Source organism: Clavibacter michiganensis, assembly GCF_002151125.1.
Taxonomy (GTDB): Bacteria; Actinomycetota; Actinomycetes; order Actinomycetales; family Microbacteriaceae; genus Clavibacter; species Clavibacter michiganensis_C.
On sequence record NZ_MDJZ01000009.1, the window covers coordinates 1 to 47,021 of the forward strand.

At 74.3% G+C, this 47,021-nt stretch carries 56 protein-coding genes; 26 read left to right on the top strand and 30 right to left on the bottom strand.

Going from position 1 to position 47,021, the window contains the following annotated elements; genetic code table 11:
* The 6 genes from BFL37_RS05420 to BFL37_RS05445 form a co-directional block, all read left to right on the top strand.
* Positions 1-502 (top strand): M23 family metallopeptidase (locus tag BFL37_RS05420; RefSeq protein ID WP_143331584.1); only part of this gene is annotated, 502 nt, incomplete at its 5' end.
* Between the two features lie 45 nt (positions 503-547).
* Positions 548-1,282, top strand: coding sequence for a hypothetical protein (locus BFL37_RS05425; RefSeq protein ID WP_086514140.1), 735 nt, complete (start codon positions 548-550; stop codon positions 1,280-1,282).
* A gap of 163 nt (positions 1,283-1,445) precedes the next feature.
* Positions 1,446-1,901: an SRPBCC family protein gene (locus BFL37_RS05430; protein ID WP_086514141.1), complete on the top strand. Its 456-nt coding sequence runs from the start codon at positions 1,446-1,448 to the stop codon at positions 1,899-1,901.
* Positions 1,902-1,903: 2 nt separating this feature from the next.
* Positions 1,904-2,140: a hypothetical protein gene (locus BFL37_RS05435; RefSeq protein WP_086514142.1), complete on the top strand. Its 237-nt coding sequence runs from the start codon at positions 1,904-1,906 to the stop codon at positions 2,138-2,140.
* A 140-nt stretch (positions 2,141-2,280) separates the two neighbouring features.
* The gene (locus tag BFL37_RS05440; RefSeq protein WP_086514143.1) at positions 2,281-3,063 is read left to right on the top strand and encodes an RDD family protein; all 783 of its coding nucleotides are present in this window, start codon (positions 2,281-2,283) and stop codon (positions 3,061-3,063) included.
* A gap of 201 nt (positions 3,064-3,264) precedes the next feature.
* Positions 3,265-4,341 carry an alkene reductase gene (locus tag BFL37_RS05445; RefSeq protein WP_086514144.1) on the top strand — a complete coding sequence of 359 codons (1,077 nt, stop codon included), beginning with the start codon at positions 3,265-3,267 and terminating at the stop codon, positions 4,339-4,341.
* Positions 4,342-4,390: 49 nt separating this feature from the next.
* Here BFL37_RS05445 and BFL37_RS05450 read toward each other — a convergent pair whose 3' ends face one another.
* From BFL37_RS05450 to BFL37_RS05465, 4 genes are all read right to left on the bottom strand, one after another.
* A complete protein-coding gene (locus tag BFL37_RS05450) occupies positions 4,391-5,122 on the bottom strand; it encodes a response regulator transcription factor (protein WP_086514188.1) in 732 nt (243 codons plus the stop codon).
* Between the two features lie 2 nt (positions 5,123-5,124).
* Positions 5,125-6,351, bottom strand: coding sequence for a sensor histidine kinase (locus BFL37_RS05455; protein ID WP_086514145.1), 1,227 nt, complete (start codon positions 6,349-6,351; stop codon positions 5,125-5,127).
* Positions 6,352-6,437: 86 nt separating this feature from the next.
* Positions 6,438-6,803, bottom strand: coding sequence for a TIGR02611 family protein (locus tag BFL37_RS05460; RefSeq protein WP_086514146.1), 366 nt, complete (start codon positions 6,801-6,803; stop codon positions 6,438-6,440).
* 98 nt (positions 6,804-6,901) lie between these two features.
* Positions 6,902-7,501 carry a TetR family transcriptional regulator gene (locus BFL37_RS05465; RefSeq protein WP_086514147.1) on the bottom strand — a complete coding sequence of 200 codons (600 nt, stop codon included), beginning with the start codon at positions 7,499-7,501 and terminating at the stop codon, positions 6,902-6,904.
* Between the two features lie 265 nt (positions 7,502-7,766).
* Here BFL37_RS05465 and BFL37_RS05470 point away from each other — a divergent pair, with 265 nt between their 5' ends.
* Entirely contained in the window at positions 7,767-9,146 is a 1,380-nt protein-coding gene (locus BFL37_RS05470; RefSeq protein WP_241533877.1) for an MFS transporter, read from the top strand.
* A 70-nt stretch (positions 9,147-9,216) separates the two neighbouring features.
* On the opposite strand, the gene BFL37_RS05475 is transcribed toward BFL37_RS05470, so the two are convergent.
* From BFL37_RS05475 to BFL37_RS05490, 4 genes are read right to left on the bottom strand one after another with little or no spacing between them, the layout of a single operon-like run.
* Complete coding sequence (locus BFL37_RS05475; RefSeq protein WP_086514148.1) at positions 9,217-10,257, bottom strand: LLM class flavin-dependent oxidoreductase; 1,041 nt, start codon at positions 10,255-10,257, stop codon at positions 9,217-9,219.
* Between the two features lie 40 nt (positions 10,258-10,297).
* Positions 10,298-10,603 carry a transcriptional regulator gene (locus BFL37_RS05480; RefSeq protein ID WP_086514149.1) on the bottom strand — a complete coding sequence of 102 codons (306 nt, stop codon included), beginning with the start codon at positions 10,601-10,603 and terminating at the stop codon, positions 10,298-10,300.
* Positions 10,596-11,054 carry a hypothetical protein gene (locus BFL37_RS05485; protein ID WP_086514150.1) on the bottom strand — a complete coding sequence of 153 codons (459 nt, stop codon included), beginning with the start codon at positions 11,052-11,054 and terminating at the stop codon, positions 10,596-10,598. The genes BFL37_RS05480 and BFL37_RS05485 overlap by 8 nt, the downstream gene beginning before the upstream one ends.
* A 54-nt stretch (positions 11,055-11,108) precedes the next feature.
* Entirely contained in the window at positions 11,109-12,074 is a 966-nt protein-coding gene (locus BFL37_RS05490; RefSeq protein ID WP_086514151.1) for a quinone oxidoreductase family protein, read from the bottom strand.
* A 120-nt stretch (positions 12,075-12,194) separates the two neighbouring features.
* On the opposite strand from BFL37_RS05490, the gene cysK reads away from it, so the two are divergent.
* The 4 genes from cysK (at position 12,195) to BFL37_RS05510 (ending at position 15,102) form a co-directional block, all read left to right on the top strand.
* The gene (gene cysK, locus BFL37_RS05495; RefSeq protein WP_086514152.1) at positions 12,195-13,133 is read left to right on the top strand and encodes a cysteine synthase A; all 939 of its coding nucleotides are present in this window, start codon (positions 12,195-12,197) and stop codon (positions 13,131-13,133) included.
* Positions 13,134-13,135: 2 nt separating this feature from the next.
* Entirely contained in the window at positions 13,136-13,720 is a 585-nt protein-coding gene (epsC, locus tag BFL37_RS05500; protein WP_086514153.1) for a serine O-acetyltransferase EpsC, read from the top strand.
* The gene (locus BFL37_RS05505) at positions 13,720-14,445 is read left to right on the top strand and encodes a TrmH family RNA methyltransferase (protein WP_241533878.1); all 726 of its coding nucleotides are present in this window, start codon (positions 13,720-13,722) and stop codon (positions 14,443-14,445) included. Before epsC ends, BFL37_RS05505 begins: the two co-directional genes overlap by 1 nt.
* Before the next feature lie 90 nt (positions 14,446-14,535).
* Positions 14,536-15,102, top strand: a complete 567-nt coding sequence (locus BFL37_RS05510; protein ID WP_086514154.1) for a hypothetical protein — start codon at positions 14,536-14,538, stop codon at positions 15,100-15,102.
* 9 nt (positions 15,103-15,111) lie between these two features.
* Here BFL37_RS05510 and BFL37_RS05515 read toward each other — a convergent pair whose 3' ends face one another.
* Positions 15,112-15,600 carry a MarR family winged helix-turn-helix transcriptional regulator gene (locus tag BFL37_RS05515; protein WP_086514155.1) on the bottom strand — a complete coding sequence of 163 codons (489 nt, stop codon included), beginning with the start codon at positions 15,598-15,600 and terminating at the stop codon, positions 15,112-15,114.
* Between the two features lie 42 nt (positions 15,601-15,642).
* On the opposite strand from BFL37_RS05515, the gene BFL37_RS05520 reads away from it, so the two are divergent.
* The 3 genes from BFL37_RS05520 to BFL37_RS05530 all read left to right on the top strand — a co-directional run bounded on the left by BFL37_RS05520 (position 15,643) and on the right by BFL37_RS05530 (position 17,611).
* Complete coding sequence (locus BFL37_RS05520; protein WP_086514156.1) at positions 15,643-16,566, top strand: EamA family transporter; 924 nt, start codon at positions 15,643-15,645, stop codon at positions 16,564-16,566.
* Complete coding sequence (locus tag BFL37_RS05525; RefSeq protein WP_086514157.1) at positions 16,563-17,129, top strand: GrpB family protein; 567 nt, start codon at positions 16,563-16,565, stop codon at positions 17,127-17,129. The genes BFL37_RS05520 and BFL37_RS05525 overlap by 4 nt, the downstream gene beginning before the upstream one ends.
* A gap of 77 nt (positions 17,130-17,206) precedes the next feature.
* Positions 17,207-17,611 carry a RidA family protein gene (locus BFL37_RS05530; protein ID WP_086514158.1) on the top strand — a complete coding sequence of 135 codons (405 nt, stop codon included), beginning with the start codon at positions 17,207-17,209 and terminating at the stop codon, positions 17,609-17,611.
* A gap of 88 nt (positions 17,612-17,699) precedes the next feature.
* Here BFL37_RS05530 and BFL37_RS05535 read toward each other — a convergent pair whose 3' ends face one another.
* Together BFL37_RS05535 and BFL37_RS05540 are read right to left on the bottom strand one after the other, a co-directional pair.
* Positions 17,700-17,963 carry a YrhK family protein gene (locus BFL37_RS05535; RefSeq protein ID WP_346962705.1) on the bottom strand — a complete coding sequence of 88 codons (264 nt, stop codon included), beginning with the start codon at positions 17,961-17,963 and terminating at the stop codon, positions 17,700-17,702.
* 32 nt (positions 17,964-17,995) lie between these two features.
* A complete protein-coding gene (locus tag BFL37_RS05540) occupies positions 17,996-18,997 on the bottom strand; it encodes an adenosine deaminase (protein WP_086514160.1) in 1,002 nt (333 codons plus the stop codon).
* Between the two features lie 66 nt (positions 18,998-19,063).
* Here BFL37_RS05540 and BFL37_RS05545 point away from each other — a divergent pair, with 66 nt between their 5' ends.
* Together BFL37_RS05545 and BFL37_RS05550 are read left to right on the top strand one after the other, a co-directional pair.
* On the top strand, positions 19,064-19,327 hold the full coding sequence (locus tag BFL37_RS05545; protein ID WP_086514161.1) for a hypothetical protein: 264 nt from the start codon (positions 19,064-19,066) through the stop codon (positions 19,325-19,327).
* Positions 19,328-19,391: 64 nt separating this feature from the next.
* Positions 19,392-19,832 (top strand): bleomycin resistance protein, encoded by a 441-nt coding sequence (locus tag BFL37_RS05550; RefSeq protein WP_086514162.1) that lies wholly within the window; start codon positions 19,392-19,394, stop codon positions 19,830-19,832.
* 75 nt (positions 19,833-19,907) lie between these two features.
* Here the strand turns inward: BFL37_RS05550 and BFL37_RS05555 are convergent, their stop codons facing one another.
* The 9 genes from BFL37_RS05555 to BFL37_RS05595 all read right to left on the bottom strand — a co-directional run bounded on the left by BFL37_RS05555 (position 19,908) and on the right by BFL37_RS05595 (position 30,832).
* Complete coding sequence (locus tag BFL37_RS05555) at positions 19,908-20,714, bottom strand: thioredoxin domain-containing protein (RefSeq protein ID WP_086514163.1); 807 nt, start codon at positions 20,712-20,714, stop codon at positions 19,908-19,910.
* Positions 20,715-20,811: 97 nt separating this feature from the next.
* Entirely contained in the window at positions 20,812-22,914 is a 2,103-nt protein-coding gene (locus BFL37_RS05560) for a cytochrome c oxidase assembly protein (protein ID WP_086514164.1), read from the bottom strand.
* A gap of 206 nt (positions 22,915-23,120) precedes the next feature.
* Complete coding sequence (locus BFL37_RS05565) at positions 23,121-23,759, bottom strand: hypothetical protein (RefSeq protein ID WP_143331585.1); 639 nt, start codon at positions 23,757-23,759, stop codon at positions 23,121-23,123.
* A 73-nt stretch (positions 23,760-23,832) separates the two neighbouring features.
* Positions 23,833-24,483, bottom strand: a complete 651-nt coding sequence (locus BFL37_RS05570; RefSeq protein WP_086514166.1) for a histidine phosphatase family protein — start codon at positions 24,481-24,483, stop codon at positions 23,833-23,835.
* 36 nt (positions 24,484-24,519) lie between these two features.
* A complete protein-coding gene (locus BFL37_RS05575) occupies positions 24,520-26,214 on the bottom strand; it encodes a glycoside hydrolase family 13 protein (protein WP_086514167.1) in 1,695 nt (564 codons plus the stop codon).
* A gap of 51 nt (positions 26,215-26,265) precedes the next feature.
* Entirely contained in the window at positions 26,266-27,174 is a 909-nt protein-coding gene (locus tag BFL37_RS05580; protein ID WP_086514168.1) for a carbohydrate ABC transporter permease, read from the bottom strand.
* Positions 27,171-28,034, bottom strand: coding sequence for a carbohydrate ABC transporter permease (locus BFL37_RS05585; protein ID WP_086514169.1), 864 nt, complete (start codon positions 28,032-28,034; stop codon positions 27,171-27,173). Before BFL37_RS05585 ends, BFL37_RS05580 begins: the two co-directional genes overlap by 4 nt.
* 43 nt (positions 28,035-28,077) lie before the next feature.
* Positions 28,078-29,427, bottom strand: coding sequence for an ABC transporter substrate-binding protein (locus BFL37_RS05590; RefSeq protein ID WP_086514170.1), 1,350 nt, complete (start codon positions 29,425-29,427; stop codon positions 28,078-28,080).
* Positions 29,428-29,785: 358 nt separating this feature from the next.
* Positions 29,786-30,832, bottom strand: coding sequence for an NAD(P)-dependent alcohol dehydrogenase (locus BFL37_RS05595; RefSeq protein WP_086514171.1), 1,047 nt, complete (start codon positions 30,830-30,832; stop codon positions 29,786-29,788).
* Between the two features lie 153 nt (positions 30,833-30,985).
* Between BFL37_RS05595 and BFL37_RS05600 the strand changes: the two genes are divergently transcribed.
* The 4 genes from BFL37_RS05600 to BFL37_RS05610 all read left to right on the top strand — a co-directional run bounded on the left by BFL37_RS05600 (position 30,986) and on the right by BFL37_RS05610 (position 34,195).
* The gene (locus BFL37_RS05600; RefSeq protein WP_431305853.1) at positions 30,986-32,194 is read left to right on the top strand and encodes a carboxylesterase family protein; all 1,209 of its coding nucleotides are present in this window, start codon (positions 30,986-30,988) and stop codon (positions 32,192-32,194) included.
* Positions 32,185-32,370, top strand: coding sequence for a hypothetical protein (locus tag BFL37_RS14875; RefSeq protein WP_431305854.1), 186 nt, complete (start codon positions 32,185-32,187; stop codon positions 32,368-32,370). The genes BFL37_RS05600 and BFL37_RS14875 overlap by 10 nt, the downstream gene beginning before the upstream one ends.
* A 109-nt stretch (positions 32,371-32,479) precedes the next feature.
* The gene (locus tag BFL37_RS05605; RefSeq protein WP_086514172.1) at positions 32,480-33,628 is read left to right on the top strand and encodes a zinc-dependent alcohol dehydrogenase; all 1,149 of its coding nucleotides are present in this window, start codon (positions 32,480-32,482) and stop codon (positions 33,626-33,628) included.
* Positions 33,629-33,637: 9 nt separating this feature from the next.
* Positions 33,638-34,195: a hypothetical protein gene (locus BFL37_RS05610; protein ID WP_086514173.1), complete on the top strand. Its 558-nt coding sequence runs from the start codon at positions 33,638-33,640 to the stop codon at positions 34,193-34,195.
* 24 nt (positions 34,196-34,219) lie between these two features.
* On the opposite strand, the gene soxR is transcribed toward BFL37_RS05610, so the two are convergent.
* Positions 34,220-34,708, bottom strand: a complete 489-nt coding sequence (soxR, locus tag BFL37_RS05615) for a redox-sensitive transcriptional activator SoxR (protein ID WP_086514174.1) — start codon at positions 34,706-34,708, stop codon at positions 34,220-34,222.
* Between the two features lie 106 nt (positions 34,709-34,814).
* Between soxR and fdxA the strand changes: the two genes are divergently transcribed.
* Together fdxA and BFL37_RS05625 are read left to right on the top strand one after the other, a co-directional pair.
* On the top strand, positions 34,815-35,141 hold the full coding sequence (fdxA, locus tag BFL37_RS05620) for a ferredoxin (RefSeq protein WP_086514175.1): 327 nt from the start codon (positions 34,815-34,817) through the stop codon (positions 35,139-35,141).
* Positions 35,138-35,632 (top strand): flavin reductase family protein, encoded by a 495-nt coding sequence (locus BFL37_RS05625; protein WP_086514176.1) that lies wholly within the window; start codon positions 35,138-35,140, stop codon positions 35,630-35,632. Before fdxA ends, BFL37_RS05625 begins: the two co-directional genes overlap by 4 nt.
* Positions 35,633-35,654: 22 nt before the next feature.
* Here the strand turns inward: BFL37_RS05625 and BFL37_RS05630 are convergent, their stop codons facing one another.
* The 4 genes from BFL37_RS05630 to BFL37_RS05645 all read right to left on the bottom strand — a co-directional run bounded on the left by BFL37_RS05630 (position 35,655) and on the right by BFL37_RS05645 (position 38,939).
* Positions 35,655-37,586 (bottom strand): LamG-like jellyroll fold domain-containing protein, encoded by a 1,932-nt coding sequence (locus BFL37_RS05630; protein ID WP_086514177.1) that lies wholly within the window; start codon positions 37,584-37,586, stop codon positions 35,655-35,657.
* Between the two features lie 104 nt (positions 37,587-37,690).
* A complete protein-coding gene (locus BFL37_RS05635; RefSeq protein WP_143331586.1) occupies positions 37,691-38,005 on the bottom strand; it encodes a hypothetical protein in 315 nt (104 codons plus the stop codon).
* Between the two features lie 20 nt (positions 38,006-38,025).
* Entirely contained in the window at positions 38,026-38,406 is a 381-nt protein-coding gene (locus tag BFL37_RS05640) for a VOC family protein (protein ID WP_086514179.1), read from the bottom strand.
* A gap of 74 nt (positions 38,407-38,480) precedes the next feature.
* On the bottom strand, positions 38,481-38,939 hold the full coding sequence (locus tag BFL37_RS05645; RefSeq protein WP_086514180.1) for an HTH domain-containing protein: 459 nt from the start codon (positions 38,937-38,939) through the stop codon (positions 38,481-38,483).
* Positions 38,940-39,066: 127 nt separating this feature from the next.
* Between BFL37_RS05645 and BFL37_RS05650 the strand changes: the two genes are divergently transcribed.
* Genes BFL37_RS05650 through BFL37_RS05660 form a run of 3 tightly spaced genes read left to right on the top strand, consistent with a single transcriptional unit; the run spans position 39,067 to position 40,249 of the window.
* On the top strand, positions 39,067-39,330 hold the full coding sequence (locus BFL37_RS05650) for a hypothetical protein (RefSeq protein WP_086514181.1): 264 nt from the start codon (positions 39,067-39,069) through the stop codon (positions 39,328-39,330).
* A 14-nt stretch (positions 39,331-39,344) separates the two neighbouring features.
* Positions 39,345-39,965 carry a cyanamide hydratase gene (locus tag BFL37_RS05655; RefSeq protein ID WP_172403749.1) on the top strand — a complete coding sequence of 207 codons (621 nt, stop codon included), beginning with the start codon at positions 39,345-39,347 and terminating at the stop codon, positions 39,963-39,965.
* Positions 39,962-40,249 (top strand): hypothetical protein, encoded by a 288-nt coding sequence (locus tag BFL37_RS05660; RefSeq protein ID WP_086514183.1) that lies wholly within the window; start codon positions 39,962-39,964, stop codon positions 40,247-40,249. Before BFL37_RS05655 ends, BFL37_RS05660 begins: the two co-directional genes overlap by 4 nt.
* Before the next feature lie 28 nt (positions 40,250-40,277).
* Here the strand turns inward: BFL37_RS05660 and BFL37_RS05665 are convergent, their stop codons facing one another.
* From BFL37_RS05665 to BFL37_RS05680, 4 genes are all read right to left on the bottom strand, one after another.
* On the bottom strand, positions 40,278-42,383 hold the full coding sequence (locus BFL37_RS05665; RefSeq protein ID WP_086514184.1) for a YhgE/Pip family protein: 2,106 nt from the start codon (positions 42,381-42,383) through the stop codon (positions 40,278-40,280).
* Positions 42,380-43,063: a hypothetical protein gene (locus BFL37_RS05670; RefSeq protein ID WP_086514185.1), complete on the bottom strand. Its 684-nt coding sequence runs from the start codon at positions 43,061-43,063 to the stop codon at positions 42,380-42,382. The genes BFL37_RS05665 and BFL37_RS05670 overlap by 4 nt, the downstream gene beginning before the upstream one ends.
* Positions 43,060-43,803, bottom strand: a complete 744-nt coding sequence (locus BFL37_RS05675) for a TetR/AcrR family transcriptional regulator (protein ID WP_241533879.1) — start codon at positions 43,801-43,803, stop codon at positions 43,060-43,062. Before BFL37_RS05675 ends, BFL37_RS05670 begins: the two co-directional genes overlap by 4 nt.
* A gap of 81 nt (positions 43,804-43,884) precedes the next feature.
* Complete coding sequence (locus BFL37_RS05680; protein ID WP_086514186.1) at positions 43,885-45,174, bottom strand: AraC family transcriptional regulator; 1,290 nt, start codon at positions 45,172-45,174, stop codon at positions 43,885-43,887.
* Between the two features lie 323 nt (positions 45,175-45,497).
* On the opposite strand from BFL37_RS05680, the gene BFL37_RS05685 reads away from it, so the two are divergent.
* Positions 45,498-45,701 (top strand): hypothetical protein, encoded by a 204-nt coding sequence (locus tag BFL37_RS05685; protein ID WP_086514187.1) that lies wholly within the window; start codon positions 45,498-45,500, stop codon positions 45,699-45,701.
* Positions 45,702-45,729: 28 nt separating this feature from the next.
* Here BFL37_RS05685 and BFL37_RS05690 read toward each other — a convergent pair.
* Positions 45,730-47,021: SbcC/MukB-like Walker B domain-containing protein (locus tag BFL37_RS05690; RefSeq protein WP_277620507.1), on the bottom strand; the 1,292-nt coding region annotated here is incomplete at its 5' end.

Consider the following 47,021-nt stretch of genomic DNA (forward strand, 5'->3'; position numbering starts at 1 on the left):
GAATATCGCCGCCCGCGCCGCCGCCGCCGCGAACGCCGCCGCGCGCCCGCCGGCGAACGCGCCCCGACCGCCGTCGTCCGGCGGCCAGCCCTCCTCCTCCGGCTGGACCATGCCCATCCGCAGCTACGGCTCGTACCAGTCCTACGGGATGCGGCTGCACCCGATCCTCGGCTACTGGCGCCTGCACGCCGGCGACGACTTCGGCGCCGGATGCGGCACCCCGATCTACGCGACGGCCGCCGGCACCGTGCAGTTCGCGGGCGGATCCAGCGGCTTCGGCAACGCGATCACCCTGAACCACGGCGGCGGCGTCACGAGCGTGTACGGCCACATGTACTCGTACGGCGTGATGGTCCGCACGGGCCAGAGCGTCCAGGCGGGCCAGCAGATCGGCGCGGTCGGCAGCGCCGGGCTCAGCACCGGCTGCCACCTCCACTTCGAGATCCGGCAGGGCGGCGTCGCCACCTCGCCCATGCCCTTCCTGCGAAGCCGCGGGGCCTGACCCTCCGGGTACGCTGGACGCGTCGACGACCGGGGGGTGCGACGCATGACGGGACGCATCAGGCGGTTCGCGCAGGCCGTGGGACGGCCCGCGATCTTCGTGCAGTACGTGGCCCTGCGCACCGGCCTCCAGAGCACGGTCTTCCCGCGCGACGCGGCATCCGGGGTCGTCCCCGGCGACTCCCCGCAGCGCGTCCTCGTCATCGGGGAGGCCACGGCCGTCGGGATGGGCGTCCTCTCCCACGAGCTGGGCATGGCCGGCCACTTCTCCCGCCAGCTCGCCCGTCGCACGGGCCGCGGCGTCGAGTGGGCGACGCGCCCCTTCGCCGACCTCACGATCCACACCGCGGCCGGCACCGTCCGCGACCTCCCGCTGCTCGACGGCGTCGACGTGGTGCTGCTCATGGTGGGCGTCGGGGACAGCATCCGCCTCACGCCGCAGCGCACCTGGCGGAGGCTGCTGTGCGCGGCCATCGACGACCTGACGCGGGGGCTGCCCCCGGGCGCGCGCGTGCTCATCCCCGAGGTCCCGCCGCTGAACGAGAGCGTCGGGATCCCCGCGGCCTGGCGCCCGGTCGCCGCCCGGCACGCGCGTCTGCTCAACCGCATCACCGCCGAGATCGTCGCGTCCCGCGACGACGCGCTGGCCGTCCCGTTCCCCGGCGAGAGCGTGATGGACCTGGGCGACCCGGACGCCGCGCAGGCCTCCCGCGTGTACGCGTCGTGGTCCCGCGCCTTCGTCCAGCGCATGCTCGGACCCGCGCCCACCGCCGAGGCGTGACAGGCGGTTGAACGTTCCCTGTGCATTCCTCGGGTGCCGAATGCCCCGTCGGACCCGGGCGTAGCGTCGGAGACGTGCCCGCGCCGGTGTCCGCACCGGAGCCCGGGCTCGCGGATCGCACGACGATCCGACCCCACGCACCGAATCCGAACGAGGAGAAGCAATGCCCCAGGTAATCGAGACCGTCGACGTCAACGTCCCCGTCAGCACCGCCTACAACCAGTGGACCCAGTTCGAGTCGTTCCCGAACTTCCTCAGCTACGTGGAGTCGATCACGCAGGTCACCGACACGCTCACCGAGTGGAAGGTCAAGATCGGCGGCGTCGAGCGCACGTTCGAGGCCAACATCACCGAGCAGCACCCCGACGAGCGCGTCGCCTGGAACTCGACCGGCGGCGACGAGGACCACGCCGGCGTCGTCACGTTCCACAAGCTGAGCGACACCGAGACGCGCGTCACCGTGCAGCTCGACTGGGCCGCCAAGGGCCTCGTGGAGAAGGTCGGCGCCGTCATCGGCGTCGACGACCACGTGATCAAGGGCGACCTCAAGAACTTCAAGGAGTTCATCGAGAAGCGCGGCACCGAAGAGGGCGCCTGGCGCGGGGACGTCAAGGCCTGATCATGCAGACCGACGAGATCCGCTGGAACCAGGAGGCGCGCGACAAGATCCTCACGGACAGCGACCGCGTGCTCCAGGAGGCCGTGCAGCAGGCGGCGAAGGAGCTCGAGGGCCAGGACTGGGAGACCGTGTACCAGCGCCTGTTCGAGCAGCTGAAGGACCGGTTCATCGACTTCGAGCCCGGGCCGGACCTCCGCAAGTACGCCGAGGCCGTCTCCCGCGGGGAGATCCAGGGCTGAGGCGAGCGTCACCAGCACCACCGGGAGGGCCCGGCATCCGCGAGGGTGCCGGGCCCTCCCCGCGTCCGTCGTCGCGGTTTCCCCGCTTGCTGGATAATCTGGGTCGGCGCCGCGGGGGCGCGGCGACCAGGGGAGACGCGATGACCGACACGCACGACGACGGACGGCCGGACGCGGAGCGGGGGCGCACGCCGTCGGCGGGCGACGCGCAGGCCGCGCCGGCGTACGCGCCCGCGGACGGGCCGGGCGCCGCGTACCCGGCCGGCTCCTACCCGGGCGCCTCCTACCCGGGCGGCCCGTACCCCGCGGGCCCCTACCCGGCCACCCACCCCGGCGCGGTCCCGCCGCCCGGGTACGGGATGGTCCTCCTGCCGCCCGCGCATCGGCCGCTCCCGGCGCACATCGACCCCGCCTGGCGGCTCGCGGGCGTGGGTCGACGGGCGGCCGGGCGGATCCTCGACCAGGTCGTCTTCGGGGTCGTCGGCGGGCTGTCGGCGTCGGCGTTCATCATCCCGATCCAGGGCATGGCGCAGCAGCGCATCAACGACCTGCAGCTGTTCGGCGAGGCCGCCGACGACATGATGGACACCTACTTCGGCGGCGCCGTGCTCGCCACGTCCATCAGCCTCCTCGCCTACCTCCTCATCGCCACCTGGTGGCTCGGTTGGAAGGGCACGACGCCCGGCAAGGCCATGGTCGGGATCCGCGTGCAGCGCTTCTCCGCGCCCGGCATGCTCGGCTTCGGCCGCGCCCTGCTCCGGGGCGTCGTGCAGAACGCGTTCGTGCTCGGCTGGATCTTCACGGTCTGGCTGCCCTACGCGTCCGTCGGCTGGGACTCGCGCCACCTCCTCCGCGGCTGGCACGACCTCGCCGCGGACGACGTCGTGCTCGCGCGGCGCACGGAGTCCTTCGGCTCCTACTGACGCGCGGGCGGCGGGATCGCGCGGGCGCGCCCGGAGGGCGGAGAGCCTGACGAGGGCCTGGGAGAAGGATCGCCCGAGGAATGCCGTCCCGGGCGCTCCGGTTGCCCGAGGGCGGTCCGCTCGGGCCGCTGGCCCCGACGCCCTCCCGACGCGATCCGTCGCGGTGCGCGCCGGCCACCCGCGAGACGAAGGATCCACCACGTGAAGCTGTTCTCCCCCGTCGCCCTCGGCGCCCTCGAGCTCCCCAACCGCGTCGCCATGGCGCCCCTGACCCGCATGCGCTCCGACGAGCACGGCGTCCCCGGCGACCTCGTCGTCGAGTACTACCGCCAGCGCGCGTCCACCGGCCTCATCGTCTCCGAGGGCGTGTTCACCAGCGAGCGCAGCAAGGCGTACCCGGGCCAGCCCGGCATCGTGACGGACGAGCAGATCGCCGGCTGGCGCCGCGTCACCGACGCCGTGCACGAGGCCGGCGGCCGCATCGTCATGCAGCTCATGCACGGCGGCCGCGTCTCGCACGAGGACATCACGGGCGGCCTGCCGCTGCTCGCGCCGAGCGCCATCGCGATCCAGGGCGAGGTGCACGTGCCCACCGGCAAGAAGCCCTACCCCGTGCCGAGCGAGCCGGAGACCGACGAGGTCCCGCTCATCGTCGACGAGCTGACGGTCGCGGCCCGCAACGCGGTCGACGCCGGGTTCGACGGCGTGGAGATCCACTCCGCCAACGGCTACCTGCTGCACGAGTTCCTGTCGCCCGTCTCGAACGTGCGCACGGACGCCTACGGCGGATCGCCCGCGAACCGCGCGAAGCTCGGCATCGACGTGGCGCACGCGGTCTCCCGCGAGATCGGCGCCGGCCGGGTGGGCATCCGCATCTCGCCGTCGCACAACATCCAGGACGTCCTCGAGGAGGACGCCGACGAGACGCGCGCCACGTACGAGGCGCTGCTCTCCGGCATCGCCCCGCTCGGCCTCGCCTACGTGAGCATCCTGCACGCGGAGCCCGCCGGCGAGCTCGTCCAGGGCCTCCGCGCGACGTTCGGCGGACCGCTCATGATCAACAGCGGCTTCGGCATCCAGACCGAGTACGACGAGGCCGTCCAGCTCGTCGAGGAGGGCACCGCCGACGTCGTCGCCGTGGGCCGCATGGTCATCGCCAACCCCGACCTCGTCGAGCGCTGGGAGCAGGGCGCCCCGACGAACGAGCCGAACCCGGCCACGTTCTACGGCCCCGGCGCCGAGGGCTACACCGACTACCCGGCGCTCGCCGCGAGCTGATCCGCCGCATCGCCCGACCGGCTCCGACCGGCACCGCCCGAGGCCGGGTTCACTCCGAGGGAGCGAGCCCGGCCTCGTGCACGAGCACGGCGACCTGCACCCGGCCGTCGACGCCGAGCTTGTCGAGCACGTGCCCCACGTGGGTCTTCACGGTCGCGACGCCGAGGAACAGGTCGGCGGCGATGCGCGCGTTCGACCACCCGCGCGCGATGGCGAGCGCGACCTCCTGCTCGCGCTCCGTCAGCGTCATGAACCGCTCCCGCTCGGCCGTGCGGTCGGCGCGGTCGCGCTGCGCCGCCACGCCGATCACGGTGTCGAGCACCGACGGCGACAGGATTGACCGGCCGGCCGCCACCTGGCGCACCGCCTGGACGAGCTCGACCGGCGGGGTGTCCTTGAGCAGGAACCCACGCGCCCCCGCGCGCAGCGCCCCGAGCACGAGCTCGTCGGCGTCGAAGGTCGTGAGGACGATGACCGGGAGGTCGGGGCGGCGGGCGACCTCGCGGGCCGTGGCGGTGATCCCGTCGCAGACCGGCATGCGGATGTCCATGAGCACCACGTCGGGCGCCGTGCGCGCGATCACGGGGCCGGCCGCGAGCCCGTCGGCCGCCTCGCCCACCACCTCGAGGCCGTGCCCGCCGCCCAGCAGCATCGCGAGGCCCGCGCGGACGAGGGCGTCGTCGTCCACGATCACGACGCGGATCGGCGGGCCGGCCGCCGGGACGACGCCCGGGAGCTCCGCGTCGGCGGTGCGGGCGTCGCCCGTGCTCGCGCCGTCCATGGTCACGCCGTCCACGGGAGCACCGCCTCGACGACGTGCTGGCCGTCGCGCCGGGACACGTCGAGCGTGCCGTCCAGGGCGCGGGCCCGCTCGGCGATCCCGGCGAGGCCGTGTCCGCGGGCGGAGGCAGCGGGATCCGCGGGATCCGCGGGTGCCGGAGCGGGGTTCTGCACGACGATGCGCAGGCGTCCGCCGGCCCGGCCGTCGAGCGAGACCTCGACCGGTGCGTCGGGCGCGTGCCGACGCGCGTTCGTCAGGCACTCCTGGATCACCCGGTAGGCGTGCCGCGACGTCGTGGTGGCGAGGCGCGGCAGTTCCTCGCGGGTGTCGGGGTGGACGTGCGCGTGCACCTCGACGCCGAGCGACCTGGCCTCGTCGAGCAGCGCCGGCAGGTCGTCGAGCGTCGGCTGCGGGGGCGCCGCGGCGGGCGCGCCCGACGGATCCCGCAGCACCCCGAGGACGCCGCGCAGCTCGGTGAGCGCCGTGCGGGCGTTGTCGCGCACCACGCCCGCGGTCGCGCGGACCTCGGACGCGTCCAGGTCGTCGCGGTACTCCAGCGCCCCCGCGTGCAGGGCGACCAGGGAGAGCCGGTGGGCGAGCACGTCGTGCATCTCCCGCGCGATCCGCGTGCGCTCGTGGTCCGCTGCCTGCGCGGAGCGGAGGGCCTGCTCCTCCTCCGTGAGCCGCGCGCGCTCCCGGAGCGAGGCCAGCAGCTCCCGGCGGCCTCCGACGTAGAGCCCGACGACGATCAGGAGGCCGAGCACCACGAGGAGCAGCGCCGCGGTGAGCGGCAGCTCCGCCGGGGTCACCGGCAGGTAGGAGAGGCCGGTGAGCTCCCACGTGCCGACGGCCGCGATCCAGACGGCGGCGGCGACGGCGATCTCCCGCGGCCGGCGGCGGACCGCGAGCGACACGAGGGCGATCGCCGAGGCCAGGAGCCCGACGCTCGACACCGCGGCGACGACGCCCAGCGCGACCGCGATCGCGAGGGGTGCGCGTCGGCGCAGCGGGAGGATCGCGATCGCGACGAGCCCGGCGACCGCGTCGAGCAGGAGGAGGAGATCGATCCGCATGCCGGTGGCCCCGGCCTCCTCGACGAGCGTGAGCGTGGCGCCGAAGGCGAGCGTGCCGACCAGGAGCGACAGCGCCATGATCCCCGCCTCGCGGCCGACGGTGCGGGCACGGCGGGCGGGCCCGATGCGGGGGACGTGCGCGGTGGGGGAGGACATGCCCCGACCCTACGGAGCGGTGGCGTCCCGCCGGATCGACCGGAAGGGGGAGATGGCGCCGACCCGGAGGAGGGCGGCTGGTCCGGTCAGCGGGTCGAACGGGTCGTGCGCTCCGCCTTGCGCTCCGCGCGGGAGGTGCGCCAGCGGCGCCAGGCGTCCCAGAAGCGGTGCAGCTGGCGCTTGAGGAACACGTTCACGCGGTGGGCGGCGGGGAACTCGGTGCCGAGCACGGCGATCCCGAGGAAGACGATGAGCCAGCCGGGCCCGGGCAGCGGGATGAGCACGATGCCGACGAGGACGATGGAGACGCCGAGCAGGCCCACGAGGATCCGGTAGAGCCAGCGCGCCTTCGGGTGCAGCTCGATCCAGGCCCGGCAGCGGCGGAGGAACCGCCGGAGCGGATGCGCGTGGCTGGAGCCCGCCTCGAACTCGCGGGTCAGGGTGTCGGACATGCGCTCACGCTACGGGCGGGGCCTGGGAAGCGGCTCCCTCATCTGGGGAATCCGCAGGATGCCGTGACGATCCGGGCCCGGACGCCGTCGCGGTGCCGTCAGCCGGCGGGTGGGGCCGTGATCCGCCGGGCCGCCTCCACGACGGCCGCGCGGTCGGCGGCGCGCGCGCGGGGCGTGTCCGCGTGCATGGTCGGGTACGGCGACTGCACCCACGCCTGCGCGAGCGCGAACAGCATCGTGAGGAGGCGCTGCGGATCCCACGACGGGTCGATGCACCCCTCCTCCTGCCCGCGGCGGATCGCCTGGACCTTGGCCGACGGCGACGTGTCGCTGTGCGGCACGTCGAGCGTCACGCCGTCGAGCCGGGCCCACGCGAGCATGCGGCGGTGCTGCGGGTGCTCGTAGGCGTGGTCGAAGAGCTGGCCGACGAAGCCCGGGAGGTCGGCGGGATCCAGCGTCACAGCGGAGAAGAACTCGACGCCGTTGAGCTTCAGCACCGCGTGGAACAGCGACTCCTTGTCGGTGAAGTGCGCGTACAGCCGCTCCTTGCTGGCGCGGCCGGAGCGGGCGATGCGGTCGACGCGCGCGCCGGCGAGCCCGTGGGCGGCGAACTCCTCGCGCGCGGCCAGGAGGATGCGGTGCCGGACGTCGTCCTGCTTCTCGTCGGTGGATCGGGCGGACCCCGTCGTCTCTGCCATGTGAACAGCGTATGTCAAACGAACCGGTTCGTTTGACTCTTCGCGCGGAGCGGCCCTAGATTGGACCGTCCTCGCCCGCCCGGGCGCCGCACGAATCCTCCAGGAGCACCTGATCTCGCACGCACGCACCCCCGAGAACGCACCGCCCTCCACGTCCCCCGCCGCGCCCGCCGGCCAGACCGCGCCCGCCGGCCCCGCCACCCCGGCCGCGCCGTCCGCCCGCAGCAAGTGGATCCTCCTCGCCGTCGTCGCCCTCGCCCAGCTGATGGTCGTGCTCGACGGCACCATCGTGAACATCGCGCTGCCCGCCGCCCAGCGCGACCTCGGCATGAGGGACGCCGACCGCACGTGGGTCGTCACCGTCTACGCGCTCGCGTTCGGCTCGCTCCTCCTGCTCGGCGGCCGCATCGCCGACTACTGGGGCCGCAAGCGCTCCTTCATCCTCGGCATGATCGGGTTCGCGGCGGCCTCCGCGCTCGGCGGCGTCGCCGTCACGGGCGAGATGCTGCTGCTCGCGCGCGGCCTGCAGGGCGTGTTCGCGGCGCTCCTCGCGCCGGCCGCCCTGGCCCTCCTGTCCGTGACGTTCCCGTCCGGCCCCGACCGCGTCAAGGCGTTCGCGGTCTACGGCACCATCGCCGGATCCGGCGCGGCCGTCGGCCTCCTGCTCGGCGGCGTGCTCACCGAGTACCTCAGCTGGCACTGGTGCCTCCTCGTCAACGTGCCCATCGCGGTCGTGGCGGTCATCGCCGCGATCCCGCTGGTGAGGGAGAGCCGCGCCGACGGCGACCGCAGCTACGACGTGCCCGGCGCCGTGCTCGTCACGGTCGGCCTCGCGTCGATCGTCTACGGCTTCTCGCGCGCGGAGAACGGCTGGGGCGAGCCCGACACCATCGGCTTCCTCGCGCTCGGCGTGGGGATCATGGTCGCGTTCGTCTGGTGGGAGTCGCGGGCGCGCAACCCGCTGCTGCCGCTCCGCGTCGTGGCCGACCGCACCCGCGGCGGCGCGTACCTCACCTCCGTGATGGTGGGCGCGGCGCTCCTCGGCGGGCTCCTCTACCTCACGCTGCACTTCCAGATCGTGCTGGGCATGTCGCCGCTGATCTCCGGGCTCGCGTCGCTGCCGATGGCCGCGACCATCATGCTCACGGCACCGCAGGTCGCCCGGCTCCTGCCGCGCGTCGGCCCGCGCATCCTCATGACCGTCGGCCCGCTCGTGGCGGCCGCCGGGCTCCTCTGGTTCAGCCGGATCACCGTCGACGGCGCGTACGTCGTGCAGGTGCTGCCCGGCCAGATCCTCCTCGGCATCGGGCTCGCGTGCGTGTTCGTGCCCATGCAGAACGTCGCGCTCTCCGGCATCGAGCCGCGGGACGCGGGCGTCGCGGGCGCGGCGCTCACGGGCACGCAGCAGATCGGCGGATCCATCGGCACGGCCGTGTTCACCGCCCTGTTCGCCTCGGCCGTCACCGCGGCCACCGCGGACGGGGTCCAGAACCCGCTGCAGCAGCAGGTCGACGGGTACCACGTGGTGTTCCTGGCCGCGGCGATCGGCGTGGCCTGCGCCTCGATCATCTCCTGGTCGATGGTGCGCGTGCCGCTCGAGCGCTTCCGCGAGGGCGCGTCGTCCGAGGCCGTCAGCATGCACTGATCCTCTTCTCCCCGCACGACGACGCCCCTCCCGCAGCGCGCGGGAGGGGCGTCGTCGTGCGTGGCGAGGATCAGACGGCTGGCGACCAGCCGAGCGCCGGGCCGAGGCGCTCCGCGACGTCGGTGAGGATCTGCGCGGCGTCGTCTCCGGGGAGGCCGTCGGGCAGCACGATCGCGAGCTCGTCGGCGGCCTGCACCGCGGGATCCGCGCGGAGGGCGGCGGCGAGCCGGTCGGCCGGCCCCACGAGGTCGTCGGCGCGGACCATGCTCGCGCCGCCCGGCCGACCCTCCGCGCGGGCCGCCCGCTCGGCGCGCGCCGCCGCGTCGGCCGCGTACCGCGCCCGCTGCTCGGTCGTCGCGCCGTCGGTGGGCACGACGACGAGGGCGAGCGTCACGTGGGCCGCGGCCGAATCCGGGTGGGCGTCCCGGTAGGCGTCGATCAGCGCGCGCTGGTCCTCGCCGAAGCGCGCACCGGATCCCCGCTCGGTCACCCCGGACGCCAGCAGGCGGAAGCCGTGCGCGCCCGCCCAGGCGGCGGTGCGGAGCGTCGCCGCGCCGTAGCCGAGCCGGTCGGCGAGCCCGGGGGACGCCGGCTGCACGGTGGCGGTGAGGGACTCGTCGTCTTCGGGATCCGCGTCGTGCTCGTCGGCGCCCGGCACCCGCCCGCCGCGCAGCAGCTCGCGGAACCGCAGGAGCCGCTCGCGGCCGGGCTCCTCGTGCGCGGCCGTCGTGGGGTGGATCGCCCGGTCGAGGTCCGCGACGCGGCCGGGATTGCCGACCGAGAGGCCGGGGCGCAGGCGCCCGCCGGAGAGGAGGTCGAGGGTCGCGAGGTCCTCGGCGAGGCGGAGCGGGTTCTCGGCGCGGACGGGGATCGACGCCGTGCCGAGGCCGATGCGGCGGGCGCGCTGCGAGGCGGCGGCGAGCATCGCGACGGGGGAGGAGATCGCGTTCCGGAGGTGGTCGGGCCGGAGCCACGCGGTGTCGAGGCCGAGCGCGTCGCCGAGCTCGACGAGCCGCAGCGCCTGCTCGAGGCCGGGGGCGGGATCGGTCGGGTCGAAGGGGCCGGTGGTGAGGAAGCCGAGGCGCGAGAGCGGGGATCCGGGTGCGGGCATGGCACGAGGGTAGGCGGTGCAGGTGCGAGCGCGCCGTCCCTCAGCCGCCCGCGCCGGCGATCTCCGTCAGGGCCGCCACGTGCCCGTCGAACGCGCGGCGGCCGGATGCGGTGAGCGACAGCCAGGTGAGCTGCCGTCGGTCGCTCCGCCCGGCCGACGAGGCCTTGCGCGAGGACACGTAGCCGCTGTCCGCGAGCGCCTTGAGGTGCTTGGAGAGGCTCGCGTCCGCGACGCCGAGGGCGTCGCGGAGCACGGTGAAGTCGATCTGGTCGACGCGGCGGAGGATCCCGCAGATGCGGAGGCGCACGGGCGCGTGGATCAGCTCGTCGAAGGCGGCCTCAGCCACGGCGGGCGATCTCGCGCACCGCCGCACGGAAGGCGAGCGTCGACAGCCGCGTGACGAGGAGGAAGGCCGCGATCGCCGTGATCGCCACGGCCCAGCCGAGACCCTGCGCCACGAGCCCGAGCGAGATCGAGAACAGGACGAGGCAGGCGACGACGGCGGCGGCGACGAGCAGCGCCGCCCGGGCGCCGACCCGGCGGAAGCGGATGCCCGTGCGTCCGCGGATGAGCACCAGGAGGACCACCGCCGCGACGACCGCGACCCACGACGTGGTCGGCGGCTCGTAGTCGGCGCCGGGGGAGAGGGTGGCGGCCTGCGCCACCCACGCGAGCGCGACGGCACCGAAGCCCGCGAGGTGCCAGCGCGGCTCGGGGATGCGGGCGGCGAGGGCCTCGCGGTCGGTGCGGAGGCCGTCGAGGGCCGCGTTCGCGTCTGCTGCTCGATCGTTTTCCATGAGGGAAAGCTACACGTCGTTTTCCGTCGAGGCAAGTGATCGGGGCGGATCCGACTACGGGATGAGCACGAGGGATCCCGTGGTGCGCCGCGCCTCGAGGTCCTCGTGCGCGCGGGCCGCGTCCGCGAGCGGATAGGTCGCGCCGACGCGCACGTCGAGGGATCCGTCGAGCACGCCGGCGAACAGCTCGCCCGCGCGCCAGCGGCGCTCCTCCGCGTCGAGCAGGAAGTGGGCGAGCGTGGGGCGGGTGACGGAGAGGGATCCGCCGGAGTTCAGCCGCTGCAGGTCGAACGGCGGCACCTGCCCGCTCGCGCCCCCGAAGAGCACGAGCGTGCCGCGGATCCGCAAGGACGCGAGCGAACCGTCGAACGTGTCGCGGCCCACGCCGTCGTAGACCACGTCGACGCCGCGGCCGTCGGTCAGCTCGCGGACCCGCACGGGCACGTCGTCGTAGCCGAGCACGTGCGTCGCGCCGGCCGCCCGTGAGAGCGCCGCCTTCTCCTCGGTGGAGACCGTCGTGATCACCTCGACGCCGCGATCCGCGAGCAGCTGGGTGAGGAGGAGCCCCACGCCGCCCGCGCCCGCGTGCACGAGCGCGCGATCGCCGGGGCCGGCCGGGTACGAGCTGGTCGCCAGGTAGTGCGCGGTGAGGCCCTGGAGCGGGAGCGCGGCCGCGACCTCCATGTCGACGCCGTCGGGCACGGGCAGCAGCGTCTCGGCCCGGACGAGCGCGTGCTGCGCGTACGTGCCGGACGCCTCCGCGGTCGCGACACGGTCGCCCACGTGCACGCCCGTGACGCCGTCGCCGAGCGCCTCGATGACGCCTGCGGCCTCGGAGCCCGGCACGAAGGGGAAGGCCATCGGGTAGACGCCGCTGCGCCGGTAGGTGTCGATGAAGTTGACGCCCGCGGCGTGCACGCGGATGCGGACCTCGCCGGGCCCGGGATCCGGCACGGGGCCGTCCGTCAGGGTCATGACCTCGGGGCCGCCCGGCCCCGCCACCTCGATGCGCGCGCTCATGGGTCCAGCCTGCAGGAATGCCGCCGCGACACGCGCGGTTGGGCTCCCATAGGCTCGATGACGAGCAGGTGCGCGCGGCCCGGCCCCGCACCGATCAGGATCACGACGAAGGTGGAACCCATGGCAGGTCGCGTCTACGACGACATCACCCAGCTGGTCGGCGGCACGCCGCTCGTGCGGCTCAACCGGCTCACCGAGGGCCTCGACGCGACCGTGCTGGTGAAGCTCGAGTCGCACAACCCGGCGTCGAGCGTGAAGGACCGCATCGGCGTCGCGATCATCGACGCGGCGGAGGCGGCCGGTGCGCTGAAGCCCGGTGGCACCATCGTCGAGGGCACGAGCGGCAACACCGGCATCGCGCTCGCGATGGTCGGCGCGGCACGGGGGTACAGGGTCGTCCTCACGATGCCCGAGACGATGAGCATCGAGCGCCGTCTGGTGCTGCGCGCGTACGGCGCGGAGATCGTGCTCACCCCCGGCCCCGAGGGCATGCGCGGCGCGGTCGACCGCGCCAAGCAGATCGTGGACGAGACCCCCAACGCCATCTGGGCCAAGCAGTTCGCCAACGCGGCGAACCCGCAGAAGCACCGCGAGACCACGGCGGAGGAGGTCTGGGCGGACACCGACGGCGGCGTCGACGTGTTCATCGCGGGCGTCGGTACGGGTGGCACCATCACGGGCGTCGGCCAGGTGCTCAAGGAGCGGAAGCCCGGCGTGCAGATCGTCGCCGTCGAGCCGCTCGACTCGCCCATCCTCAACGGCGGCAAGCCCGGGCCGCACAAGATCCAGGGCATCGGCGCGAACTTCGTGCCCGAGATCCTCGACACGGAGATCTACGACGAGGTCGTCGACGTCTCCCTCGAGGACTCGATCCGCGTCTCGCGCGCGCTCGCGACCGACGAGGGGATCCTCTGCGGCATCTCGTCGGGATCCATCGTGTGGGCCGCGCTCGAGATCGCGAAGCGCCCGGAGAGCAAGGGCAAGACGATCGTGGCGATCGTGTGCGACTACGGCGAGCGGTACCTCTCGACCGTGCTGTTCGACGACCTGCGCGACTAGGCGTGGGGATCGTCGCCCGCCTCGTCGAGGACCTCCGCTCGGCGCGCGCCCATGACCCGGCCGCGCGCGGGTACCTGGAGATGGTGCTCGGCTACCCGGGGCTGCATGCCGTGTGGCTGCACCGGGTGTCGCACGCGCTCTGGCGACGGCGGATCCGGCTGGCCGCGCGGCTGCTGGCGCAGGTGGGGCGGGCGCTGACCGGGGTGGAGATCCACCCGGGCGCGCGCATCGGGCGGCGGCTGTTCATCGACCACGGCATGGGCGTCGTCATCGGCGCGACGGCCGAGATCGGCGACGACGTGCTGATGTACCACGGCGTCACGCTGGGCGGGAAGAGCCTCGTGCACGGCAAGCGCCACCCGACGGTGGGCGACGGGGTCACCATCGGCGCCGGCGCGAAGCTGCTCGGGCCCATCACGGTCGGCGCGGGCAGCGTCATCGGCGCGAACGCGGTCGTCGTGAAGGACGCGCCCGCGGGATCCGTGCTCACCGGCATCCCCGCGGTCGAGACCGGCAAGCGGGCCGGGCGTGCGCCCGACGCGCACGTGGATCCCGCGTTCTTCGTCGACCCCGCGATCTACATCTGATGGCGGCGGATCCGCGCGCGCCGACCGAGCCGCACGAGCCGGCGCCCGGTGCCGAGGGGGCGCCGCCCGTCGAGCCGGCGCCGACCCACGAGCACAGCACCCACGGCGTGGGTCCCTGGCCCGGCGGCCCCGAGGCGTGGCCGGACGAGCCCCACCTGGATCCCGAGCTGCTGGAGCGCGGCGACACCCGCAACGTGATCGACCGCTACCGCTACTGGCGCATGGACGCGATCGTCGCCGACCTCGACCAGCACCGGCACCCGTTCCACGTGGCCATCGAGAACTGGCAGCACGACATGAACATCGGCTCGATCGTGCGCAGCGCCAACGCGTTCGCGGCCGACACCGTGCACATCGTCGGCCGCCGCCGCTGGAACAAGCGCGGCGCGATGGTCACCGACCGGTATCAGCACGTCGTGCACCACGCCACTATCGCCGACCTCGTCGAGTGGGCGCGCGGTGAGGGCCTGCCGATCATCGCCATCGACAACGTCGACGGATCCGTACTGCTCGAGACCACGCGCCTCCCCGAGCGCTGCGTGCTCGTCTTCGGCCAGGAGGGACCGGGCCTCAGTGACGAGGCGGTGGCCGCGGCGGACATGACCGTCGCGATCTCGCAGTTCGGCTCCACCCGCTCCATCAACGCGTCGGCGGCGGCTGCGGTCGTCATGCACGCATGGGTGATGCAGCACGTCGCGTTCCCGGGGGAGGGCGGTACCGCCTGACGGGGGGCAGTGGCCGACGGAGTGGCCCACCGGCCGGGTATGCGTCAACCTGCCATTGACGTGAATGGCTGTCAAGCGTATGTTGACGGCATGAGCGACACGCAGGCGATCATCCGCGACGGCATCGCCGCCATCATCGAGCGGCTCGACCCCGACATCCACCGCGACCTCGACGCCGACCGCGACGCGTACCTGCGCCTCGTCGCCACGGCCGCCGACATCGACGAGGAGGCGCGCGAGACCCTGCGCGACGCCGTGCGGTCGGCCCGTGGGGCGGGGGCGAGCTGGGAGCGGATCGGCGACACGCTGCACATCTCGCGCCAGGCCGCGCAGCAGCGGTTCGGCCAGGAGACGCGGCCGGCGGAGACGCGGGGCCGTCGCCTCAGCCCGGTCACCGCCTTCGACGAGATGGAGCGGCTCGAGGAGGCGGGTCGGCATGGCTGGCACTCCGTCGCCTTCGGGACGCTGTACCACGACCTCGTCCTCGACGACCAGCAGTGGGAGCACCGCCGGGTCAGCGTCTTCTCCTCGCGGCAGGCCCTCGAGGCCGAGGGGTGGGAGCGGATCGGATCCATGTGGATCCCGTGGGCCTACTACGCGCGTCCGACCGGAGAGCCCGTGGTCCCGGAGGCCCCGGCGACCCCGGCGACCGCCTGAGCGGCGTCGTCAGCGCCGGGGGTCCATCGGGTCGAGGCGGGCAAGGAGCTCCGCGAGGGTGCGGCGCTCGGCGGCGTCGAGCGGGGCGAGCAGTGCCTCCTCGGTCGATATGTGGTCGGGGAGGACGCGGTCGACGAGCTCTCGTCCCGCCGCCGTCAGCTCGACCAGCTTGCCGCGTCCGTCCTCGGGGCGGGGCAGCCGGGTCACGAGGCCGAGCGCCTCCAGGCGGTTCAGTCGCTGGGCGACGGCGCTGGTGGTGATCATCGACTCCTGCGCGAGCGCCGCCGGGGCCAGCCGGAAGGGCGCGCCATGACGGCGCAGGGTCGCGAGCACGTCGAAGGTCGACGCGTCGATCCCATGCGCGGCGAAGGTCGTCTCCAGCTCCCGTTCCATCGCTGCCGCGGCGCGGCTGAGCCGACCGACGACGGCCATGGGCGACGGGTCGAGGTCGGGTCGCTCGGCACGCCACTGCTCGAGGATGCGGTCCACGTGATCCATGGCGCCCATCGTACTAGCTAAGCGGTGAGTTACACTGGCTCAGTGCTTAGCCATCCTCGTCGTCTCGTCATCGTCACCGCTGTCGCGCCCGTCCTCTGGGGCACCACGTACGTCACCTCCACCGCCTTCCTCGTCGCCGACCATCCGCTTCTCACGGCTACCCTGCGCGCGCTGCCCGCGGGCCTCCTGCTCCTCGCCCTCGGCCGCGAGCTCCCGCGCGGGGCGTGGTGGTGGCGGTCCGGCGTGCTCGGGGCGCTCAACATCGGGGCGTTCTTCGCGTTCCTCTTCATCGCGGCCGATCGGCTGCCGGGCGGGGTCGCGGCGGTCATCGGCGGCATCCAGCCGCTGCTCGTCTCGGCGCTGGCGGCCCGGATCCTCGGCGAGCGGATGCCGCTCCGGGTGATGGCGGCTGGGATCGTCGGGCTCGCGGGCGTCGCGCTCATCGTCCTCCGGGCAGACGCCCGTCTCGATGCGGTCGGCATCGTGGCCGCGCTCGCGGGCGCGTTCTGCATGGCGGTGGGTGTTGTGCTCGCGAAGCGGTGGGGTCCGGATCACCCGCCGCTCGTCACGACGTCGTGGCAGCTGCTCGCCGGCGGGATCCTCCTGGCTGCCCTCACCGCGACGCTCGAGCCGCTGCCCGTCGCTCCGCTCACCGCCGTCAACGTGGCCGGATACGCGTACCTGGCTCTCGTCGGCACGGCGGTCGCGTACCTCCTCTGGTTCCGCGGGGTGCGTGCCCTCCCGGCCCGGGTGCCCGCCTTCCTCGGGCTGCTCAGTCCGGTCGTCGCCGTCACGATCGGGCTCTGCTGGTCGGGTGAGACGCTGACCGCCTCCCAGGCCGTGGGGATGGCGCTGGTGCTCGTCTCCGTCGGCGCGTCCGTCGCGGTGCGGACGACGCAGCCGCGCGTGCCGCGGCCGGAGGGCGGGGGAGCGGACCCGTTCGCGCCTGGCAGGATGTCCCGGTGACGCATGACCGGGACCGCCGCCGACCCGACGTGACGACCGTGGAGGTCGTGGGCGGGCAGCCGCCGCTCACGGTCGGGCTGCAGGAGCACGATCCCGGCTGGGCGGAGGCGTACCTCGTGCACCGGCGGCGGATCCTCGACGCGGTCGGCGACGCCGCGCTCGCCGTCGAGCACATCGGCTCCACGTCCGTGCCGGGGCTCGCCGCGAAGCCCATCGTCGACGTCGTGGTCGTGGTGGCCGACATCACGGCCGAGGAGGACCACGTCGCGCGTCTCGTCGCCGCCGGCTACGACCGGCGCGTCCGAGAGCCCGGGCACCGCCTGGTGCGCACGCCCGCGCGCGACGTGCACGTGCACGTGTACGAGGAGGGCGACCCCGCCGTGGAGGCGTACCTGCTGCTCCGCGACCGGCTCCGCGCGGATCCGGCCGACCGCGACCTCTACGAGCGCACGAAGCGGGAGCTCATGACCCGCCGGTGGGAGTCGATGGACGCCTACGCGGACGCGAAGACCGCCGTGATCCAGGGGATCCTCGCCCGGGCGCGGGCGGCGCGCACGTCCTGACGCGTCTCGGAGCAGCGCACGCCGCTGCCAGGCTGGTCGCGTCGCGTGGATCCGCCCGCGCGCGAGACGGGAGACCCATGACCGCCGTGACGCTGATCCGCTCCGCCGCCCTCTCGGACGCCGCCGAGTACGCCTACGCCGCCACCGCACCCGCCGACGCGCGGCTCGTGTTCCTGGCGGGATCCTGCCCGCTCGACGCGGACGGCCGCACGGTCGGCGTGGGGGATCACGCGGCGCAGGCCGCGCGCTGCGTCGAGAACCTGCGGGTCACGCTGGAGGCGGCGGGCGCGACGCTCGCGGATCTCGTCAGCACGCGCGTGCTCGTCGCCTCGGACCGCCAGGCGGACCTCGTGACCGCGTGGGAGGTCGTCCGCGACGCGCTCGCGCCGCACGACCCGCCGAGCACGCTGCTCGGCGTCACCGTGCTCGGCTACGACGACCAGCTCGTGGAGGTCGAGGCGGTCGCGGCCGTCGTGGACTGACCGGGGCTGCGACGGCACCGGAGCGCGCTGGCCTGCCGGGCGTCCATCGCGCCGAGCCGCGCGGCCCGGCACGCGCGACCCGGGTCCCTCAGTAGTCGTGTCCCGTGTCGGCCGGCGCCGTGGATCCGATGCGGGTGAGGTGCACCCGGCGACCCAGGCGGATGAGCGGGCGGATCATCAGCTGGATGCTGCCGACGAGGAACAGCCAGGTCCCCGCGGTGGTGGTCGACTCGGAGAAGAAGAGGATGCTGCCGGCCACGAACCACGCCGCGACCATGATGTCGTTGACGATGCTCGCGACCTCGTACTTGTGGCGGATGACGAGCTCCTCGTGCCCGATCGTGATGGTCACGGAGCGGCTCTTCCCGGGATCCTCGTGCGGCGTCACAGCGCGGAGGCCCGCCATGCGTCGACCGCGGCGACGAGCTCGGCGCGGCGGTCGTCGGGGAGGAACGAGGCCTCGAAGGAGTTGCGGGCGAGGAGCGCGACGGCGTCGTCGTCGAACGCGTGCGCCACGCGCAGCTGCCGGAGGTTCTCGCCGAGGTAGCCGCCGAAGTAGGCGGGGTCGTCGCTGTTGACGGTCGCGAGAACGCCGCGCGCGAGGAGCTCGGGCAGGGCGTGCTCGTCGAGCGTCTCGTTCACGCCGAGGCGCACGTTCGAGAGCGGGCAGACGGTCAGCGGGATCCGGTCGGCGACGAGCCGGTCGACGAGCGCGGGATCCTCGAGGCAGCGCACCCCGTGATCCACCCGCTCCACGCGCAGCAGGTCGAGCGCCTCGTGGATGTACGCCGGCGGACCCTCCTCGCCCGCGTGCGCGACCGCGTGCAGGCCGAGCTCCCGGGCCCGCGCGAAGACGTCGACGAAGAGCGACGGCGGGTAGCCGACCTCGGCGGAGTCGAGCCCGACGGCGAGGATCTCGTGGGCGCGGCCGGCGACGGACTCGAGCGTCGCCATCGCCTCCGCCACCGGGCGGTCGCGGAGGAAGCTGAGGATCAGGCCGCCCGAGATGCCGTGGCGCACGCGCGCGTCGCGGAGGGCGTCGAGGAGGCCGTCGACCACGTCGTCGACCGGCACGCCGCGCGTGGTGTGCGCCTGCGGGTCGAAGGACATCTCCACGTGCCGGACCCCGTCGGCCGCGGCCCGCTCGAGGTACGCGGCGGCGAGGTCGTGGAAGTCGCGGCGGGTGCGCAGGACCGCGGTGCACGCGTAGTAGAGGTCGAGGAACGACTGCAGGTCGGTGAAGGCGTAGCGCGAGCGGAGGTCCTCGATGTCGGCGTAGGGCAGCTCGACGCCGTTGCGCTCGGCCAGCTCGAACACCAGCTCGGGCTCGAGGGTGCCCTCGACGTGGAGGTGCAGCTCGGCGGTGGGCGGGAGCGTGGAGATCATCCGTCCACGGTAACGGGCGGGGGCGGGGTCGCTGCCGGGTGCAGGACGCGTCCGTAGGCTCGGGGGATGGAGGCGTTCGAGGTCACGGTGCTCGGGGAGCGCTGGCGGATCTCGGAGCGCGAGCCGCGGGGCGCGACCCCGACGTACGACCTCGACTGGCTCAGCGGCCCGGCGGAGGGCACGTACGGGTTCACGGTCGGCGGAGCGCCGCGCACGCCCGAGCAGCTGATCGCGGAGGCCACCGCGTTCGTGGACGACTTCTCGGAGCCCGGCGGCATCGGCGAGGACTTCGCGGGATTCGTCCCGGCCCGCTTCCGCCGCGAGGGGTGAGCGCGGCGGCGTCCGGTGCGGGCCGGCACCCGTCGGGCGGCGGGCCGTCTGCGAGCATGGCCGCATGGATCCCGACGACGAGCCCGACCTGGTCCCCGAGCTGCTGGTCACCGACCTCGCCGCGAGCCTCGCGTTCTGGCGCGACCTCTGCGGCTTCACCGTGCGGTACGACCGCCCCGCCGAGGGCTTCGCGTACATCGCCCGCGGCGGCGCTCACCTCATGCTCGAGCAGACGGGCATCATCCGGAACTGGGTGAGCGGGCCGATGGAGCGGCCGTTCGGGCGCGGGATCAACTTCCAGATCGGCGTCGAGGACGCCGACGCGATGGCCGAGGCGCTCGCCGCGGCCGGGGTCGCGCTGTTCCTCGAGCCGGAGACGACCTGGTACCGGATCGGCGACGAGGAGACGGGCGTGCGCCAGTTCCTCGTCCAGGATCCCGACGGCTACCTCGTGCGCTTCCAGTCGTCGATCGGGCGGCGGCCGGTGGAGGAGTCCGCCGGCTGAGGGCAGTGCCGGCTGAGGGCACCGCCGGCTGAGGGCGCCGCCGCGGCCCGCCCGGGTCCGGGCGGGCCGCGGACTTCATCCCTCCGCGATCCCCGCGGGCAGGGTCGCGCCGGCCGCCGTGAGGGCGTCCACGAGCCCCTGACCGCTCACCGTGGCGGTCTTCTGCCCGCCGATCGTGAGGGTCGGCGTCCCGGTGACGCCGGCGGCGGCCGCCGTCTCGGTGTTGGCGGTGATCCAGCCGGCGTACGCGCCCTTCTCCGTGCAGGTGAGGGCCTCGGCGTCGGTGACCCCCTGCGAGCCGAGCCACGAGGAGAAGTCCTTCCCCGTCCACGAGTCGGTCGCGGCCGAGTGGTTGGCGAAGAGCGCGGAGTGCACGCCGGGCCACGCGGACGGGTCGTGCTGCAGCACGCACGCGGCGGTGCTGCCGGCGGCGCGGCCGTAGTTCGTGACGATCCGGATGGGGTGGTAGACGACGCGCACCTGCCCGGATGCCGCGACGCGGTCGAGGAGCGGGCCGGTCGCGGCCTCGTACTCCTGGCAGTGCGGGCAGGAGTAGTCCTCGTAGATGTCGAGCGTCACGGGCGCGTCCGCGGCGCCGACGGAGACGGCGTCGGGCTCGGTGGTCACGTGCGCCTCGCCGCCGCTCGCGAGCTGCACGGTGGCGTCCGCGGTGGGCGCCACGCTGCCGGCGGATGCCTGGTCCCGGAGGAGGCTGGCGCCGCCCCAGATGCCGGCGACGAGGATCACGACGGCGCCGGCGACGCCGAGCTGGGTGAGGAGGCGGCGGCGCTTGCGACGCGCCTCCTCGAGGCGCCGCTGCGCGTTCGCCTTCTCCCGGATCTCGCGGGTGCGGTCGCGGTCGGCGCTGGTCCTCTTGCTCATGATGCGGTGCTCCTGTCGGTGGGTCGGATTCGGTCGGGATGGAGGTCGGGGCGGGAGGGGACGGGGTGGATGCGCGCGGTGCGCGCCGCGTGCCCGATCACGGCGCCGGCCGCCGCTCGTCGGCGCGCTCGTCGAGGGCGGACAGCCGCGCGTTGTAGGCGCGCAGCTCGGCGTCGTCGTCCCGCGCGGCCGCCCGGTCGTAGCGCGTGGCGGCGCGCTGCTCGGATCCGGACCACTGCCGGACGACCATGAGCGCCACGAGCACGACGGGCAGCTCGCCGGCGCCCCACGCGATGCCGCCGCCCGCGGCCTGGTCCGCGAGCAGCTGCGCGTCGGTCTGGAGGCCGAGCTGATGCCACCAGTCGATCGCGAGGATCTGCGTGCCCGACATGATCGCGAGGCCGAAGAACGCGTGGAACGCCATGGTGGCGAGCAGGAGCATCAGCCGGATCGGGTAGGGCGGGCGCGTCGGCCCCGGATCCACCCCGATCAGCACGAAGAAGAAGAGGTACCCGCTGAGGAGGAAGTGGACCGTCATCAGCATGTGGCCCTGGTGGGTGGCGAGCGACCACTCGAACCACGGCGTGTAGTAGAACGCCACGAGGCTCCCGGCGAAGACGACCGCGGCGACGATCGGGTTCGTCACGATCCGGGAGTACCGGGAGTGCGTCGCGACCAGCACCCACTCGCGCACGCCGCGGCTGCCGTCCTTCCGAGCCGGCAGCGCGCGCAGCAGCAGGAGCGCGGGGGCGCCGAGCACGAGCAGCGGCGTTACGTACATCATCAGCAGCATGTGCTGGATCATGTGGGTGCTGAAGTGCACCGCCCCGTACACCGCGGGCCCGCCGCTCGTGGCGTAGACGAGCATCGCGCAGCCGAGCAGCCACGGCACCGTGCGCGCGGCCGACCACGCGTCGCCGCGCCGGCGGAGGCGCCGCACCGCGACGAGGTAGAGGCCGGCCATGACCGCCGCCAGCCCGAGGAACAGGACGTTCGGGTGGACGGCCGTGAGCATCCGCAGCGGCGTGACGGGGTCGGGGAACGTGAAGCCTATGAGCGAGGCCAGCGGGTCGACGTCCGCGATGGTCGTCTGCGGCACGGGCGGGGCGCTGCGCGAGAGCGCCACGGAGACGCCCATCGCGACGGACATGACGACGACCTCGCCGACCGCGAGCCGGAGGAACGCCGTGCGGCGGGTCGCGTCGCGGACGAGCCCGGGGATGAGGATCCGGCGGTGCGCGAACCCGGCGACGCCGAGCCCGATGAGGATCGCCGTCTTCACCAGCAGGAGGAGCCCGTACGAGGTGGTCACGAGGTCGAGCGGCGAGCCGATGCGGAGCGACGCGTTGACGGTCCCCGACAGCGCGACCGCGACGAACGCCCACCCGGCGAGCGTCGAGTAGCGGCCGACGACCGCGGGCAGCGCGCCCTTCGCGAGCCGGTGGCAGAGGATCACCGCGACCAGGCCGCCGGCCCAGACCGTGACGCCGACGAGGTGGATCCCGAGGCTGTCCACCGCGTTCGCGTGCTCGTACGTGCCGGCGGCGTGACCCGACAGCGACAGCGGGAGCAGCGCGGCGAGCGCCACGGCGGCGGCGACGCCGATCCCCGAGACGCTCCGCGTCCAGGCGCTGATCCCGAAGGCCACGGCCACGCAGACGAGGGACGCGAGGAGGGTCTGGCCGAGCTCGAGCTGCAGCGTGAAGTAGCCGAACTGGCCCCGGAAGGTCGGGGAGGTGAGCGGGACGCCGATCACGTTCGCGCCCGAGAGCGCGAGCACGGCGATGCCGGCGGCCAGCCACACGGCGGCGGCGCGCGATGCCCAGCGGGCGGCCGTCCACTGCGCGGCGCTCGCCATCCCCGGGTGCCTCCTCTGCCCGGGCAGCGCGAAGGCGGCGACCACGAGCAGCCCGATGGTCACCGCGGCGGCCGCGTCGTGGACGACGCGCGCGACGGGCAGGCCGTAGGTGACGACGTCGCCGGGATCCACGAGGAGGGTCTGCGTGGTCGCGCCCGTGAAGGCGGCGGCCGCGAGCGTCACGGCGACGGCGAGCGGCAGGCACGCCCACAGCAGCGCGGGGCGCGCGCGGATCCGGATGCGGGGGACGGACAGCGTGCGGGGCTCGAAGACGGGATCGTCGGGATCCGGATCGTCGTGGTCGGCGCGCGGGGCGGTGGGCAGGGCGGAGCGTGGGGGCATGGGGGTGTCCTCGGTCGGCGCCGGGTCGGGGCGCGACGGGACGGCCGGCCCCCCGGGCCCGGGGATCCGATCGGGTCGGATCGCTCGGGATCGCGGGGAGGCGGGCGCGTCGGGGTGCGCGTCGGAGGACGCGCGAGGGCACGACGCCCCGAGGCGTCGTGCGTCGTCCGGGCGCCGTCGGGCGCGCCGGATCGGGAGGGGCCGGATCAGGCGGCGGCGGGCGGCCCGCGGTGGGGGAGCGCCGCGACGCAGACGCCGAGGTCGCGGATGCCCGCGCGGATCGAGCGCGCGACGCGATGGCGCACCTCGGCGCGCGGCACGACCTCGAGCGAGGCGACGCGGATCAGCACCCGGAGGCGCGTGCGCGCGAGGGCCACGAGGTCCCAGAAGGCGCGCTCGCCGGATCGCAGCGCCGCGATCGTGAGGACGGCGGCGAGGAGGTGCGCGATCCACATCGAGGATCCGTGGTGCATGCCGCCCATGTCCGCCGCGCCGGTCGCGGCGCTTCCGGTGCTGATCAGGTGGCCGCCCATGCCGTGGTGCCCGCCGACGACCCGCATGGTCGTCGAGGTGGGCGCGCCGACGGAGAAGAGGAGGTGCAGGACGGCCTGGCTGCTCGCGACGGCGAGGGCGAGGCGGGCGGTCGAGACCGTGCGGCCCGCGAGCAGGACGCAGGTGGGCACCGCGAGCGCCGCCGCGAGGACGAGTCCGACCGCGCCCGGGACGGGCCCGCCGCCGGCGAGGTGCGACAGCATCGACACGAGGATGGCGAAGGCGGCCGTGACGGTGCCGCGCACGACGCGCGTCCCCCGCCCGGCCATCGCCAGCGTCTCCGGATCCCTCATCTGCACGACAGCCTAGGTGCGTCCCCCGGGGAGACGGTGGGCGGCGGCCGCGGACCGCGCGCTCGGCCCGGGCCTACGGCTGCGGCTCGCCCATCGGGCCGGACGGGGCGTCGTCGCCGACGCCGCCCGCGGGCTCGCCCTCCCAGGACTCCAGCGTCCACTCTGTGCCGGATCCCTCGAGCACCACGACGCCGGTGTTCTCCAGGGCGTGGTCGGCGACGAAGGCTGCGTCGAGGCCCCGGGCCCGCAGGCCCGACCAGCAGCGGATGGCGGCGCCGTGGCTGACGAGCGCCACCGTGCGGTGGCCCGACGCCTCCGCCTCCGCGACGACGGCGTCGAACCGCGCGGCGAACTCGCGCCCCGACTCGCCGCCCGCCAGGCGCAGCTCGTCCTCGCCGGCCACCCAGCGGATCATCGTGTCCAGGTACTCCATGACGGCCGCGCGGTCGCCGCGCATCTCGAGGTCGCCGGCCGCGATCTCCCGGATCCCGGCGCGCTCGACGGGCGCGAGGCCGAGCGCCCGCGCGAGCGGCGCGGCCGTCTCGTGGGTGCGGACCATGGTCGAGACGTGCAGCGCCCCGATCGCCTCGCCCCGCAGGGTCTCCGGCAGGCGCGCCGCCTGCGCGCGTCCGAGCGCCGTGAGCCCGGGACCGGGGATGCGGGTGTCGAGGGTGCCCGCCACGTTGGAGTCGGTCTGGCCGTGGCGGATCAGGATCAGGCGCATGCCCCGACGCTACCGCCGAGGAGCGGGCCGGAGCCGTCAGGACCGGTCGGGCACCAGCCAGACGGCCGTGTCGGGCGGCAGCATCCTGGCGACGTCGCCGGTCGAGCTGACGACGACGCGGAACCCGGTCGGCAGCGGCACCGGATCCGTCCCGAAGGCGATCCAGCACTGCACGGCGCCGCGCCGGAACGCGAGCACGTCGGGCGGCGCCTCGAGCCAGACCAGCGGCTCCGTCGGCACCAGGAGCGCGCGGCGGGCCGCCAGCAGCCGGCGGTGGTGCTGCAGCGTCGACGCCGGATCCCGCTCCTGGCGCTCGACCGTCAGCTCCGCCCAGGAGGTCGGCTGCGGGAGCCACGGCTCGGCGCCGCCGTCGGGGACGCCGGCGGAGAAGCCGAAGGGCGCGGCGTCCCCCGACCAGGGCAGCGGGACGCGGGAGCCGTCGCGCCCCGGGTCGGTGCCGCCCGAGCGGTGGTGGATCGGGTCCCGGCGCCGCGCGTCGGGCAGGTCCTCGACCTCGTGCAGCCCCAGCTCCTCGCCGAAGTAGAGGTAGGCGACGCCGGGCAGGGCCATCGTGAGCGTGACGGCCGCCCGCGCACGACGGCGGCCGAGGTCGAGGTCCACCGGGTCGACGCCGAAGCGCGCCCGCTGCTGCTCGTTGGAGGCCCGGAGCTCCGGCTGCTCGCGGCCGTAGCGCGTCACCTGACGGACCACGTCGTGGTTGGTCAGCGCCCAGGCGCTCGGCGCCCCCGACAGCGCGGCCTTGGCCAGTCCGTCGTCGATGACCCGTCGCCAGGGATCGGCCCGGAACGTCACGTGCAGCGGCTCGAACTCGAACGCGGTGTGCAGCTCGTCGGGCCGGAGGTACAGCGGCAGCCGCTCCGGCCGGGCGACCCACGCCTCCGCGACGAAGACCCGCGGCGGATCGTAGGAGTCGGCGACCCGGCGCCACTCCCGGTAGACGTCGTGCACCTCGTCCTGGTCCCAGCCCGGGTGCGCCTCCGTCCGCCGGTCGGCGCCCAGGCCGTCCGGGAGGCCCGGCGCCTTGGCCAGGCCGTGCGCGACGTCGACGCGGAACCCGTCGATCCCCCGGTCGAACCAGAAGCGCAGCACGTCGACGAACTCCGCGTGCACCTCGGGTTCCGTCCAGTCGAGGTCGGGCTGCTCGGGGGCGAACATGTGCAGGTACCAGTCGCCGAGGCGTCCGTCGGCGTCGGTCGTGCGCGTCCAGGCCGGCCCCCGGAAGCAGCTCTCCCAGTCGTTCGGCGGCAGCTCGCCGTCGGCGCCCTTCCCCTCGCGGAACAGGTAGCGCGCCCGGGCAGCGGGGTCGCCGGCCAGCGCCGCCCGGAACCAGGGGTGGGCGTCGGAGGTGTGGTTGGGGACGATGTCCAGCAGCACCCGGAGCCCGAGGTCGTGCGCCTCGGCGATGAGGGCCTCCGCGTCGGCCAGCGTGCCGAACATCGGGTCGACGTCGCGGTAGTCGGACACGTCGTAGCCGACGTCGACCATGGGCGACGGGTACCACGGGTTCACCCAGATCGCGTCGACGCCGAGCGCGGCCAGGTACGGCAGGCGCGCCCGGAGGCCGGCCAGGTCGCCCACGCCGTCGCCGTCGCCGTCCGCGAAGCTGCGGAGGAACACCTGGTAGATGGCGGCGCTGCGCCACCACGCGTCCGCCGTCGCCGCCCCGGACGCGGACGCGGGCTCAGAGCGCGGGCTCGGGACGGCGGCCACGACGGCCCTCCGGGACGCGGACGGCGGGCGGGCAGGTCGGCCTTGAGTCGCTCACCCCTTGACCGCCCCGCCGCCGAGACCCGCCACGAGGTACTTCCGCGCGAAGACGGCGATGAGCACCACGGGGATCACGAGCGCGATGCTCGCCGCCGCCAGCGTCTGGTACGTGGAGATGTCGTCGGCGCCCTTCTGCGCGGCGATGAAGACCGGGATCGTGACGGCCTGGTTCTGCGTCAGCGTGAGCGCCACGAGGTACTCCTGGAACGCGACCAGCAGCGTGAAGACGCCGGCCGTGACGAGACCCGGGCCCATGAGCGGCACGATCACGCGGCGGAAGGCGCCGAAGCGGCTGCAGCCGTCGATCATCGCGGCCTCGTCGAGCTCGGTCGGGATGTCGCGGAAGAACCCGACGAGCAGCAGCAGCGTGAACGGCATGTTCACCGCCACGAGTGCCGCGGTGAGCGCGATGTTCGTGTCGTAGATCCCGAGCGCCTGGCTCATCTCGTAGAACGGCAGCACCACCGCGAACCGGGGGATGGTGCGGAGGATCACGGCGAGCACGAGCAGCAGCGGCCCGATCACGCCGGCGTAGCGCGCGAACGCGTACGCGGCCGGGGCGCCGACGACGAGCGCGACCACGACCGTGAGCAGCGCCACGATGAAGGTGTTCACGAGCACCGCGGCGAACCGGGTGCCGCGCCACAGGTCCACGAACGCGTCGACGCGCGGCTCGAACACCCACGTCGGCGGGTTGGTGAAGGCGTCCTGGAAGGGCTTGATCGCCGTCAGCAGCGCCCAGAGGAAGGGGCTCAGGGAGATGAGCACGATGACCACGAGCGCGGCGCCGGCCCAGAGGGAGCCGATCGCCTCCCGGCGGCGGCGCTCCCGGGCGGTGAGGGTGCGCACGTCGCCGGGGGCGCGACGGCGGCCGGTGGGCACGAGCGGGGTGGATGCGGTCATGCGGCCCGCGCCCCCTTCCAGGTCTGTCGGAGGAACGGGATCAGCAGCACGAGCGTGATGAGGATGGTGACCACGTTGACCGCGCTCGCCACCCCCAGCCGGTACGACTCCCCGAGGGCCACCTGGTACACGAACACCATGAGCGACTCGGTGCCGACGCTGCCGGCGGCCGGGGTGATGATCCGGATCGAGTCGAACACCTTCAGGCTGTCCATCAGGCTGATCAGCGTCACGAAGGAGAACAGCGGCGCGAGCAGCGGGACGATCATGTACCGCTGGCGCTGCCACCAGCCGGCGCCGTCGAGCTGCGCGGCCTCGAGCGGCTCCTCGGGGAGCGTCTGGAGCCCGGCGAGGAGCACGAGGATGACGAACGGCGTCTCGTGCCAGAGCGCGTGCAGGCCGATGAGGACGCGGGCGGGCCCGGTCTCGGTCAGCCAGTCGACGTGCACGCCGAAGACCGCGAGGCCCTGGTTCACGACGCCGCCGAAGATGTCGTTGAACAGCCAGGAGAAGTTGAGCGCGCCGATCACGGTGGGCACCACGTAGCTCGCCATGAGGAGCCCGAGGATCACCATGCGGCCGCGCTCGATGCGGTTGAGCAGGAGCGCGATGCCGTAGCCGACGATGAGCTTCGCGATCGTCATGACGATCGCGTAGGTGATCGTGAAGGCGGCGTCGCGGCCGAAGCGGCGGTCGGTGAAGATCTCGACGTAGTTCGCGACGCCGTTGAAGACGCCGGGCTGGCCGACCGGCACGTTCTGGAAGCTCCAGACGAGCGTGGTGATCAGGGGCACGATCAGCAGCCCCGCCATCAGGATGATGGCGGGGGCCGTGAACGCGGCGAAGGTCCTGAGCCTCATGCCCGGGAGCGGAGGCGGGGCCGGGTGCCGGGGATCCCGCGCATCAGGGCGCGAAGCCCGCCGTGGCGATGGCCTGCACGGCCGCCGCCTGGAGCTGGGTCGCGCCGTCCGCGGAGGAGAGCGTGCCGTCGACGACCTGCGCGAGGATCGGCGCCATCGCGGCGAACACGTCGGACATGTACGGCACGAGCGGCAGGCCGTTCGGGTTCTCGCTCTCGAGCACGTCGCGCGCGGCCTCCTCGAACGGGAGGTCGGCGGCCTGCGCCTGCGTGGTGCGGGCCGGGATCGTGGCCTTGGCGGCCTCGGCGGCGGCGTCCGCGCCGGTCGCGACGCCGAGCAGGTCGAAGAGGAGGTCCTTGTCGACCTTCGAGTTCGCGGCGATGGAGAGGCCGTCGACCGAGAGGCTCGTGGCGGGGGTGCCGCCCTCCTCGACCGCCGGCGGCACGGCGAACGCGAAGTCGTCGAAGTTCTCGGTCTGTCCCTCGTCGAGGAGCGCGGAGACGCGGCCCGCGAACAGCATCGACATGGCGGCCTGGCCGGTCTGCAGCTGCGTGATCACCTCGGGCGACGACCACGAGGTCGACTGCGAGCTCATCTGCTGGTACGTGGCGCGGAGGGTGTCGAGCGCCTGGATCGACTCGGGGGTGTCGAGGGTCGGGGTCGCGGATCCGTCCTCGAACCAGGTGCCGCCGAGCGAGCCGAGGTACTGGTTGTAGGCGCTCGAGTTGTCGCCCGCGGCGTTGAAGGGGAGGGCCAGCGGGTTCTCCATGCCGGTCTCCGTGCGGATCGTCTCCGCGGCCGCGTACATCTCCTCGAACGTCGTCGGCACCTCGATGCCGAGGTCGGTGAGGATGTCCTCGCGGTAGATGAAGATGATCGTGCCCCAGAAGGTGGGGATCCCGACCTGCTCGCCGTCGTACTGCAGCGACTCCAGCAGGGTCGGGTCGATGTCGTCGATGTCGAGCTCGTCGCCCGCGTCCGCGATGCGGTCGTCCAGGGGCTCGATCCAGCCGCGCTCGGCGTAGAGCGGGTAGACGGTGCCGTAGACCTCGACGAGGTCGTAGCTCGGGTTCGCGCCCGACATGGACTGCACGGCGCGCTGGTTCTGGCCGCCGAAGTCGGTGGTGGGCGCGTTGACCGTGAAGTTCCCGCCCGTGCAGCCGGTGGCGATCGCGTCGGTGAAGGGGTTCGTCGACGGGCTGTTGTACGAGAGCACGTTGACGGTGGTCCTCGCGTCGGGCTGGGGGATGTCGCAGGCGACGCCCGCTCCTCCCACGTCGGCGCCGGCGCCGCAGCCGGTGAGGGCGACGGTCGCGGCGGCCACCGCGGCGCCGAGCGCCAGGCGGATCGGACGGCGTCGTCGGCGGGTGGTGGCGGTGGCTGTGTCGCGCATCGGAGTCCTTCGGGGTGCGGGTCGCGCGAGGCGACGGGACGAGGAGGGTGCACGCGGGCGTGCGGTCCGTGTGGCGGACCCCGCGGGATCTCGTGCCGGAGGGCGCCGGCCGCGTCCTCCGCCCGCGAAGCGGTCCGTTAGTACACAAACTACGGGTGCGCTCACGGGCCGTGTCCGTTCCGCGACCACGCCCAGCAACGCGAAAGACCGCGGGAGGCGGGGCGGGTGGCGATCGGGCGTGCGGCGGCGCCGCGGCGCGGCCCCCGCCGGGGCCGGCCCACGACCGCCGGCCGGACCCGGACGCGGAAGGGCCCCGCGGATCCGATGATCCGCGGGGCCCTTCGACGTGGGTCGCTGCCTACGCGAACGTCGTGGCGTCGATCACGAAGCGGTAGCGGACGTCCGACTTGAGGACGCGCTCGTAGGCCTCGTTGATCTGCTCGGCCGAGATGAGCTCGGTCTCGGGCACGATGCCGTGCTCGGCGCAGAAGTCGAGCATCTCCTGCGTCTCGGCGATGCCGCCGATCATGGATCCGGCCCAGCTGCGTCGCGCGGGGATGAGCGCGAACGCGGGGATCTCGAGCGGCTCCGACGGGGCGCCGACGTTGACGAGCGTGCCGTCGATCGCGAGCAGGCCGATGTACTTGCTCATGTCGAGCTTCGCCGAGACCGTGTTGATGATCAGGTCGAACGAGCTCGCGAGCTCCTCGAAGGTCGACTCGTCGCTCGTGGCGAAGTAGCGGTCGGCACCGAGACGCAGGCCGTCCTCCTTCTTGGAGAGCGTCTGCGAGAGCACGGTGACCTCGGCGCCCATGGCGTGCGCGATCTTCACGGCCATGTGGCCGAGGCCGCCCATGCCGACCACCGCGACGCGCGTGCCGGGGCCCGCGTTCCAGTGGCGCAGCGGCGAGTAGGTGGTGATGCCGGCGCAGAGCAGCGGCGCGACCTTCTCGATGTCGAGGGACTCGGGGACGCGGAGCACGAAGTCCTCGTCGACGACGACGGCCTCGGAGTAGCCGCCCTGCGTGATGGTGCCGTCGGCCGGGTCGGTGCCGCCGTAGGTCTGGATGTTGCCCTTCAGGCAGTACTGCTCCTGGCCGGCCTTGCACTGCTCGCACTCCTTGCAGGAGTTGACCATGCAGCCGACGCCGACGAGGTCGCCGACCTTGTGCTTGCTGACGTCGGAGCCGACCTCGGTGACGCGGCCGACGATCTCGTGGCCGACGACCTGCGGGTACTGGATGGGGCCCCACTCGCCGCGGACGGTGTGGATGTCGGAGTGGCAGACGCCCGAGTAGGCGATGTCGATGGAGACGTCCTTCGGGCCGACGTCGCGGCGCTCGATGGTGGTCTTGGTGATGGGATCGGTGGCGGACGTGGCCGCGTAGGCGTTGACGGTGCGCATGGTTCTCCTTGAGCTGTCCGGTGGGGGAGGGGAGGGATCGGGTCGATCCGGCCGCGCCCTCTTCGGATGCGGTACCCCTCGACGCTACGCCCGTTCGGGGGGCGATCCGGACCGCCACCGCCCGGTTCGGTCCCCGGCGGATACCGTTGCCGAGTGTCCCCGACCTCGCCGCCCGGCCCGATGCGCACGCGATCCGGCCCGGTGACCGGGATCCGGGACGGCGACGTGATCCGGTACCTCGGCATCCCCTACGCGACGGCGGCCCGCGGCGAGCCGCCCGTGCCCGCGGTCGCCCGGATCGGATCCGACGGGCAGCCGGTCGTGCTCCGCGCCGTGCGTCCGGCGCCGGCGTGCCCGCAGCCGTCGTCGCGGATCCTCGACACCCTCATGCGCGGCGCCCTCGACGGCGTCGAGCGCTCCGAGGACTGCCAGGCCGTCTCGATCACGCTGCCCGCCGACCGCGCGCCCGGCGAGACGCTGCCCGTGATCGTCTGGTTCCACGGCGGCGGCTACACGACGGGCGCGGGCGACCTCGCGATCCACGACCCGCGCGCGCTCGTGGTGGAGCAGCGCGTGATCGTGGTCGCCGTGACCGCGCGGCTCGGGCTGCTCGGGTTCGGGGGCGGTGGATCCGGACGCCCCGGATCCGCCGCCCGACCCGCGAACCTCGGCCTCCTCGACCAGCTGGAGGCGCTGTGCTGGGTGCGCGACTCGATCGCCGCGTTCGGCGGCGACCCCGCGGCCGTCACCGCGATGGGGCAGTCGGCGGGCGGCGACGCGATCCTGCACCTCATGATCAGCGACGGCGCCCGCGGCCTCTTCCGTCGGGCCATCGTGCAGAGCCCGCCGGTGGGGATCACCGGGGGGCGCGAGCGCATGTTCCGGGCGATGGCGCGCGTGACCCGCTCGCTCCCGGTCGATGCGCCGCTCGACGCCGTGATGCGCCGGCAGGCCCGGGCGGAGGTCGCGTCGTGGGCCTCGGGGATCCGCGCGGGGCTCCCCTGGGGACCGCGCTACGGCCACGCGCCCCTCCCCGCCGAGGCCGACCGCGAGGCCGCCTGGCGGGCGGTCGCCCCGGAGGTCGACCTCCTCATCGGCACGACGCGCGACGAGACCGCGATGTACCTTCCCGCGCTCCCGGTGATCGCGCCGCTGCTCCGCGTGCCCGTGCTCGGCCGGGGACTGCGGTCGATCCTCATGCGCGCGGTCGTGCGGCCCACCACCCGTCTCGTCTACACCCGGCCCGTCCGCGCGTTCGCCGCCCGGCACCGCGCCGCGGGCGGTCGGGCGGTGCGCTACGTGCTCCGCGCGCCCCGGCGTCGAGCCCGATCAGCGCGGGCCACACCTCCGACGTGCCGCTGATCCTCGGCACGCGCGAGGCGTGGACCTCGATGGACCTCGTCGGTCCGGAGGCGTGGCCGGAGATCGCCACGCGCGGGCGGGCGGTGCGGCGGGTCTGGGCCGACTTCGCGCGCACCGGCGAGGTGGCGGCGGATGCGGACGCGCGGGCGTGCGGCATGCGGTTCGACCGGGGGTGAGCGCACGCGCCCGACGGTCCCGACCGGATACGCTCGCGCCCCGCCTGTCAAGGGGGTAGGCGACCCGCCGCCGCGGGAGTCGGCTCGACCCACCGACGGAGGGGACGACATGCGAGCGATGGTGTACCGAGGGCCGTACCGGATCCGCGTGGAGGAGAAGGACATCCCGCGGATCGAGCACCCGAACGACGCTATCGTGCGGGTCACGCGGGCGGCGATCTGCGGATCCGACCTGCACCTGTACCACGGCCTCCTGCCGGACACGCGGGTCGGCACGACCTTCGGCCACGAGTTCATCGGCGTCGTGCACGAGGTCGGGTCGTCGGTCGAGAACCTGTCCGTCGGCGACCGCGTGATGGTGCCGTTCAACATCTACTGCGGATCCTGCTTCTTCTGCGCCCGCGGCCTCTACTCGAACTGCCACAACGTGAACCCGAACGCCACCGCGGTGGGCGGCATCTACGGCTACTCGCACACCACGGGCGGCTACGACGGCGGCCAGGCGGAGTACGTGCGGGTGCCGTTCGCGGACGTCGGGCCCATGGTGATCCCCGGCGACATCCACGACGAGGACGCGCTCCTGATGACCGACGCGCTCTCCACGGGTTACTTCGGCGCCCAGCTCGGCGACATCGTCGAGGGCGACACCGTCGCGGTGCTCGGCGCCGGACCCGTCGGCCTGTACACCGCGCGCTCGGCATGGTTCATGGGCGCAGGCCGCGTGATCGTGGTCGACCAGCTCGACTACCGGCTGCGCATGGCGGAGACCTTCGCGCACGCGGAGACCCTCGACTTCTCGGCCGTCAAGGACACCGTGCTCGAGCTCAAGCGCATGACCGACGGGCTCGGCGCCGACGTCGTCATCGACGCGGTGGGCGCGGAGGCCGACGGGCACGCGCTGCACCAGATCACCGGCACGAAGATCAAGGTGCAGGGCGGATCCCCGGTGGCGCTCAACTGGGCGATCGACGGCGTGCGCAAGGGCGGCACCGTCAGCGTCATGGGCGCCTACGGGCCGGTGCCCGCCGCGATCAAGTTCGGCGACGCCGTGAACAAGGGCATCACGATGCGGATGAACCAGGCGCCCGTGAAGCGGCAGTGGCCGCGGCTCATCGAGCACATCCGCGCCGGGCACTTCTCGCCGCGGGACATCATCACGCACCGGATCCCGCTCGAGCACATCTCGGAGGGGTACCACGTGTTCTCCGCGAAGCTCGACGACTGCGTCAAGACCGTCATCACGTTCGACCACGAGTAGGAGCAGGCCATGCCGTACCGCGCGAGCGACCACCACCGTCCGATCGACGCCGACGCGCTCCGGGCCCGGATCCCCGGGTGGGGCGCCGACCTCGACCACGCCGACCGCCCGGCGTTCCCGCGCGAGCGCACCGACCTCGTCTCCGGCGCGCACTGGGACATGCCGGAGCGCCAGCCGGAGCTGAAGCCGCGCGAGCGCTCCATCGAGCACACCGAGCTGCCGCCCGTGTTCGGCACGGTCGCGCCGCTGCACGGCGTCTCGGGCGCGATCAGGCGCTACGCCTACGCGACCTTCAGCGAGGGGCGGTCCGTGCACTGGCTGCTGCTGATGCTCGGCGACCGGGTGGACGCGGCGGGCGCGCACCTCGGATCCCTCGTCAGCGGCCACCCGGACGACCCGCTCACCGAGACGGGGATCCTCACCGAGGGCGGGCACCACCCCGTCTCGTCGCGGTTCGGGCGAGGACGCGCGGACATGGAGCACGCGTGGATGGATCCGCTGATCGTGGGCGCGTGGCCCATCGCCGCGGTGGCGCTCCTGTTCGTGGTGCGGCGGAAGCGGCGCTGACGACGGGCGGCGGATCCACGCGGCTCAGCCGCCCTGCACCCGCACCGGCCCGGCACCGCGGTCGCCCAGCGCGTCGTCCGGGTTGAGCAGCCCGCACGCGCGCATCGACAGGCAGCCGCAGCCGATGCACCCCGTGAGCTCGCGCTCCAGGCGCTCGATGCTGCGGCGGCGCTCCTCGAGCAGGCGCTTCCACCGGCGCGACGCGCGCTGCCAGTCGGCGTGGCTCGGCGGCCGGTCGAGCGGCACGTCGTCGAAGGTGGACTGCACGTCGGCGAGCGGGATCCCGAGGCGCTTGGCCACCGTGATCAGCGACACCCGCCGCAGCATGTGCCGCGCGTACCGGCGCTGGTTGCCCGCCGTGCGCTCGGCGGCGATGAGGCCGAGCTCCTCGTAGAAGCGGAGGGCGGAGGCGGCGACGCCCGTGCGGCGGCTCATCTCGCCGACCGTGAGCAGCTCGCCGGGCGCGTGCCGGGGCGGCGCCGCGGCGGCCGTCGGCTCCTGCGCATCCGCCATGACCGCTCCTCCCGATTGACCTCAAGGGTACGTGAGGTTCTAACCTGGAGACCATGCGCATCACCCGCCCCGCCGTCACGACGGCCCCCACCCGTGGAGCCGCCCTGTGACCTACGTGATCGCCCTCCCGTGCGTCGACGTGAAGGACCGCGCCTGCATCGACGAGTGCCCCGTCGACTGCATCTACGAGGGCGAGCGCTCCCTCTACATCCACCCCGACGAGTGCGTGGACTGCGGCGCCTGCGAGCCGGTGTGCCCGGTCGAGGCGATCTACTACGAGGACGACCTGCCGGAGAAGTGGTCGGACTACTACACGGCCAACGTCGAGTTCTTCGCCGAGATGGGATCCCCGGGCGGCGCGACCAAGGTCGGCGTGACGCACTCCGACCACCCGGTCATCGCCGTGCTGCCGCCCCAGGGCGACCAGGCGTGAGCGCCGACCCCGACCTCTTCAAGGCCGCGTTCCGCGGGCACCCGGCTGGCGTCGCGCTCATCACGGCGCGCACCGCGGACGGACCGTCCGGCCTCACCGCGTCGAGCGTCGCGTCGCTGTCGGTGGATCCGCCCGCGCTCTCGTTCTCGGTGACGCGCGCCACGGGATCCGCCGGCGCGATCCTCTCCGCGGACAGCTACGTCGTGCACCTGCTCGCCGGGCAGCACGCCGCGCTCGCCCGGTCCTTCGCCGTCTCCGGCTCGCCGCGCTTCACCGAGGAGCAGGGCTTCCAGGAGCTGCCGACCGGTGAGCCGCTGCTCGCCGACGCGCGCGCCGCCCTCCGCTGCCGCACCATCCAGACCGTGCCGGTCGGCGGATCCGTGCTGGTCGTCGCCGAGGTCCTCGACGTGATCCTCGGGGAGCCCGCCCCGCCGCTCGTCTACCGTGACCGCCGCTTCCACCTGCTCGAGGACGACCACCCGGAGCTCTAGGCCCGGGCGGTCGTCCCGCGCGTCACGCGTTCATGAACTCCGACGGCTTCAGCGCGCGCTCCACGATGCGCACGTCGCCGATGGACGCCGGCAGCACGTGGTCGAGCCTCCCGCCGTAGAGGTTCGCGCCGAGCAGCCACGAGGTCGCGGGCGATGCCGCGGCCAGCCCGCGGTTCGCCGTCGACGGGTTCCGCACGACCGGGCAGCCGTCGACGTACATGGTCGTGTGCTGGCTGTCGTTGACGACCGCCACGTGCCACCACTGCGCCGCCGGCAGCTCGTGCGACCAGTTCGTGAGCGATCCCTGCTGGGTCGTCGGGTAGACGCACCACTGGATCTCGCGGCTGCCGGAGACGCTGAGGGTCGCGGCGGGCTCGTCCGGGTCGCCCGCGTCCCCGGGCGTCTTGCCCGCGTCCTTCGCGGAGGCGGCGCGGGAGAGGATCGCGCTGAAGCCGTCGGCGCCGCCGTCGAAGTCGGCGGGGATGCGCACGAACGCCTCGACCGTGTAGCCCTGGCGGAAGGTCGCGGCGTCGAGCGGGGCGCCCGGGACGGTGCGCAGGTAGTCGCCGCTCCTCTTGCCGCCCGTGAGGGTGAGGCTGCCGAAGCCGGGCTGGTCGTCGTGGTGCGCGGAGGCGAAGCGCAGGGATCCGGGTGCGGCACCGGCGCGGTTCGCGACCACGAGGTCGTTGCCGCGGCCGGACGCGTCGGGGATGCGCGCGGTCGTGCCGAGAGCGGATCCGTCGGCGTGCCCGTCGAAGCGCCAGTACGCGACCGTGCCGGGCACGAGCATCTGCGCGGCCGGTCGGGCGGCGCGCGCCGGGACGGGCGCGAATCCCGCGAACCGCTGCTCGAAGTCGACGGTCACCGTGAACCGGTCGACGTCGCCGGAGAGGCGCGCCTCCTCGTCCGCGAGCTCGTTGCCCATGCCGAGGCCGCCGCCCAGGATGAAGGGCGAGAGGGTCTCGACGTCGATCGCGTTCCGCTCGAGGTCCACGTGGTACAGCCGGATCATCGCGGCGCCGCCGTAGTAGCGGTCCTGGTAGTTCACGAGGTGCAGGTCGACGTCGTGCCCGGCGCGGTTCGTCATCGTCGTGCGCCCGGGCTTCCAGTAGTGCCCGTTGAGGGTGAGGAAGATCTGGTCGTGCTGGGAGATGAAGGAGTCCCAGAGGCCCTGGCCGTAGTCGTCGAGGAGGGCGGATCCGTCGGGCCTCGAGTCGACGATGTCGTGCGCCGTGAGGATCACCGGCAGCGTCGGGTGCGCCGCCAGCACGCCGCGCGCCCACTCGACGCCGCGGGCGCTCGTGCGCCAGTCGAGCGCGAGGACGAGCCAGTCGCGGCCGCCCGCCGTGAAGGTGTGGAACGAGTTGTAGCCGTCGGGGCTGGATGCGCGGTAGCTCGGCGACCTCCGGAACCGCGTCGGCCCGAACGCGTCGAGGTACGGCGTGCGGCCGCGCTGGTCGTCGCTGTCCCCGGGGACGTCGTGGTTGCCGGCGAGCACGCTCCACGCGGCGCCCGCCCTGTCGAGCAGCGTGAACTGCGCGCTCGCGGCCTGGATCTCATCCGCGGCGCCGTTCTGCGTCACGTCGCCGAGATGGGCGAGGAAGACGATGTTGTGCCGGTCCCGCTCGGCGAGCACGTACCGGAGCGACGCCTCGAGCGGCTCCGGGTGGATGGCGGCGCCGTCGAAGAGGTACTGGGTGTCGGGCAGCACGGCGATGGTGAAGCGGGGCGAGGAGGTGTCGGGCTTCCAGCGGGCGCCGGATCCCTGCTGCGCGGCGGGCGCGTTCGCGCTGTCCGTCGCGGCGGTCGCGGCGGTCGCGGCGGTGGCCGCGCTCACGGGCAGGGCCCCGCCGAGTCCGGCCACGCCGAGCGCGCCGGCCGCGCCGCTCGTGAGCAGGAAGCCGCGTCGGGAGAGGGCGGAGGGGGTAGGAGGCGTCGTCGGGTCCTTGGTCACGGGGGACGAACGTAGGCCCGCGTGGTGAACGCGGTGCGGCACCGCGGTGGACGGTCGGCGGGCGGCGGGGGAGCGCACCGTGCGCACATGGGGGCGGCCGCGGGTCAGGGACCCCCGACGAGCAGCGTGGTCGCGAGCAGCGCGGGCACCGCGCCCAGCGCCGCGAACGCGCCCGCGAGGAGCAGCGCGACATCCGGCCGGGCCGACGGCTCGTCGCGCCGGGCGGATCCGACGAGCAGCCGAACCGCGAGCGCGACCGCCACGGCGCCGCCGAGCGGGATCACGACGAGCGGCACGAGACGGCCGCCCGCGGATCCCCAGGCCGGGAGGAACGCCACGGGCACCGCGCACGCGGCCACCGCCAGGGCGACGGCGGCGGCGGCGCGCATCCGGCGGACGCGGTGGGAGGGATGACTCACCCCGGGGGGCGGACGGCCGCTCACGCGGCCGGCGGCTGGATCAGGTCCCACGCCGCGCCGTACGGGTCCTCGAAGATCGCGACGGTGCCGTAGGGCTCGTGGCGCGGCTGCTCCCGGAACACGACGCCGTGCGCGAGCATCCGCGCGTGCTGGGCGGCGAAGTCGTCGGTCTCGAGGAAGAACGCCACGTCGTCCCCGGCCTGGCGCCCCACCCGGTCGGCGTCGGCGCTGAGCGCGAGGACGAAGCCGGCACCCTCGCCGTCCGGCCCCACGACGACGCGGCGCCACCCGTTCGGCGCCGTCTCGTCCTGCCGCACGACGAAGCCCAGCGCGTCGACGAAGAACCGGAGCGCCTCCTCGTGATCGCGGACGAGGTACGTGACGTTCTGCAGCCGGATCATCCCCGCACCGTATCGCCCGCGCGCCATCGGCCTCGGCCAGCTGGGCCGCAGCCGAGGCCGAGGGCGCCGGCTCGCTACGCCCCGGAGCCGGGTGCGGCGTTTCCTATGGCGGTGATGATGTACGACGATCTGATGCCAAGACGCCATTTCGTGGCGTCCGTCACCGTCTCAGGGTCTCTGACGAAGGCCTCTAGGTCTTCGACGCGGACTCCGGTCAACAGGGCGATGTTCTCGTGGGTGAGGTGGAACTGCGCCGTCAATGAATCGAGGATCCCCTGGAGGCGGTTGTCGTCGTCGATCTGCACGCCGTGCACCAATTGCGCCGTCAGGCCCGACAGCCGCCCGCCGTCATCACCGCTCACCGCAGCCGGGGTCGCGGTGACGCTGGGGGGCCCAGGCGGGGCCGCGCCCAGAAAGGATTCGAGTGCGTCGACGGGGATCCCCGTGATCGCGTGCAAGCTCGTCACCGAGATGTGACCAGTTGCGATCAGGCGTCCCAGCTCGTCCCGGACGTCGTGTGCCTCGACGGTCATTGCGACTGTCCTTCCTCTTCGTGTCGGAGCTGCTTGGTAGATGAATTCATCCTGGCCGCGTCCATCAGGACAAGCGGGACCGACACGATCGCGGCCGCACCGTATCGCCCGCCCCTACGGTGGATCCGTGACCCGATCCCCGCGCCTCCTGCTCGTCGTCGCTGCGCTCGCCGTGGTGGCCGGCGCCGTGACCCTCGGCGTCGGGCTGACGCAGCCCGCCGCCTCCGGCTGGTTCGCGTACGCACCGCTGTCCGGCGAGTCGTTCGTGCCGACGGGCGTGCACCTGGTCTCGACGGCGGCGCTCGTGTCCGTCGCCGTGCTTGCCGTCGGCGTCGTCGCCCTCGCGCTCTGGTGGGGGATCCGGATCGGCCGCGGACGCGACGACGCCTGACCCGGTACCGGCGCATGCCACAGTGGTCCATGCGCATCGCCGACTTCGCCGTGCCCGACACGGCCGCCGCCCGCGGCGCCCTCGATCTCGCGACCTCGTACCAGTCTCCGGCGATCACGGCCCACGGGATCCGCTCCTGGCTGTTCGCGGAGGCGTTCGCGGTGGTCGACGGGCTCGCCCATGTGGACCACGAGCTCCTCTACGTGTCGGCGGTGCTCCACGACATTGGCACGGTCACCGAGTTCGACAACCACACGGTCTCGTACGAGCACGCGGGCGGGCACGTCGGCGTGGCGCTCACGGCCGGGGCCGGCTGGCCCGCTGAGCGGAGGCAGCGCGTGCTCGACGTGATCGTGCGGCACAACTGGCCGTCGGTGGATCCGGCGCTCGACGTCGAGGGGCACCTCCTGGAGGTGGCGACCGGCCTCGACGTCTCCGGCGCCCGGCCCGACGCGCTGCCCGAGGGGTTCCTGCGGGAGGTGCTCGCAGCGCATCCGCGGGGCGCCCTCGCGGCCGAGTTCGGCGCGTGCGTCGTCGACCAGGCGGAGCGGAAGCCGGCGACGGCCGCGCGGCGCCTCGTCGACGGGGGCGTCATCGCGAAGCTCGCGGCGAACCCGCTCGAGGGGCTCCGATGAGCCGGTCTGGGATGCGCGTCCTGCTCGTGTGCGCGGCCGTCGCGATCGTGGGCGGAGCGGTCGCGTTCGTCGTCGCCCTGTCGCAGCCGATCGTCATCGGCTCGTTCGCGGCCGTCGGCCCGGGCAACCCGTTCCGCGGATCCGGCGTGCACTTCCTCACGACCGCGACGGTCGTCGGCGCCGTGCTGCTGGTCGTCGGCCTCGCGGGCCTGGCGTTCGCGTACGGCATCGTGCGGGGCGGGCGCTCACGTCGCGACGGTCGCCCCCCGCGCGCCGACCGCTGAGGACGGCCGGCGCGCCACGATCAGGGGATCACCCGATGAGCGACGGCCGCAGGTCGCGCAGCGTGCGGTGCGACGTGATGCGGATGGCCCCGGCCAGCGCGACCGCGAGCCCGGCGACCAGCCACAGCGCGAGCACGCCGGCATCCTGGGCGGCCTGCCCGAGGTCGCCGCCGTACATGAGCTGGCGGAGCGCATCCACCGCGAAGCTCATCGGGAGCACGTGGTGCAGCGCGGCGAGCGGCCCGGGCAGGGTCTGCCAGGGGAACGTGCCGCCCGCGGTGACGAGCTGCACGACCATGAGCACGAGCCCGAGGAACTGGCCGACGCTCCCGAGCAGCACGTTGAGCGCGAGGATGATCGCCGCGAAGGTGATCGAGGCGAGCACCATCGTCCCGTACATGGCGAGCGGGTGGGCGATGCGGAAGCCGAGCGCGCCGGCGACGATCGCGTAGAGGCCCGCCATCTGCACGACGCCGAGGAGCGCCGGCGTCAGCCAGCCGGCGAGCGTGATCCTGAGCGGCGCCTTGCGGGCCGTGATCGCGCGACGCGACAGCGGCTTCACGATGAGGAACAGCGCGTAGATCCCGATCCACGCGGCGAGGCTGATGAAGAACGGCGCGAGACCGGCGCCGTACTCGCCGGCCTGGGTCACGGCGTCCTGCCGGAGCGCGACGGGGTCGCCGATCGTGTCGGCCTGCGCGTCGCGCTGCGAGTCGGTGGAGGCGGGGATCCGGTCGAGCCCCGAGTCGAGGCCGTCGCGGAGCTTGGTGGCGCCGTCCTGCAGCGTGCCGAGGCCGGACGCGAGCGAGGTCGCGCCGTCGGCGGCGGAGTGCGCGCCGGTCGCGAGGGTCGCGCTGCCGTCGGCGGCCTGGGCGATCCCGGACGCGAGGGCGGGCGACGCCTTGGCCAGCGCGTCCGCGCCGTCGGCGACCTGGCGGCTGCCCGTCGCGAGCGTGCCCCCTCCGGTCGCGAGGGCGGCGGATCCCGACTGCAGCTTCCCGGCGCCGTCCGCGACCTGGGCGCTGCCCTGGGCGACCTGCTCGCTGCCGGTCGCGAGCTGCTGCAGCTGCGCGTCCAGCCCGTCGGTCGTGCCGGCAGCGCCCGTGATGTCGGTGCCGAGCACGTCGAGCTTCGCGAGGGCGGCGTCGATGTCGGCCTGGGGGATGCCGGCGTCCGTCATCCGCTGCTGGATGGCGGCGCGGATCGCGGGGACCCGTCCGGCGAGCTGGTCGACGCCCGCGGTGGCGGTGGATCCGAGCGCCGCGAGCTGCGCGTTCCCGTCGGCCACCTTCCGCGCACCCTCGGCGGTCTTCTGCGCGCCCGGGGTCAGCGCGGCGGCGCCGGTGGAGAGGTCCGTCGCGCCGGAGGAGAGCGTCGCCGCGCCGTCCGCGACCTGGTCGGCGCCCGTCGCGAGCTGCTGCGTCTGCGCGGGGAGCTCGGCGGTGCCCGCGCGGAGCTGGCCGAGGCCGGAGGAGAGCGTGTCCGCGCCGGTCGCGAGCTTCCCGTTCCCGGCGGCGAGGTCGTCGGCGCCCGAGCGCGCGGACGCGGTCCCGTCGACGAGCTGCTGCGCGCCCGACGCCGCGTCGCCGAGGCTGGAGCGCACGTCCGCGAGGCCGAGCAGGAGCCTGCCCGCGGCCTCGGTGCCGACGCGCGACGCGACCGACTTCGTGATCCGCGCGCCCGCCTGCTGCGCGATGGTCGTGGCGAGATAGCTGTTGGCGTCGTCGGTGGCCATGACCACGCGCGCCTGCTGCGGATCCGTGCCGGAGGACGACGAGAGCGCGGCGGAGAAGCCGGACGGGATGGTGAGCGTGAAGTCGTAGGTGCCGTCCTCGAGGCCCGTGCGCGCCTCGGCGGAGGAGACCTCGTGCCAGTCGAAGGAGGCGTCGTCGAGCACGTCCTTCGCGACGTCGGTGCCGTAGTCCACGGGCTCCCCGTCGACCGTCGCGCCCTGGTCCGCGACGACGAGCGCGGCGGGGACCTTGTCGAGGCTGCTGTACGGATCCTGGTTCGCCCAGAGGTACAGGCCGCCGTAGAGCACGGGCACCAGCACGAGCGCGACCAGCGCGATCTTGGACATGGTGGTGGCGGTGAGGCGCGTCAGCTCGGCGCGCACCAGGGGGATCAGTCTCATCGGGTCGTGCTTCCGTCGTGCGTCGGGGTGGTGGGGAGTGCGAGGGGGGAGTCGGCGGGCAGCGCCGCGATGGCCTCGGCGGCGGCCTCGCTCGTGACGACGAGGACGCCGGTGCCGGATCGGGCGAGGTCGCGGAGGACGCGCATCCACTCGGCGACTGCGCCGCCGTGCCGCTCGGGCGAGGTGACGACGACGGCCTCGACGCCCGCGCGGGAGGCGGCGAGCGTGGTGAGGAGCCGGATGCGGGCGACCGCGGGGACCGCCGAGAAGGGGGCGCGGGCGAGATCGGCCAGCTGCTGGTCGTCGAGGATCACGCCGACCTCGTGCCGGCCGGAGCGGTGCCCGGCCAGGGCGAGCTCCTCGGCGACGACCGCCCGGAGGGTCACGTCGTCGGCGGGCTCGTTGATCCGCGGGGTGTCGACGAGCGCGACCCTCTCGGCGATGCGGGCGGCCACGGCCTTCGGATCGGCGTCGGCTGCGGGGGAGTCGTCGCCGTCGAGGGCGAGGGATCCGCCGTCGATCCGCATCCGGCCGGACGCCACGAGGGAGAGCACGGTCGGCCGCAGCTCGGTCTCGGCGACGGCCACCACGGGCTCCGGCCCGCCGTAGGAGAGGGAGATCGCGGGGAGGGCGGGCGCGGGGCCGTCGCCGACGCGCGCCTCGGTGAGGGTGACGATCACGACGCGGCCTCCGTGCGCGCCTCGCCGGACACGCGGGCAGCAGTCGACACGCGAGCGGGCTCCGACACGCGGGCAGCAGCCGACACGCGGGCGGGCTCCGACACGCGGGGCGCGACCTCGCGCAGCTCCGGGGTCGCGGCGATGAGCGCGCCGGCCGCGCGCCAGTCGAGGCCGCAGAGGGCGAGCGAGGTGAGGATCACGAGGGAGTGGCCCTCCGCGCGGCCGATGTCGCTGCGGGTCGCCTCGTCGAGCACCGCGAGCGCGCCGCCCTCGACGAGCCGGGCGAGCGTGGGCGCGGGGATGTCGTCGCGCAGCTCGCCCGACGCCATCCCGCGCTCGACGACGCGCTGCAGCTCGGCGCGCAGCGGCGCGAGCTCGGTGGCGACCTCGCGCGCGAGCGGCCCGCGGACGGCCACGCGGGCCATCACGCGCACCTGCTCGACCTCGGCCCAGAGGCGGGCGCCGATGAGGGCGACGTGGATCCGGCTGTCGTCGTGGGTGATCCCCGCGAGCGACTCGACGATGCGCCGCGCGCCGCGCTGCAGCACCTCGCGCACGAGGTCGTCGCGCGTGGCGAAGTGCCCGTAGACGGCGCGGCGGCTGAGGCCGGCGGCGGTGGCGATGGTCTCGAGGGAGGCGTCCGGGTCGCGGTCGAGCGCGACGACGGCCGCGTCGACGAGGGCCTGGCGGTTCGTCGCGGCGTCCTTGCGGGGCGCGCGCGCGGAGGCGAGGGGGGTCATGCGACCAGGGTAGTGATCCTGCACACGTGTGTGCAACTTACTTCGGCGAGCTCCCAGCCCGCGAGCGGGCGCCCGCCGCGGTCAGCTGCGGAGGGTCACGCTCGGCAGCTCCCCGAAGGCGTCGGCGTACGACGCCGCGAACCGGCCGAGGTGCGCGAAGCCCCACTCCTCGGCGACGCTGCGGACGGTCGTGGTGGTGGGCATCGCGTCCAGGAGCTGCGCGCGCACCCGGCGCAGGCGGATCCCGCGCAGGTACTCGGTGGGCGTCTGGCCGTGGTGGCGGCGGAGGGCGAGCTGGAGGACGCGCGTCGAGATGCCCGCGGCGGCCGCGGCCTCGGCGGGCGTGATGGGCAGGTGCGCGTTGTGGTGCAGGTACTCGACGGCCACGCGGATGTGCGCCATGCGCGGCGCGCGCAGCTCGGCCGGCATCTCCACGTCGTCCCAGGGGAAGAGGCGGAGCGTCGCGCGGGCGAGGGACAGGTCGGCCTCGAGGCGCAGGAGGGGCGACGCGTCCGGATCCGTGATGACGGGAGCCGCCGCGGCGACCGCCTGACGCCAGATGGCGGCCGTCTCGGCGGTCGGCGCGCTGCGGTGCTCGAACAGCAGCGGGCGCGCGGGGCCGTGGTGGAACTCGGTCGCGGTCTGCTCGAGGAAGCCCGCGTCGAGGTGCACGCAGTTCTGCCGCGTGGCGGTCGCCTGGTACTGGAACGGGCGGCCGGTGGGGAAGAGGAAGGGGAGCTGGCCGCGGGAGGTGACGGCGCGGGATCCGCGGTCGACCGTGATCTGCCCCTCGAGGAACCAGGTGACCACGTGCTCCGGGCGCTGGGGGCTCTCGGCCCACTGCGTGCCGGCGATGCGGGAGGTGCGGAGCGTGACGCGCTCGCCGCCGAGGACGGCGTAGCGGTAGGAGAAGGCGTTGGTGCGGCGGTCGGGGGCGAAGCGGATCCCCTCGAGGACCGCCCCGAAGCTCGCAGTGGCCTCGTCGATGTCGGAGCCGGACAGGACGGCGCGCACGAAGGGCTCGGCCGGGGCGTCGGAGGGTGCGGACGCGGGGGCGGCGGCCGTGTCGGCGGGGGCGGCGGTGGCGGTAGTGGGGGCGTCGGCGTCGATGCCCGTGGCGTCGGCGTCGGCGTCGGGCTCGGCGTCGGCGTCGGGCTCGGCCGATCCGGTGCCCACCGATGCGGTGTCGGGGGTGGCCTCGTCGGGCGCGGACAGGACGGTCGGCGTCATCGGCGCGAGGAGCGACGCGGCGTCGGACGCGACGGTCGGCGTCGCGACGACGGCTGCCTCGACCCCCGCGATGGCGGCGAGCGGCGTGCGCGGGCGGTGCGAGGGATCCCTCGTTCCGGTGGGGGTCAGCGTTGTCGTCATGGTTCCTGGCGTCTCTGGGCGTCGGTCGTCTCCGCCCTCCCGCTCATCTTGCATGGTGCTCCCGCAGCAGGGCGCCTCCGGCATCCCGGGAGGCGACAGGTGCTTCGGCGCGGCCCCGTCGGAGAGCGGGTCTTCGCTCCGCGGATGTCCGATGAGCGAAAGCGCGTCCCCCGACCGGTTGCGGCGAGCGGGCGTCGTGGCTCTCGGCGCGCGCACCGCGGGCGCACCGGGCGCGCACCGGATCCGCACGGCGGCGCCGCCTAGGCTCGCCTCGCGGCCGTCGTCCGCACCGCACCCCACACCCGCATCCCGAGAGGCGCCGCATGACGAGCGACCGGTCCCTGGCCTTCATCCTGCTGCGCTCGTGCCTCGTGATGGTGGTCCTCGGCGTCGTCGTCGTGCAGACCGGCGGCGGGCTCGGCGTCGTGGGCGTCGTCGCGTTCGTCCTCGCGGCCGGCCTCGGCGGCGGCGCGACCTTCTACTGGCGGCGGCACCTCGCGTCGAAGCGGGACGACCCCTTCCGCTGAGGCGCGATCCCGGTGCCGGCGCCGCGCGTCAGGCCGGGTCGGCGACCGTGGACGTGAGGGTCGACGACCCGTCCGGGCGGCGGCGGACCTCGATCCGATCGGCCACGCGCTGCTTCAGCTCCTCGACGTGGCTCACGATCCCGACCGTGCGGCCGTCGGAGGAGAGCCGCCCGAGCTCGGACATGACGGCGTCGAGCGTCTCCGGGTCCAGCGTGCCGAAGCCCTCGTCGACGAAGAGCGTGCCGAGCTGGAGCCCGCCCGCCTCCGCCTGCACCACGTCGGCGAGGCCGAGCGCGAGGGCGAGCGACGCGTAGAACGTCTCGCCGCCGGAGAAGCTCGCGGGCTCGCGCACGCGGTCGACGACGTGGTCGCGGATCTGCAGGGCGAGGCCCGTCTTCCGCGACCGGTTCGTCGCCTCCCGCTCTTCGCTCACCTCCAGCTCGTAGCGGCCGCTCGACATGATCCGCAGGCGCGCGTTGGCGGCCTGCACCACGTCCTCGAACCGGCGCAGCAGCACGTAGGTGCCGAGCGTCGTGCCGCGCGTGTTCTCGGGCGTGATGGCGTTCGCGACCTCGGCCATGCGGATCGCGGCGCGCGCCTGGTCGCCCGCGCGCTCGCTCTCGTGGCGGGCGGCGTCGTGACGGGCGAGGGCGGATGCGCTGCGGTCGGCGCGGTCGCGCGCGCGAGCGGCGCGCTCGGCGGAGGTGCGTGCGGCGGCCTGGGCGGCGTCGAGGGCGGCGCGGGCGGCGTCGGGATCCGCGTCCTCCGCGCCCGTGAGCGACGCGACCTCGGGATCCACGAGCCCCTCCGCGACGACGGCCTGCTCCCTCTCGTGCGCGGCGACCCGACGGGCCAGGGCCTGCAGCTCGGCCGGCGGCAGGGCGGCGGCGCGGGCCTCGGTCTCGGTCGGGAAGGAGTGGTCGGCGAGCGCCTGGGCGACATCGGCGGCGCGGGCGTCGGCGTCCGCGGCCGTGCGCTCGCGGGTGGCGGCGAGGGCGATGAGCCGGTCGACGAGGGCGCGCTCGGCGGCGCGGTCGGCGACGAGGGCGGCGACGCGGGGTGGGGCGGCAGTGTCGAGGTCGGTGGCGGCGGGGCCGGTGGCGTGCGGGTCCTGCTCCGCCAGCACCGCGTGCACGGCGGCCTCGTCCTCGGCGCGGAGCTCGCGCGCGCGGATCACCCGCTCGCGCAGCCCGGAGAGCGCGGCCCGGGCGTCGTCGCGGCGGGCGCGGATCCGCTCGGTCTCCGCGTCGTGCGCGACGACCGCCGCCTCCGCCGCCCGGAGCGCGCCGCCGGCCGCCTCGGCGTCGAGGAGGCATATTC

What these genes read in the sequence shown, in the direction of transcription:
- BFL37_RS05425 (WP_086514140.1), top strand. Translation starts at nt 548, where the DNA reads ATGACGGGACGCATCAGGCGGTTCGCGCAGGCCGTGGGACGGCCCGCG.
- BFL37_RS05430 (WP_086514141.1), top strand. Translation starts at nt 1,446, where the DNA reads ATGCCCCAGGTAATCGAGACCGTCGACGTCAACGTCCCCGTCAGCACC.
- BFL37_RS05435 (WP_086514142.1), top strand. Translation starts at nt 1,904, where the DNA reads ATGCAGACCGACGAGATCCGCTGGAACCAGGAGGCGCGCGACAAGATC.
- BFL37_RS05440 (WP_086514143.1), top strand. Translation starts at nt 2,281, where the DNA reads ATGACCGACACGCACGACGACGGACGGCCGGACGCGGAGCGGGGGCGC.
- BFL37_RS05450 (WP_086514188.1), bottom strand. Translation starts at nt 5,122, where the DNA reads ATGGACGGCGCGAGCACGGGCGACGCCCGCACCGCCGACGCGGAGCTC.
- BFL37_RS05455 (WP_086514145.1), bottom strand. Translation starts at nt 6,351, where the DNA reads ATGTCCTCCCCCACCGCGCACGTCCCCCGCATCGGGCCCGCCCGCCGT.
- BFL37_RS05460 (WP_086514146.1), bottom strand. Translation starts at nt 6,803, where the DNA reads ATGTCCGACACCCTGACCCGCGAGTTCGAGGCGGGCTCCAGCCACGCG.
- BFL37_RS05465 (WP_086514147.1), bottom strand. Translation starts at nt 7,501, where the DNA reads ATGGCAGAGACGACGGGGTCCGCCCGATCCACCGACGAGAAGCAGGAC.
- BFL37_RS05470 (WP_241533877.1), top strand. Translation starts at nt 7,767, where the DNA reads ATGGTCGTGCTCGACGGCACCATCGTGAACATCGCGCTGCCCGCCGCC.
- BFL37_RS05475 (WP_086514148.1), bottom strand. Translation starts at nt 10,257, where the DNA reads ATGCCCGCACCCGGATCCCCGCTCTCGCGCCTCGGCTTCCTCACCACC.
- BFL37_RS05485 (WP_086514150.1), bottom strand. Translation starts at nt 11,054, where the DNA reads ATGGAAAACGATCGAGCAGCAGACGCGAACGCGGCCCTCGACGGCCTC.
- BFL37_RS05490 (WP_086514151.1), bottom strand. Translation starts at nt 12,074, where the DNA reads ATGAGCGCGCGCATCGAGGTGGCGGGGCCGGGCGGCCCCGAGGTCATG.
- cysK (WP_086514152.1), top strand. Translation starts at nt 12,195, where the DNA reads ATGGCAGGTCGCGTCTACGACGACATCACCCAGCTGGTCGGCGGCACG.
- BFL37_RS05505 (WP_241533878.1), top strand. Translation starts at nt 13,720, where the DNA reads ATGGCGGCGGATCCGCGCGCGCCGACCGAGCCGCACGAGCCGGCGCCC.
- BFL37_RS05510 (WP_086514154.1), top strand. Translation starts at nt 14,536, where the DNA reads ATGAGCGACACGCAGGCGATCATCCGCGACGGCATCGCCGCCATCATC.
- BFL37_RS05515 (WP_086514155.1), bottom strand. Translation starts at nt 15,600, where the DNA reads ATGGATCACGTGGACCGCATCCTCGAGCAGTGGCGTGCCGAGCGACCC.
- BFL37_RS05530 (WP_086514158.1), top strand. Translation starts at nt 17,207, where the DNA reads ATGACCGCCGTGACGCTGATCCGCTCCGCCGCCCTCTCGGACGCCGCC.
- BFL37_RS05540 (WP_086514160.1), bottom strand. Translation starts at nt 18,997, where the DNA reads ATGATCTCCACGCTCCCGCCCACCGCCGAGCTGCACCTCCACGTCGAG.
- BFL37_RS05545 (WP_086514161.1), top strand. Translation starts at nt 19,064, where the DNA reads ATGGAGGCGTTCGAGGTCACGGTGCTCGGGGAGCGCTGGCGGATCTCG.
- BFL37_RS05550 (WP_086514162.1), top strand. Translation starts at nt 19,392, where the DNA reads ATGGATCCCGACGACGAGCCCGACCTGGTCCCCGAGCTGCTGGTCACC.
- BFL37_RS05555 (WP_086514163.1), bottom strand. Translation starts at nt 20,714, where the DNA reads ATGAGCAAGAGGACCAGCGCCGACCGCGACCGCACCCGCGAGATCCGG.
- BFL37_RS05560 (WP_086514164.1), bottom strand. Translation starts at nt 22,914, where the DNA reads ATGCCCCCACGCTCCGCCCTGCCCACCGCCCCGCGCGCCGACCACGAC.
- BFL37_RS05565 (WP_143331585.1), bottom strand. Translation starts at nt 23,759, where the DNA reads ATGAGGGATCCGGAGACGCTGGCGATGGCCGGGCGGGGGACGCGCGTC.
- BFL37_RS05570 (WP_086514166.1), bottom strand. Translation starts at nt 24,483, where the DNA reads ATGCGCCTGATCCTGATCCGCCACGGCCAGACCGACTCCAACGTGGCG.
- BFL37_RS05580 (WP_086514168.1), bottom strand. Translation starts at nt 27,174, where the DNA reads ATGACCGCATCCACCCCGCTCGTGCCCACCGGCCGCCGTCGCGCCCCC.
- BFL37_RS05585 (WP_086514169.1), bottom strand. Translation starts at nt 28,034, where the DNA reads ATGAGGCTCAGGACCTTCGCCGCGTTCACGGCCCCCGCCATCATCCTG.
- BFL37_RS05590 (WP_086514170.1), bottom strand. Translation starts at nt 29,427, where the DNA reads ATGCGCGACACAGCCACCGCCACCACCCGCCGACGACGCCGTCCGATC.
- BFL37_RS05595 (WP_086514171.1), bottom strand. Translation starts at nt 30,832, where the DNA reads ATGCGCACCGTCAACGCCTACGCGGCCACGTCCGCCACCGATCCCATC.
- BFL37_RS05605 (WP_086514172.1), top strand. Translation starts at nt 32,480, where the DNA reads ATGCGAGCGATGGTGTACCGAGGGCCGTACCGGATCCGCGTGGAGGAG.
- BFL37_RS05610 (WP_086514173.1), top strand. Translation starts at nt 33,638, where the DNA reads ATGCCGTACCGCGCGAGCGACCACCACCGTCCGATCGACGCCGACGCG.
- soxR (WP_086514174.1), bottom strand. Translation starts at nt 34,708, where the DNA reads ATGGCGGATGCGCAGGAGCCGACGGCCGCCGCGGCGCCGCCCCGGCAC.
- BFL37_RS05640 (WP_086514179.1), bottom strand. Translation starts at nt 38,406, where the DNA reads ATGATCCGGCTGCAGAACGTCACGTACCTCGTCCGCGATCACGAGGAG.
- BFL37_RS05645 (WP_086514180.1), bottom strand. Translation starts at nt 38,939, where the DNA reads ATGACCGTCGAGGCACACGACGTCCGGGACGAGCTGGGACGCCTGATC.
- BFL37_RS05655 (WP_172403749.1), top strand. Translation starts at nt 39,345, where the DNA reads ATGCCACAGTGGTCCATGCGCATCGCCGACTTCGCCGTGCCCGACACG.
- BFL37_RS05660 (WP_086514183.1), top strand. Translation starts at nt 39,962, where the DNA reads ATGAGCCGGTCTGGGATGCGCGTCCTGCTCGTGTGCGCGGCCGTCGCG.
- BFL37_RS05665 (WP_086514184.1), bottom strand. Translation starts at nt 42,383, where the DNA reads ATGAGACTGATCCCCCTGGTGCGCGCCGAGCTGACGCGCCTCACCGCC.
- BFL37_RS05675 (WP_241533879.1), bottom strand. Translation starts at nt 43,803, where the DNA reads ATGACCCCCCTCGCCTCCGCGCGCGCGCCCCGCAAGGACGCCGCGACG.
- BFL37_RS05680 (WP_086514186.1), bottom strand. Translation starts at nt 45,174, where the DNA reads ATGACGACAACGCTGACCCCCACCGGAACGAGGGATCCCTCGCACCGC.
- BFL37_RS05685 (WP_086514187.1), top strand. Translation starts at nt 45,498, where the DNA reads ATGACGAGCGACCGGTCCCTGGCCTTCATCCTGCTGCGCTCGTGCCTC.